Raw genomic sequence first — 55,484 nt, 5'->3', positions numbered from 1 at the left:
CTGTCGTCCTCGCTCTCGTTCAAGCCATTGGCATGTCCATTGGCCTGGCGGGGCAGGGCGTTTCGTTCACTGCTGACTTCAGCTTTTATTTCGTCGCGGTAACCACGTTCGTGGCTGGCGCGATGTTCATGATGTGGCTGGGTGAGCAGATTACTGAGCGTGGTGTTGGCAACGGTATCTCGATGTTGATCTTCGCAGGTATCGTCGCCGGTCTTCCGAGAGCGATCGGGCAGTCTTTCGAGTCTGCGCGTCAGGGTGATATCAACATTTTTGCCCTGGTTGCCATCGGTCTGCTGGCAGTAGCGATTATCGGTTTCGTGGTGTTCATTGAGCGTGGTCAGCGTCGTATTGCTGTTCACTACGCCAAGCGTCAGCAGGGCCGCAAGGTATTTGCTGCGCAGACCAGCCACTTGCCGTTGAAGGTGAACATGGCCGGCGTTATCCCGGCTATTTTCGCGAGCAGCATCCTGCTGTTCCCGGCTTCGTTGGGTGCCTGGTTCGGCCAGTCTGAAGGTATGGGCTGGTTGCAGGACATCTCGCAGTCGATCGCTCCTGGTCAGCCATTGAATATTCTGCTGTTTAGTGCAGGGATTATTTTCTTCTGCTTCTTCTATACGGCGTTGATGTTCAATCCGAAAGACGTAGCGGAAAACCTGAAGAAGTCCGGTGCCTTTATTCCGGGTATCCGTCCAGGTGAGCAGTCTGCGCGCTACATTGATGGCGTTCTGACTCGTTTGACCATGTTCGGTGCTCTTTACATGACGGCCGTCTGTCTGTTGCCCCAGTTCCTGGTGGTGGCGGCAAACGTACCGTTCTACCTTGGCGGGACCTCGTTGCTGATCGTGGTCGTGGTTGTGATGGACTTTATGTCCCAAGTACAATCGCACCTCGTTTCGCACCAGTACGAATCCCTGATGAAGAAAGCCAACCTGAAGGGCTACGGCAGCGGCATGTTGCGCTGAGTAGCATCCATAAGGTTCGAGGAGTTGGTGATGAAAGTTCGTGCATCGGTGAAAAAGCTGTGCCGTAACTGCAAGATTATTCGCCGCGAAGGTGTTGTTCGGGTAATTTGCAGCGCGGAACCGCGTCACAAACAGCGCCAAGGCTGAGTGTGATTGTGCTTTAAGCCCGGCAGCTAGTGCGCTGCCGGGTTGATTATTTGTTATTACAGCGATATTATCTCGCGCCCTATTTCTTGGCTTCCGGGGCGTAGGTAGCTGTCAATTGGAGTCCCACTGAATGGCCCGTATTGCAGGCGTCAACATTCCAGATAACAAGCATACTGTTATCTCGCTGACCTACATCTATGGTGTTGGTCGCACTACTGCGCAGAAAATTTGTGCAGTGGCTGGGGTCAACCCAGCTGCAAAGATCAAAGATCTGAGCGACGAGCAGATTGAACAGCTGCGTGGCGAAGTGGCGAAGTTCACCACTGAAGGTGACCTGCGTCGCGAAATCAACATGAAAATCAAGCGCTTGATGGACCTCGGTTGCTATCGCGGTCTGCGTCATCGTCGTGGTCTGCCAGTACGCGGTCAGCGTACCAAGACCAACGCGCGTACCCGTAAAGGTCCGCGTAAGCCGATCCGCAAGTAATCGCCCCAGCGAATCGACAGGAATTTAATCATGGCAAAACCTGCTGCTCGTCCTCGTAAAAAAGTTAAAAAGACAGTGGTTGATGGCATCGCCCACATCCATGCTTCTTTTAACAACACCATCGTGACCATTACCGACCGTCAAGGTAACGCTCTTTCCTGGGCTACCTCCGGTGGTTCGGGTTTCCGCGGTTCCCGCAAGTCCACCCCGTTCGCTGCTCAAGTAGCTGCTGAGCGTGCTGGTCAAGCTGCGCTGGAATATGGCCTGAAAAACCTCGACGTTAACGTCAAGGGCCCAGGTCCAGGTCGTGAATCCGCAGTCCGCGCTTTGAACGGCTGTGGCTACAAGATCGCCAGCATCACCGACGTGACGCCAATCCCGCACAACGGGTGCCGTCCGCCGAAGAAGCGCCGCGTGTAATCCAGGAGATTGTAAAGAATGGCTCGTTACATTGGTCCAAAATGCAAACTCGCTCGTCGCGAAGGCACCGATCTCTTCCTGAAGAGCGGCGTGCGCGCGATCGAATCGAAGTGCAACATTGAAGCAGCACCTGGTATCCACGGTCAGCGCCGCGGTCGCCAGTCCGACTACGGTACCCAACTGCGTGAAAAGCAGAAGGTCCGTCGTATCTACGGCGTTCTTGAGCGTCAGTTCAGCGGCTACTACAAAGAAGCTGCTGGCAAGAAAGGTGCAACCGGCGAAAACCTGTTGCAACTGCTCGAATGCCGTCTGGACAACGTTGTATACCGTATGGGCTTCGGTTCTACTCGTGCCGAATCCCGTCAGCTGGTATCGCACAAGTCGATCAGCGTTAACGGTCAGACCGTAAACGTTCCGTCCTACCAGGTTCGTGCTGGTGACGTGGTTGCTGTTCGCGAGAAGGCAAAAAACCAACTTCGCATTGTCCAAGCTCTCGATCTGTGTGCCCAACGTGGCCGCGTAGAATGGGTAGAAGTAGACACTGAGAAGAAGTCGGGCGTTTTCAAGAACGTTCCTGCTCGCAGTGATCTGTCCGCCGACATCAACGAAAGCCTGATTGTCGAGCTCTACTCCAAGTAAGGGCTAGAAAATAGGTGCATCCATGCAGATTTCGGTAAATGAGTTCCTGACACCCCGCCATATTGATGTGCAGGTTGTCAGTCCAACCCGCGCCAAGATCACTCTCGAGCCTCTCGAGCGTGGTTTCGGCCATACCCTGGGCAACGCGCTGCGCCGCATCCTGTTGTCCTCAATGCCCGGCTGTGCAGTAGTCGAGGCCGAGATTGACGGTGTGCTCCACGAGTACAGCGCCATCGAAGGTGTACAGGAAGACGTCATTGAAATCCTGTTGAACCTTAAAGGTCTGGCTATCAAGCTGCACGGTCGTGACGAAGTTACGCTGACCTTGTCGAAGAAGGGTTCGGGGGTGGTTACCGCTGCCGATATTCAGCTGGATCATGATGTCGAGATCGTTAATCCCGATCACGTAATCGCTAACCTGGCGTCCAACGGCGCCCTGAACATGAAGCTCACCGTAGCTCGTGGTCGTGGTTATGAACCAGCCGACTCGCGTCAGAGCGATGAAGACGAAAGCCGTAGCATCGGTCGCTTGCAGCTCGACTCTTCGTTCAGCCCGGTTCGCCGTATTGCATACGTGGTGGAAAACGCCCGTGTCGAACAGCGTACCAACCTGGACAAGCTGGTTATTGATCTGGAAACCAATGGTACCCTGGATCCTGAAGAGGCCATTCGCCGCGCTGCAACCATCCTGCAACAGCAGTTGGCTGCGTTCGTCGACCTCAAGGGTGACAGTGAGCCAGTGGTTGTCGAGCAGGAAGACGAGATCGATCCGATCCTGCTTCGCCCGGTTGACGATCTGGAACTGACTGTACGTTCGGCCAACTGCCTTAAGGCGGAAAACATCTACTACATCGGCGACCTGATTCAGCGTACCGAAGTAGAGCTGTTGAAGACTCCGAACCTGGGCAAGAAATCCTTGACTGAAATCAAGGACGTTCTGGCCTCCCGCGGTCTGTCCCTCGGCATGCGCCTCGACAACTGGCCGCCTGCAAGTCTTAAGAAGGACGACAAGGCGACTGCCTGATCGTCGTAATCACCGAACGTTGTGTTTGGTAAGGAATGAACCATGCGTCATCGTAAAAGTGGTCGTCACCTGAGCCGCACCAGCTCGCACCGCAAGGCCATGTTCCAAAACATGGCGGTGTCGCTGTTCGAGCACGAGCTGATCAAAACTACACTGCCGAAAGCCAAAGAACTGCGCCGCGTTGCCGAGCCGCTGATCACTCTGGCCAAGACAGACAGCCTGGCTAACCGCCGTCTGGCTTTCGACCGTACTCGTTCGAAAGCTATCGTTGGTAAGCTCTTCAACGACCTGGGCAAGCGTTACGCTACCCGTGAGGGTGGCTACCTGCGCATCCTCAAGTGCGGTTTCCGCGCTGGCGACAACGCGCCTATGGCGTACGTCGAGTTGGTTGATCGTGCTACCGGCGGTGAAGCTGTATCCGCTGAGTAAGACGGCAATAAACAAAAAACCGGGCCTTGTGCCCGGTTTTTTGTGTCCGCTCGAAAAGTGCGCCAGCGTTTGGCCTGGCTTCGCTATGTGCCAAGCTGACTTATTAGATAATAACTATCGTCATCCATGATTTAATGAATTTGGATACTGTCACTAACATGATCAATACTCCTTTCCAGCCGATTAGCCGGCAGTTCGAAGACCGACCGAGGAAGATTGAGCATGAGCCAGACCAAGACGCTTACGACCGCCAGCGGCGCCCCTGTCGCCGATAACCAGAACTCCCGCTCTGCCGGCCCCCGTGGCCCGCTGTTGCTCGACGATTTCCACCTCATCGAAAAGCTCGCTCACTTCAATCGCGAGAACATTCCCGAGCGTCGCGTCCATGCCAAGGGTTCGGGTGCCTACGGTACCTTCACTGTTACCCGGGACATCACCCAGTACACCAGTGCCAAGTTGTTCGAAGCCGTCGGCAAGCAGACGCCGACGTTCCTGCGTTTTTCCACCGTAGGTGGCGAGCGTGGTTCTGCCGACACCGAGCGCGATCCTCGTGGTTTTGCCCTGAAGTTCTACACCGAGGAAGGTAACTGGGACATCGTTGGCAATAACACGCCAGTGTTCTTCATTCGTGATCCGTTGAAATTCCCGGACTTTATCCACACCCAAAAACGCTTGCCGCAAAGCAACCTGAAAAGTGCCCAAGCGATGTGGGACTTCTGGTCGCATTCGCCAGAAGCATTGCACCAAGTCACCATTCTGTTTTCGGATCGCGGCATTCCGGATGGCTACCGTCACATGCACGGTTTCGGCAGTCACACCTATAGCCTGATCAACGCCCAAGGTGAGCGTCATTGGGTGAAGTGGCACTACAAGACCAAGCAAGGGATCAAGAACCTCGCTCCCGCCGAAGCGGCCCGCCTGGCGGGGACCGATCCGGATTACGCCCAGCGCGATCTGTTCAACGCGATTGAGCGCGGCGACTTCCCGAAATGGAGTGTCTGCATTCAGATCATGACCGAGGCTCAGGCCGCTGCTCACTACGAAAATCCGTTCGACGTGACCAAGACCTGGTCGCAGAAAGAGTTTCCGCTGATCGAGGTCGGTGAGCTGGAGCTCAACCGTAATCCGCTGAACTACTTCGCCGAGGTCGAGCAAGCGGCGTTCGGGCCGAGCAACATGGTGCCAGGTGTGGGGCTTTCGCCGGATCGCATGCTGCAAGGTCGGGTATTCGCCTACGCGGATGCGCACCGCTACCGTGTGGGCACCAATCACCAGCAATTGCCGGTGAACGCGCCACGTAGCCCAGTGAACACCTATCAGCGTGACGGCGCCATGGCGTTCGGCAGCAATGGCGGGGCGGCCCCGAACTATGAGCCTAACAGCTACGTCGAGGCACCGAAGCAGGCTCCGCACTACGCTGAGCCAGCGCTGGCCCTGGGGGGCGCGGCTGATCGTTACGATCACCGGGAAGACACCGATTACTACAGCCATGCCGGTGCGTTGTTCCGCTTGATGAGTGATGAGCAGAAAGCCTTGCTGATCAGCAATATCGCCGGTGCGATGGCTGGAGTTTCGGCGGATGTCGTCGATCGTCAACTGCAGCACTTCGTGAAGGCGGACGCCGCTTACGGCGAAGGGATTGCCAAAGCATTGGGTGTACAGCTTAACTAAGTCTAAACGAGAAGCAGAACCGCCCGCATCCGGGCGGTTTTTTGCGTTATTTCAGCTCGTTTTCTCTGATTTTCTTCGCATTTGTTGCGATGAATCCGTGACGTTCCAGTTTCCTTGGTTCAAACTAGGAACCTTTCAAAGCTTGTGGAGATGCAGGGCGATGCAAGGTCACCCAGACGTAATCGATTACCTCAACACGCTGCTGGCTGGCGAGTTGGCCGCCCGTGATCAGTATTTCATCCACTCTCGGATGTACGAGGATTGGGGGTTTACCGAACTCTACGAGCGTATCAATCATGAAATGGAAGAAGAGACGCAACACGCCGATGCGCTGATGCGTCGCATCCTGATGCTCGAAGGCACGCCGCGCATGCGTCCGGATGACTTGGACGTGGGCACCACGGTGCCGGACATGCTCGCCGCCGACCTGCGCCTGGAGTACAAAGTCCGCGCTGCGCTGTGCAAAGGCATCGAGCTTTGCGAGCAACACAACGACTACGTCACCCGCGAAATTTTGCGTGTCCAGCTAAACGACACTGAAGAAGATCATACCTACTGGCTCGAGAAGCAATTGGGCCTGATCAAGTTGGTCGGCTTGGAAAACTACCTGCAGTCGCAGTTCTGATGCAGTCATTGGGGGCGAGCAAGCTCACTCCCACAGGAAAACAAAAAGCCCCTGGCATCGATGAGATGACAGGGGCTTTTTCATGCTCGGGTGGAATCAGTCCCGATCACGTTCCAGCAACGGCTTGAGGTAGTAACCCGTGTGGGACTGCTTCATCTCGGCCACTTGCTCGGGCGTACCCACCGCAATGATCTGCCCACCCTTGGAACCGCCTTCCGGCCCCAGGTCTACCAGCCAGTCCGCGGTCTTGATCACATCTAGGTTGTGCTCGATCACCACCACGGTGTTGCCGTGGTCGCGCAGGCGATGCAGCACGTCGAGCAGTTGCTGGATATCGGCGAAGTGCAGGCCAGTGGTCGGCTCGTCGAGGATGTACAGGGTCTTTCCGGTATCGCGCTTGGACAGCTCGCGGGACAGTTTCACCCGCTGCGCTTCACCCCCCGACAACGTTGTCGCCGATTGCCCGAGCTTGATGTACGACAGGCCGACATCCATCAGCGTCTGGAGCTTGCGCGCCAGCGCCGGCACTGCGTCGAAGAACTCCCGGGCCTCCTCGATGGTCATCTCGAGGGTTTCGTGGATGTTCTTGCCCTTGTACTTGATCTCCAGGGTTTCGCGGTTGTAGCGCTTGCTCTTGCATACGTCGCAGGGCACATAGATGTCCGGCAGGAAGTGCATCTCTACCTTGATCAGACCATCGCCCTGGCACGCCTCGCAGCGACCACCCTTGACGTTGAAGGAGAATCGCCCCGGGCCGTAGCCACGGGCGCGGGATTCCGGCACGCCAGCGAACAGCTCACGGATCGGCGTGAACAGTCCGGTGTAGGTCGCCGGGTTGGAGCGAGGTGTGCGGCCAATCGGGCTTTGGTCGATGTCGACGACTTTGTCCAGGTGCTCCAGGCCCTTGATGCTGTCGTGGGCGGCGGCTTCCAGGGTCGTGGCGCCGTTCAGGGCGGTGGCGCTGAGGGGGAACAGGGTGTTGTTGATCAGCGTCGACTTGCCTGAGCCCGATACGCCAGTGACACAGGTCAGCAGGCCGATCGGGATTTCCAGGTCCACATTGCGCAAATTGTTGCCACGCGCTCCCTTGAGGGTCAGCGACAGCTTTTTGTTGCGCGGGGTACGCTTGGCCGGGACTTTGATCTTCACCCGACCCGACAGGTATTTGCCGGTCAGCGAGTCAGGGTGCGCCATGACCTCGGCCGCAGTGCCCTGGGCGACGATGTGCCCGCCATGGACGCCCGCGCCCGGACCGATGTCCACCACGTAGTCGGCCAGGCGAATCGCGTCTTCGTCGTGCTCGACCACAATCACGGTGTTGCCAATGTCCCGCAGGTGCTTGAGGGTCCCGAGCAGCCGGTCGTTGTCGCGCTGGTGCAGGCCGATGGACGGTTCGTCGAGGATGTACATCACCCCCACCAGGCCGGCGCCGATCTGGCTGGCCAGGCGGATGCGCTGGGCTTCGCCGCCGGACAGGGTGTCTGCGCTGCGGTCGAGGGTCAGGTAGTCCAGGCCGACGTTCACCAGGAATTGCAGGCGTTCGCAGATTTCCTTGAGGATCTTGTCGGCGATCTCGCCACGACGGCCGGTCAGCTTCAAGCCGTCGAAGTATTCGGTGGCATCGCCAATCGGCAGGTTGGTCACCGCCGGCAGGGTTTTTTCACCGACCCACACATGCCGTGCTTCCCGGCGCAGGCGCGTGCCACGGCAATCGGGGCAGGGCTGGGTGCTGAGGAACTTGGCGAGTTCTTCACGTACGCTCGCCGACTCGGTCTCGCGATAACGCCGCTCCAGGTTCGGCACGATGCCTTCGAACGGGTGGGAGCGCTTGACGATATCGCCGCGGTCGTTGAGGTACTTGAAGTCCACGCTTTGCGCGCCGCTGCCGTGCAGGATGTACTTCTGCTGGTCGGCGGGCAGCTCGTTGAACGGCTGGTCCAGGCTGAACTTGTAATGGGCGGCCAGTGAACCGAGCATCTGGAAGTAATAGACGTTGCGCCTGTCCCAGCCGCGGATCGCCCCTTCGGCAAGGGTCAGCTCGCCATTGACCAGGCGCTTGGTGTCGAAGAACTGCTTGACCCCCAGGCCGTCACAGGTCGGGCAGGCGCCGGCCGGGTTGTTGAAGGAAAACAGCTTGGGCTCCAGCTCGCTGATGGCGTGGCCGCAGACCGGGCAAGCGAAGCGTGCGGAGAAGATGATCTCCTCGCCCGGCTCGTCGTCCATCGGTGCGACGAGGGCGATGCCGTCGGCCAGTTTCAGCGCCGTCTCGAAAGACTCGGCCAGCCGCTGTTGCAGGTCGGCCCGGACCTTGAAACGGTCGACCACCACATCGATCGAGTGCTTCTTCTGTTTATCCAGCTTCGGCAGTTCGTCGAGTTCGCAGAGCTTGCCGTTGACCCGGGCGCGGACGAAGCCCTGGGCGCGCAGTTCTTCGAAGACCAGCAGGTGTTCGCCCTTGCGCTCGCGGACCACGGGCGCCAGCAGCATCAGCTTGCTGCCTTCAGGCTGGGCCAGGACCAGGTCGACCATCTGGCTGACGGTCTGGGCTTCCAGGGGGATATCGTGGTCGGGGCAGCGGGGGATGCCGACTCGCGCATACAGCAGGCGCAGATAGTCGTAGATTTCGGTGATGGTGCCGACGGTCGACCGGGGGTTGTGGGAGGTCGACTTCTGTTCGATGGAAATCGCTGGCGACAGGCCTTCGATGGTGTCGACATCGGGTTTTTCCATCATCGACAGGAACTGCCGGGCGTAGGCCGACAGGGACTCGACATAGCGGCGCTGGCCTTCGGCGTACAGGGTGTCGAAGGCCAGGGATGATTTGCCGGATCCGGACAGGCCGGTGATGACGATCAGCTTGTCCCGGGGCAGGGTCAGGTCGATGTTCTTCAGGTTGTGGGTACGGGCCCCACGAATCAGGATCTTGTCCAAAGTGGCCTCGCTTGGCGGGCGTCGAAAAACAGGAGTATACGGGCAAATACTGGATGGATGAACACTATTGTGGGTAAGTTTTCAGCCATACATGAAGACTGCGCGGCAATCGGTCGCGATATACCCCCTCAATCGATGGGACTGGTAGAATCGCCGCCGGTTCACACGAGGTTTTTCCATGCACGATCCCCACAGCGAACGCATGAGTGGCGGCGAGACACGCGCAGCGAGCGGTCTGGCCCTGGTGTTCGCCTTTCGCATGCTGGGCATGTTCATGGTGTTGCCGGTACTGGCGACCTATGGCATGGACCTGGCTGGCGCGACGCCGGCCCTGATCGGGTTGGCGATTGGCGCCTACGGCCTGACCCAGGCGATTTTCCAGATCCCGTTCGGGATCATTTCCGACCGCATCGGCCGGCGTCCGGTCATTTACCTGGGGCTGATCGTCTTTGCCCTCGGCAGTGTGCTGGCGGCCCAGGCCGACTCGATCTGGGGCGTGATCGCCGGACGCGTCCTACAAGGTGCCGGGGCTATTTCTGCCGCGGTCATGGCGCTGCTGTCGGACCTGACCCGCGAACAGCATCGGACCAAGGCCATGGCCATGATCGGCATGACCATCGGCCTGTCCTTTGCCGTCGCCATGGTGGTCGGCCCCTTGCTCACCCGGGCCTTCGGTTTGTCTGGCCTGTTCCTGGCGACCGGCGGCATGGCGTTGGTGGGGATCCTGATCGTCGCGCTCATGGTGCCGCGCTCCACCGGGCCGTTGCAGCATCGCGAATCGGGCGTGGCGCGCCAAGCGTTGATCCCGACGCTCAAGCATCCGGACCTGTTGCGCCTGGACCTGGGCATCTTCGTGCTTCACGCCATGTTGATGTCGAGTTTCGTCGCCTTGCCGCTGGCACTGGTCGAGAAGGCCGGCTTGCCCAAGGAACAGCACTGGTGGGTCTACCTGGCGGCGCTGCTGATCTCGTTCTTCGCCATGATCCCTTTCATCATCTATGGCGAGAAGCGACGCAAAATGAAACGAGTTTTGCTCGGTGCCGTCACGACGTTGATGCTCACTGAGCTATTCTTCTGGCAGTTCGGCGACAGCTTGCGCGCCCTGGTGATCGGGACGGTGGTGTTCTTCACCGCGTTCAATCTCCTGGAGGCGTCGCTGCCGTCGCTGATCAGCAAGGTTTCACCGGCGGGCGGCAAGGGCACGGCGATGGGGGTCTATTCCACCAGCCAGTTCCTCGGCTCGGCGTTGGGTGGGATCCTCGGCGGCTGGTTGTTCCAGCATGGCGGTTTGTCGGTTGTGTTCCTGGGATGTGCCGCGCTGGCTGCACTTTGGCTGCTCTTTGCTGTTACCATGCGCGAACCTCCGTATGTGACGAGCCTGCGCCTGCCGCTGTCGCCCGAAGCCATCCGCGAAGCAGGCCTGACCGAGCGCCTCAAGGCCGTCGTTGGAGTAACCGATGCAGTGGTGGTCGCCGACGAAGCGGCCGTGTATATCAAACTGGACACCGAATTATTGGATCGCGCGACGCTAGAGAGCCTGGTGAACAACCCGGCCCCGACGGCGTGCGAAGCCTAGGAGAACGTTATGGCCCGTGGGGTTAACAAAGTCATATTGGTCGGTACTTGCGGCCAGGATCCCGAAGTTCGCTACCTGCCGAACGGCAACGCCGTGACCAACCTGAGTCTGGCGACCAGTGAACAGTGGACCGACAAGCAGACTGGCCAGAAGGTCGAAAAGACCGAGTGGCACCGTGTGTCGATGTTCGGCAAAGTGGCCGAGATCGCCGGCGAATACCTGCGCAAGGGTTCGCAGGTGTACATCGAAGGCAAGCTGCAGACCCGCGAGTGGGAAAAAGACGGCATCAAGCGCTACACCACCGAAATCGTCGTCGACATGCAGGGCACCATGCAATTGCTGGGCGGCCGTCCACAGGGTGACCAGCAGCAAGGTGGCAATAACTACCAGCAGTCTGCGCCGCGCCAACAGGCCCCGCGTCCACAGTCGGCGCCACAGCCACAACGTGAACGTCCGGCTCCACAACAGGCCGCGCCGCAACCGGCTCCGGATTTCGACAGCTTCGATGACGATATTCCGTTCTGAAACCTAGCTTTTTCAAAGCTGTAAACACTAGAAGCGAAGCCATTGATTTGGCTTCGCTTTTTTATTGTTTACAGATAATTGTGAGCATTATGTCAGCAACCGAGCTCGTTTAAGATAAAACGCCCCGTTCAAGGCTAGCAAAGCTACGGCTATCCAAATCGGCAAATACGTGAGCCATTGCTCATCGCTGATTCGTTCTCCAAGCGTCAGTGCCACCGCAACCATTAACACCGGTTCGACATACCCAAGAAGACCAAACAAGCTGAACGGCAGCAATTTGCTCGCGACGGTGTAAGACATGAATGCAGCCGCGCTGATTACGGCGAGAAGAGGTAACAGGAGATAGAGTTTGGGAAAGTGGTTGAACAGCGTACCAACTGAACCATGACCGGTTGCGAAATACAACGCGACTGGGAACGTGAGCAAAATGTCGAACCACAGGCCGCCAAGGTGTGCCGTGTTCAACTTTTTACGTAGCACGAAGTAGGGGGGAAAGCCGAGTGCGACTAGGAGCGTTGCCCAAGAGATCCCTCCTACTTGGTAAATCTCATGGATTACGCCTACGGCAGCGCTGAATGCTGCCAGCTTTTGAATGATAGTGAGCCGTTCCTGATAGAAACACCTACCTATCAACAACATGACAAGCGGTAGCAGGAAGTAGCCCAGCGAGACCTCAAGCCCCACGCTGTTCAGGGGAGCCCACATAAATAGCCATTGTTGGGTGCCTAACAGTGCGCTACTGGCGCAGAGCATACCGAGCAGCTGAGGCTTGCTTTTGACCCGGCGCCAAACGGAAAGCACATGCTGCCATTCTCCGCTGACGACCAAAAAAGCGGTGATGCACGGCCACATTAAAAGCACTCGCCAGCCAAAGATCTGTTCACCGTCCAAGGGCTTCAGCAAGGTCGCATAGTAGTACAAAGTGGCGAAAAAGCAGGAAGACAACACAGATAACACAACACCTTTGAACAAGCGCATCCCCTCATTTCTGATTACATCCGCCATGATGACGTCATACGCGGTCCGTGTTTTTCCGGTGCGCCCGGCTTGGCCCTGACCCGCTTCTGCGCCAACCGGATGCGTCACTAGTACTTCACGAAATTAAACATATTGTGTAGATTACAACAAAATGTGAATTATATCTGGATTACGCTATGCCTCTCGACACGACAGCTGAGCAACGGCTTGTCTTTACCGTTCTGAAAGCCGCCATCGGCGCCTTGGCCAGTGTGGTGGGCCGAAACACCGAAATCGTGCTTCATGATCTGAACAATCCTTCAGCATCAGTGGTGTTCATCGCTAACGGGCACGTGTCCGGTCGCCATGTGGGAAGCCCAGTGTTGGGCGGACCTGAGCAGGATCGCGGTTTTGCGGCTGTTATGCAGGCGTCGGCAGACCAGCAAGGTACTGATCCTCTGGTCATTAGTGATTACCCCACTACCGTCAATGGACGAACGTTGCGAAGCGCGACGGCTGTGTTCAGAGACAGCACCGGTCATCCTTTTGCCAGCTTGTGCGTGAACGCCGACTTGAGCGGACTTAGCGCCGCCCATGCGTTTCTTGAGCAACTGCAGCCGATGATTCGGGCCCACACCGACCAACCGGCTGAACCTGCGGATATGGGTCTATTGATGACCCAGGTCATCCAGGACGCCGTGACGCGAGTCGGTTCAGGAAAAATGAACAAGCAGGCCAAGGTCGAGGCTGTACGCATGATGCAGGAGCGCGGGCTTTTCATTGTGAAAGGCGGTGTCGAGAAAGCAGCTGCCGCCTTGGGCGTGACCCGTTTTACCGTTTACAACTACCTCGACGAAATCCGGGGCAACGCCTCGGCCGCCCGGTGATCCATGAACGCAGCCATCAAGCACTACCCGACTTCCCTCCCTTTTCCGTTTTCGAAAGCCGTTGAGGTCGGGGGCATTCTTTACCTGTCAGGCCAAGTGTCCATGACCCCGGACGCTACGCCGATTCGGGGCGACGTACAGGCCCAAACGCGGGTCATCATGGACAGCATTTCCGAGACGCTGGACTCCCTGGGCTCGACGCGGGAGAACATTTTCAAGGTCATTGTCTGGCTATCGGATATGAAGCATTTCTCTGATTTCAACCAAGCCTACGCGGCCTATTTTGCCGATCGGTTGCCCGTGCGATCTGTGGTTAGCGCCAAGCTCGCGTTTGATCTTGATGTGGAAATTGAAGTCCAGGCCCTCGCTGCGCATCGCGGCTGAGGCACACGCTAAAACGCCGATCTGGCCACGTTTGAGAGAATTGTATGTCCCTTCATATCAATACACCGCTGATTGAATCCCGTCCTTTGTCGGCCACGGCTAAACGTTCTGTCTGGCTCAAGCTCGATGCGCTGCAACCGTGCGGCTCGTTCAAGCTGCGTGGTGTGGGCTACGCCTGTGAAATGCATCACCAGCGCGGCGCTACTCATTTTATTTCTTCCTCGGGAGGCAATGCGGGCTTGGCGGTCGCGTACGCAGGTCGCAAGCTGGGCGTCCCCGTTACCGTGGTAGTGCCTGAAACGACTACTGAACGTGCCAAGGAACTGCTCGGTTTGGAAGGCGCTGAAGTCATTGTGCATGGCAGTTCCTGGCAGGAGGCAAACCAGCTGGCGTTGACCCTGCTATCACCTACCAACGCCTTTGTTCACCCGTTCGATGATCCGTTGCTATGGACCGGACATGCGACCTTGATTGATGAAGTCGCACAGGCCGGTCAGAAGCCCGATGCTGTCGTGCTTTCAGTCGGGGGAGGTGGGCTGCTTTGTGGCGTTGTCGAGGGGTTGCTGCGTAACGGCTGGCAGGATGTGCCGGTCATTGCCGTTGAAACCGAAGGCGCCGCGTCCTTCCACGCCGCCATCGAAGCGGGCCAGTTGGTTGAGCTCGATCGCATCAGCTCGATAGCCACGTCATTGGGCGCCAAACGTGTCTGCGAGCAGGCTTATCAGTACAGCCAAAAGCACCGCATCCAGAGCGTTGTGGTAACGGACCAGGCTGCTTTGAACGCCTGTAAGCAATTTTTGTTTGATCACCGCGTACTGGTCGAGCCCGCTTGCGGTGCGGCTTTGGCCTTGGCCTATGACCAGCATTCGCTAGGCGAGTACCAGAATGTGCTGGTAGTGGTGTGTGGCGGTGCAACCGCCACTTTGGAACAGATTGAGCAGTGGTCCTCGAAGTATGAAAGCTAAGGCACTAAAGCCAGCCTTCCGGAGCTTGGTTCGACCAGCACACAAGGACAGCGACCTTTTCTTCTTGGTAGTTTCCATTGCGCTAGGTTCATTCATAGGTTACGTAATGTACGAGAACATCAATATTGGTGTTGGGCTACCTTTTGGCATATTCACTGCTTCGATAACGTATTTTATGTGGCGAACTCCAGGACATAACTCGGCGAGCTGAATTTGTATCCTGTCAGGGTTGCGAGATCTATTGGTGTAACTGTACTTGAGAATCCATCCATGGATTTGGCGAGGGTGCTGGCTCAGGCTGGCTTAACCATAGCAGCGCTGGGTCTGGCCCCGGGCTAGCAAGCACGCCCTTCCGGTCCTACTGTACTGGAGTACATGAGCATTGCGAGGCTGTTTTCAACGCAGCATGAATGAGTATCAAGGCTTTTCGTACAGAACCAGCGACTCCGAACACTTGCGTAACAAAGCGAAGCCATTCACCGGGCTTCGCTTTTTTATTGGATGCTTGCCGCTGACGAGTCTTTCCGTCACTCGGCAACTCCGCTGGTCACCACCGTAAACTTGCGGCTGAACTCGAATACCTCACACACACCTTTGCGACCCGCCGGAACGGAAATGGCATCGCCGGGGCCCATTTCATGGCGCTCACCATCGTCCAGAGTGATCGCAAGCCGACCCTCGATCAGCACAAAGGCTTCGTCGTTGTCGAACCGCCAATGGAATTTCGCGGGGCGCGAAGTGAAGAATGCCACGGACTTGTGTGCTGCAAGACAGCCAGTATCAGGCCGGTTGCGCGGTGCTGGCGGTGGCCGTCGAACAGTATTCGTCCGATCAACGGACAGACGCGAACCCCGAGCAAGACGACCAGATACAACAGCAACTACTGGATCAGGCCCACGGTATTTTCAACGAATGGCAACGCATCATCTGCCAGGCCATGCAAGCCGCCGGCATCGGTGCGCAGCGGGCCGCAAGCCTGGCGACAATGGTCATTGCCTCGATCGAGGGTTCGGTCGCGTTGTGTCGGGCGGCTCGAAGTGCCGAGCCGCTGGATAGGGTCTGGCAGGAACTCAGGCGGAGCCTGGAGCGCGAGCAGGCCTGAGCGTTTCCACTGCGCGCTGGATCACCGCGTCGATGTACGTCGGGTCGTTGTAGATCCGGGCCAGCAGGATCGCGCCCTCGAAATCTGCCACCAATTGCCTGGCTAGGCGCTGGGCGTGCGCCGGGTCATGGGTGTCGAACAGTTGGCTGAACGCAGCAATCCAGTCATCGAGAAAGGCCCGGATGGGCTCCATCAGTTCCGGTTTTCCGTAGCTCGCGTCCACCGCGACCACGCCCATCAGACAGCCGATGGAGTCGTCCTGGAAGAGTTTCCGGGCTTTTTTGCCCATGCTGATGAGCCGCTCCTCGTGGGAGAGCTTCTGGTTGTAGGCGACGGAAAATAGCGCTTCTTTCAGGCCCTGGTGCGTCCATGCCAGCACATCTCTCAGCAGCGATTCCTTGCTGGGGTAGTGGTGATAAAAGGAGGCCTTGGTCAGGCCGCAGGCCGTCGACAACGCATCCATCGTCGTGCCGTGGTAGCCAAGCCGCTTGAAGGTATGGGCACAGCGCTGCAACAGCTCGTCGCGAGAAATCTTGGGTGGACGCACGGGAAATCCTGCTCTCGATAATGCGTACTGATCTTACGTCATAAGCCGTGGCATCTCAATTTGACGATTACCGAACATTTGGTTAGTTTCTAGAAACCAAACATTTGGTTAGTTAAGCGGTTGCGTCTCGATTTAGCCGAGCCAGCCCCCTGGGAGAGCCATGGCATGAGTGAAGCGAACAGAGGCACGGGTCGCGTTTCCCGAGAACAACGTGGTCACCTGTTCCTGATCGGTCTGGATCGGGTGGGAAAGCGTAACGCCTTCGACAGCGCAATGCTGGGCGACCTGGCCTTGGCCCTGGGGGAATTCGAGCGCAATGACGAACTTCGCTGCGCAGTGATCTTCGCCCATGGCGAGCATTTCACGGCGGGCCTCGACTTGATGGAACTGGCACCGAAGCTGGCGTCCGGTGGCTCCCAGTACCCCGCTGAAGGGATCGATCCGTGGGGGGTGTCCAAGCCGCGCCGGAGCAAACCGCTGGTGGTGGCGGTACAGGGCAGCTGCTGGACGGCGGGCATCGAGCTGATGCTCAACGCTGATATTGCGATCGCCGCCGATAGCGCCCGTTTTGCCCATTTGGAGGTGCTGCGTGGCATCCCGCCGTCCGGCGGCTCGACGGTGCGTTTCACCCAGGCGGCGGGTTGGACTCGGGCCATGCGCTACATGCTGACCGGCGAAGCGTTCGATGCCCATCAGGCGCTGGACATGAACCTGCTTACTGAGGTGGTCGAACCGGGGCAAGAGTTGCCTCGGGCCATCGAGTATGCCGAACGCATTGCCAAGGCGGCGCCGCTGGCGGTCAAGGCAACGCTCCAGTCTGCCTTCCAGGCGCGTGATGAAGGCGACGATGCCGCCCTGTCGACGCTGAACGGGCTGTTGTTCTCGCTGATCAAGAGCGAGGACGTGCGCGAAGGCGTGATGGCGATGATGCAGAAGCGCGAACCGGTCTTCAAAGGTCGGTGATCCCCTTGAGACAACCGACCATCCAACGGGCGAAGAACACGTGACAATGATCCGTAGTACAACCAATCCTGGCTTGATGGAAGCCATCACGCTTGAGGCGGATGACGGTTACCGACTCGCCGCCACGCGCTACGCTGCCGTGGGGCCGATCAAGGGCAACCTCATCTTGGCCGGTGCAACCGGGGTGCAGCAGCGTTTTTATCGCCGCTTCGCCGAGCACGCCAGTTGCCAAGGCTTTAACGTCCTGACCCTGGACTACCGTGGTGTAGGCCAATCCCGTCCGAAGACGCTCAAGGGCTTCGACATGTCCTACCTCGATTGGGCCTTTCGCGACCTGGCGGCTGCCGTCGACTTCATGCATGACGGCACACCACTTTATTGGGTCGGGCACTCCTTCGGTGGACATGCCCTTGGGTTGCTGCCCAACCACCACAAAATCACCGCCGCTTATTGCTTCGGGACCGGAGCGGGGTGGGCCGGCTGGATGCCCAAGGCCGAAGCGCGCAAAATCCGCTTCCTGTGGTTCTGCATTTTGCCGGTCATCGTCTCGGTGAAGGGCTACATGGCCTGGAGCCTGTTGGGGATGGGTGACGATCTGCCGTTGGGGGTCTACAAGGATTGGCGGCGCTGGTGCAAGCACCCCCATTACTTCTTCGATGACCCTGCCATGGAGCCGGTGACCCAGCTGTATGCGGACGTGCGCATGCCGTGCATTTTCTCCAACGCGGTGGACGATCCGTGGGCACCTCCGGCCTCGCGTGACGCCTTCATAAAGGGCTATCGCAATGCCGCGATTCTCACGCGTAACCTGCACCCCACCAATCCCAAGGTGCCCATCGGCCACATGGGCTATTTCCGCGCTTCGGCCATGGGAACCTGGGATGAAATGCTGCAATGGTTCTCGGTCATGACCCCGGCCACTGCTTCTCGGCTGCGCTCGGTGGCCGGTTAGTGACGTGGGGTGCCTGGCCCATGGCAAGGCACCCTCACGGCCGATAACCCGACGGCCATTCATGCCGCGTCGGCGTTTTCTCTTCGTGATAATGCGGTTTCCCCGCAGGGGAACTCATCAAGGTCGAGTTGGCCAGGATCGTTTCCGTCAGCAAACAGTCCTCGCCGTCCGCAAACCAGCAGGCTAGCGCCGAGTTGCGATTGCCGTGCATGTCCACCACCTCGGGCCAGGTTTCGATGCCTGGTGCATCGCTGGGGGGGATGGCGGGGTAATGCTTGGGTGGCAGCACCAGCGCGTCACCGGGACGGACCCACAAGTCCGCCAAGTAGATCTCCCGCGATCCGGGCCGCCAGCGGGCGACGCTGATCACCAGCGGCAAGCGCCCATATCGGGAAAAAAACGCGTGGGGGAAGTTGTGGTATTCGAGGTCGGTCGGGTTGTAGGTCAGCAATTCACGCTGGCGCGCCGGTCCCAGGTAGGGTGATTGGTGGCCGGCCCATTTGCCGTAGGTGTATTGGCCGAGGATCAGTTGGTCATATTCGAAACGCAGGCATTCGCCGTTTGTCAGCAAGGTCATGCCGAAGGCTTGTGCGGTTTCCTTCGTGGCCCAGAGCGGTTCGTAGCGCACTTCCCTGGCGCGGAAATCGAACTGCTTGATCCAGTAGGCGCCTGTGCTCGTTGGCACTTCCCGGTCTTTCCAAGTGATGCCGGCGTATCGGCTGCCCAGCGACAGGGTCGGGTTCTCGGGGTTGAGGGAGACCAGGCGGCCGCGGACCTGGGCACAGGGCTGCGCCAGCCCGTGGTCGTTGAACAGGTAAGGGAACTGGCGGGAATCCAGTGCTGTTTCCGCGCCGTCGCCGATAAAGGGAACACAGTTGAAGACTTGCATCGTCATGGACCACTCGCACAAGAGAGCTAGAGCAAAGGCGTTCGGTCGCCCCATGCCAGTCAATTAAGCCATGCCCCCTGTGGAAGCGAACAAGCTCCCACAGGGGAAAACTGCCTGGTATCAACTATAGGGACGATGCTGCTCGCGCAACCAATCCATGCCGTGAGGTTGGCGCCACGGCCGGACGGCGGCGCGTTTTTCAATCTGGGTCAGGCACAGGGCCTCCATCCAGTAGTAGACCATCAACAGGTGAAACACATCATCGCCACGTCGGTCCCAAATCACGTCGTCCTGCGGCCGGCCCGTTTTGACGGGTTGCAGCCGCGAGTCGTTCTGGTCGCGCATGCCTTGCAGGCAGGTCCCGGTCTCGTAGTTGATCATCTGCACCGGGTGGTTGATTTCCGGGTAGGGTTTTTCCAGCTCGGGCATGTACCAGAATTGCCCGAGGTTGTGCCTGTCCGGGGCCTGCATGGCAATACGGGTCTTGTTCTGCGGGTCGGTGGACAGCGCCGGCTTGTCCCCGGTGTTGTTACGCACGATGTACAGCACGGTGCGGGGGTCTTCTTCAGTCTTTTCGGTTTGTACCACTTTGACCCGGCCGAATGAGTCATGGCACAGACGCGCCCGGACCTTCACCGTCGGGTTGAGGTCTTTCTCCGGGTCGCCAAAACCGGCGATGAGACCGTCGACGCCCGGCACATCGAAGCTGTTACCCGCCAGCACGTAAGTGAGGCCCGCCAGTGGGTTGGGCTCCATGTACTTGGTCAGGGCTTCCCAGCGCTTGAGCGCCTTGTCGCTGGCGCCGTTGAGCAGCAAGGCCTCAAGCATGGCGCTCGTCGGGTAGTAGCGTTTGTCGCGAGGCCAGCGTTCGGTGGCCATCAGCAACTTGTATCCGGTTTTCTGCTTCAGGAGCTCGGCCAATTCATCCCAGAACGTGTTGAACGCCTTGTCGGATGCCGTGGCAGGCGGCGGAGTGTGCCGCGTTTCGCTGGTCTCTTTGCTCTGGCTATCGATCCAAACGATCCGCAGCGCGGGGCCGCTGGCGCCGGCGCTGGCCTTGAGTCGGTCAGCGCGACCGAGAACGATCGTGGACGCTTGCCAGTTCGCCTCGATTTCCGCCTTGTAGCTGGTGTACCACTGATAAGCCTGTTCCAGTGCCGTGCGGGTGTCGCCGCTCTTGACGAAGCGATAGACCGGCGACAGCTGCAATTCGACAACTTTCGGATCGTCGGCCAGCGACGCGCGCCATAGCGCGAAATCCGCGTTGCAGTTGCTCGGGTCGACCGAGTTGAAGCGGATCGAATACGTACCGCCCTGGGTGGTCAGGTTGGCGTTGCGATGGGCGAGGTTTTTCTTGACCGTTTCTGAAATCGAGGTCGATGCGCTGCCGCTGACGAATGCACCGTACTCGGCCTTGAGCATTGCATCGAGGGTGTTGGTCTTGCTGAGGTAGCTCTTGAGCGCGCTCATCGCATAGTTCAGCGAACCACCGACGGTGACCTCGCTGACAATGTCGACGCCGAAATCGACGAAGAAGTCGAAGAACGGCTTCGGATTGTTCGCATCGAAGGCCTGGGGCAGTTCTGCGATACGTGTCTTGAAAGCTTCGGTGGCGTTGGCCGGGTTGACCTCCAGTGTCAGCTTCCAGAGCCGTGCCGTATGGCTGTAGAGCGCCGCCTCGCGTTCTTCGAGGGTTTTGATATCACTGCCGAAGGTAGCTTTGAAACCGGCGGAAAAGGCACCGTATTTCCCGGCGACCTCGACACTCGACTGAGTGTGTTTCTCGTACTCTTCGCGGGAGGAAAACGTTTCGACCGCAAAGTCATCCTGGCTCACCGCCGTGCTCATGGTGACGTTCTTGCCCACGTTGTAAGACGCCTGCTTGTAGGTCACGACCCGCTTGCCCGACTCGGTGTCGCCTACTTTCTGGCATTCCTTGCTGACACCGGCCCAGTCGAGCCGGTTCAGGCCGCGTCCCAGCAATTGCGAGCCGCCGATATCGCGTGGGTCATTTGTACTGCCCAAAAATCCGTTGTCCATCGCCTTTCTCCCTTCGTTCAGGTTGTATCAATTGAGGCCCAATTGATGGGGCCCAGTATCGGAAAGGGGGGGATGGGCAAACAGTCCAGGACGGTGTCAGTCCGGTATCAGTTTGGTATCAGGCACAATGCCATCCTTGCTTTACCCCGATGAGCGCAGCGGGAGTACACTCGCTCGGCTGCCATTGGCCTTTACCTGGCGACCACCATGGACACCCGACGCAACGCGTTTGCTACCCCGCCCAAGCACGACGCTGCGGTGTCCGACGGCCGTGTCCTGCTTGATGCTGCCTCGCTGAAGGGGCTGCGCAAGCAACGCGGGCTGAGCCAGGAAACCCTGGCCGAGGCCTGTCTGAACCGGCACTTGTGCGTGTCGATCGCCTCCATCAAGCGCGCCGAAACCGGCAAGCCGGTGCTTTATCGAACGGCCCGTCACCTGGCGACGGCGTTCGAGGTCGATGTCAGCGCCTTATTGGCCGATGCCGTCTCGGCGGCCTTGAGCGACGTCGAACAGACCCTTGCCGAGTTGCACGAGACAGCGTTCGCGCAACAAGCGCTGAAACAGGCCGATGACGCGGTGATCCGTTATGTGCTGGAACTGTCTTTCGCGTCGGCAGGGCCGATGACGGTGGCGTTGGCCGACGACATCGAGCGTCTGGTCCGGCAGTTCGGCGGTGTGCCGCGGGGCATGACCCAGGAGGTGGTGGTTGCCCGGTTTGGTTCTCCACAGGCGTATCGCAGTGACAGCGAACGCGCCTTGTCATGCGCGCTGGCGCTGGGGCGGGAACAATTCGTCAAACCCGGCCACGCGTTGTGGCTGCGGCTGGTGTGCCTGAGTGGCGAGACGACGGCGCCGGACACGGAAACTGTCTTGCTGGTACAAAAAACATTGGCCGATGGCTATGGCCAGGCGCCGGTGTACGTGGGCCGCAACCTGCTGGAACAACTGGCGTCGCGGTACGAGTTTTCCTCCTCGGACGATGGGTTTGTCGCGTATCGAAAATGCCTGCGCCAGCGCAGCCTCGACGAGAACGCACCGCGTCCCTTGGTGGGCCGAGCGGTGGAATTATTGCAATTCAAAGGCGTGATCGAGGCCACCCAGGAGTGCCAGGACGGCCATGTGGTTTACGTGCGCGGGATGGCCGGCATTGGCAAGACGCGCCTGGTCAGCGAATTCATCGACATGGCCCGCCAACGTGGCTTCGCCTGCCACCGCGGCGATGTGCTGGATTTCGGCATGGCCGACAGCCTGTCGCCCTTGGGGCAACTGGTGAGCAGTCTGCTTGGCCTGGACGGATCGTCGCCGATCGATGCGACGCCGTTGGACGCCAGGTTGTCTCGCCTGAAGGTGGCGGCAGAGCATCGCATGTTCCTCGGGGTGCTGATGGGCGTGTCGGCTGCCGAGCCGCCCAGCCTGTACGCCGCGATGAGCAATGAGGCGCGTATCCAGGGATTGTTCCAGGCGCTGCTTGAGGTGTTGCTGCGAGTCGCTGTGCAGCAACCGTTGCTGATTTGCCTGGAAGATCTGCATTGGGGCGACCACCGGCTGTTTGCGATGCTGGGCAAATTGCTCAATGCCACGGACGAAGCGCCGATTATCTGGCTGCTGACGTCTCGTCCTGAAGAGGATCCGTTGGAAAGCGCCATCCGAACGCATTCCTCCACGCCCATGAGCCTGCTCGACATCGCGCCGATCCGCACGCGCGAGGCCAGCGTGCTGGCGGACCAGTTCACCGAGGTCGACCCAGGCTACCGGGCCGATTGCGTCGCGCGCGCCCAGGGCAATCCGCTCTACCTGACGCAACTGCTGTCGAGCCAGGAAGGTGTTTTTCCTGACAGCCTGCGACACTTGATCCAGACCCGCTTCGACCGCTTGGCCGCCGACCAGCGTCGCGCCCTGTCTTACGCGGCGGTCCTGGGCAATCGCTTCGAACTGACGCTCTGGCGCGAGGTGTTGGGGCAGGCCGACTACCTGCCGACAACGGACATGCGCCAGGGGCTGCTGCGGGAGGTCGAGCCGGGCAGCTATCTGTTTGTCCACGATCTGGTCATGCATTGCCTCTACGATGCGATGCCCACGTTGCTTCGCGAGCAATTGCACGGTGAGGTGGCGAAGCTCTACCGCGAGCGCGACCGGGTGCTGCATGCCCAGCATTTGCTGCGGGCCAACGATCCGGCGGCGTTCGACGCGTTGCTGGCGGCCATGGAGGAAAAACGACTCGCCTGCCAGTACGACGGGGTGCTCGCGCTGGCGGGCCAATGCACGGTGTTCAGCGAGCGTACGCGGACCAGCTTCCCGTTCGCGCTGTTGTGCGGCCAGGCGTGTTCAGGCCTGGGCCAGACACTTGACGCCCGGGGGCATTTCCAGCGGGCGCTGGCCTTGGCCGGCTCGCCGCCGGATCGGATCGAAGCTGCGCTGGGACTGGCGGCGGCCCTCAACACCCTCGATTGCCTGGACGAGGAAGAGCGCCTGATCGAAGACATGCTGCCTCTCGCCCAGGCTATCCAGGCAGACGCGGCGCTCGCCCGCTTGCATCAATTGCGCGGCAATATCTATTTCCCCCGGGGTGACTATGTCGAGTGTCGCCGGCTGCACGAAGAGGCCTTGTCCTACGCGCGCATCGGTCGGCATCTGGAAACCGAGGCCCAGGCCTTGAGTGGCATCGGTGATTCGTACTACGCGCAGGGGCGCATGCAGACCGCCTACGAAGTCTTCGATCAATGCGTGCGCCTGTGTGAACGCCATGGGCTGGTGCATGCCGAGGCGGCCAATCGCAGCGCCCGCGGATCGGCGCTGTTTTACCTGGGCCAGCCTGCGCAGGCGTTGCGCGACGCCATGGAGGCCATCGAATGCAGCGTCAGGATAGGCAATCATCGCGCGCAAGTGTTCTCGCGGTTGACGGCGGCCTGGGTGCTGGTGGCCAGCGCTCAGGACACGCTGGCGGAGCAACAATTGACCTGTGCGCTGGAACTGGCGCGCAGCCTCGGCGCCAGCCGTTTCGAGGCGATTGTGCTGGAAGGGTTGGCGCGGGTGGCGCTGCAACGGGGCGAACGCGAGCTGGCACAGACGTTGATCGTGGAGGCCGCGAGCCTGGTCGAGCGCTTTGAGCTCCAGCGCTACATTGGGCCCTGGGTCTACGGCAGCCTGGCGATGATGGTCGATGATGCATCGATGCGTGCACAGGCCTTGTTGACCGCTGAGACGCAACTGACCCAAGGCTGCCTGGCCCATAACGCCTTGCGTTTTCGCGTGGCGGCCGCAGAAACCTGCCTGTTGCTGGGGGATGTCGAAGGGGCGACCTGGCATGGGCAGCGGATGAGCGGATTACCCGAGTCGGCGTCCTGTGCCTGGATCGACCATCATGTGCGGTTCATCGGTGTGGCGGGGCAGTGGTTGCGCGGCGCTGATCAAGCCAGCGGCGACACCTTGAAAGCGATGGTGCACGAAGCGCGGCAACTGGGATTCGTGGCAACGATGCCCAGGTTGCTGCAGGTCCTGGGTCTCTGACCCAGCAGATAACACCGCGCCTTGCCGGTCAGGCACGGTGTCCGAAGTGGCTGAACCCTCAGCGCTGGGCGGTCAGAAACGCCTCTGTGCTCACCACGCTGGCGTAGGCAAAACCCAGCGCCGCCATGAACGCCGCATGCACCTGGGCTGCCGGGACCGTGACGCCGTTGAACTCCAGGTCGAGGGTGGCGCAGGCGTCGTGGATCACCGTGACGCCATAACCCAGGTCGGCCGCCGCCCGGACGACACCGTCGACGCACATGTGGCTCATGCTGCCGACCACCACCAGTTGTTCGATGCCGTGATGGTCGAGGAGGGCTTGCAGTTCGGTTTCGCGAAACGAGTTGACGAAGTGCTTGAGCACCACCGGCTCGTCGGCGCGGTTGCGCACCTTGGCGTGCAATTGCGCGCCTTCGGAGCCTGGGGTGAAGAACGGTGCGTCGTCAGAGGTGAACTCGTGGCGGATGTGCACCACCTTGTCCCCGGCCTGGCGAAAGGCGTCGATCAGGCGTGCCGCGTTGTCGGCGGCGGCTTCGGCGCCGACCAACGGCCATTTTCCTTGGGGGAAGTAGTCGTTCTGGATATCGACTACGATGAGCGCTTGCTTGGACATGAGGGGTTCCTCGATCAGGGTTGTGTGTGACGCCAGTATTGGCGTTAGCCGCCGGTTCGAGGATTGGCCGCACCGACAATAAGCGAGGGAAAACTGACAATGACGCAACAAAGGGCGGCCGCCGAGCTTGGGATACTGGTCTACCCCGGCGCGCAGTTGGCGGCGGTGCATGGCTTGACCGACTTGTTTGCCGTGGCGGATCGGATCGCCACCGAACGGGACAGTGCGCGGCTGCCGAGGCTGCGGGTCAGTCATTGGCAGGTGGAGGACGACGCGGCGCCGTTGCGGGCGTTCGACAGCGCAAGCGGCCCGACGGACAAGCTGGCAGCGTTGTTGATACCTCCGTCTCTTGGCGGTTTCCGGGAGGGCCAGGCCACCCAGGCGTTGATGGATTGGCTGCGGGCACAACATGCCGGTGGCACGGTGTTGGGTGGCGTGTGCGTGGGTTCGATCCTGCTGGCCGAGAGCGGTTTGCTCGACGGGCGCAGCGCCACCACCCATTGGACCTCGGCCAAGGGGTTCGCCGCGCGTTACCCGAAAGTCAGGCTGAACGCCGACAAACCCATCGTCGATGACGGCGACCTGATCACCACCGCCGGGCTGATGGCCTGGTCGGAACTGGGGCTGCGCCTGGTGGATCGCCTGCTCGGGCCCAGCATCGCCACGCGCACGGCGCAGTTTCTGGTGATCGAGCATAGCGACAGCGCCAGCCAGTGCGGCAGCAACTTTGCGCCGATCCTCGGGCATGGCGACGGAGCGATCCTCAAGGTCCAGCACTGGTTGCAAAGCAGCGGGGCGGTGGACGTATCCCTCGCGGCGATGGCCGAGCGGGCCGGGCTGGAAGAGCGCACCTTCCTGCGTCGGTTTCGCGCGGCCACCGGGCTCAAGCCCACCGAATACTGCCAGCACCTGCGCGTGGGCAAGGCCCGGGAGATGCTGGAGTTCACCAATGGCACCATCGACCACATCGCCTGGACCGTCGGTTACCAGGACCCCAGTGCCTTTCGGGCGACGTTCAAGAAAATCACCGGGCTGGCGCCGAGTGATTACCGGGCGAGGTTCGGGGCAAACCCGCCCACTCTTCCCAAGAACTGAACTCATACAAAAACCTGTGGCGAGGGAGCTTGCTCCCGCTGGGGTGCGAAGCGCCCCCAAGACCAAGCACCGCGCAGTGTCAGTCTGATTGCATTGGCTGTTTGAGGGCCGCTTCGCCCCCCAGCGGGAGCAAGCTCCCTCGCCACAGGGGTGAGTGGTCCGCCCCGGGCATCGTGCAATTTGCAGGTCCGGTCGTGCAGAATGAAACAGGCCCGATGCCAGCAACTGCCCGCCCACCGCCGTTTCCCTGGACCATTCGTCCTCATCGCCCGTTGGCCTGATCTCTGCACCCCTTTACCCACAGCCCTTGAGCGCAGGTAAGGACAACGCATGACGTCGGTCAATCGCAACAAGCGGGTGGTGGCCCATTCGGTCGATCCCCGTGCACCGCTCCATGAGGTCGAGACCAATCGCGCGCTGGCCTGCTGGCTGGCGCAGATCCTTGGGTATGAATACGCCGACAGCTATGACCGCCAGGAACATGCCGGGCTCGATCTGTATCTGCTGCCCACCCAGACCCTGATCGGCGCCGAGGCTGCGCAAGCGCTGGGCGTCAACGGGCCGGAGGATTTGTGGGGCGGTTACGTCGAGCATGATTTCATTTGCACCAAGGCCATCGCCCACGGTCTTTTGAATAAGCACGCGGTCGCGCCGCCAGGCTGGTCACCGTTGTTTTCCAAGCTGACCCGTGGTGCGGTGCTCGATGGCGTGACCGTTTTCGCGCTTCAGGACGCGCGCCCGGCCGCCGAGCATCTGCTGTACGCCGGGCCGATCCGCATCAAGCCGATCCATGCCAGTGCCGGTCGCGACCAACGGGTGATCGAGAGCCTCGATCAGTTCGACGAAATTGTCGCCGACCCCCGGGCCCAGGCGCTGTTTCGCGACGGTGTGGTGCTGGAGCAGAACCTGCGCGAGGTCCAGACCCAGAGCGTTGGCCAGAGCCTCATCAACGACCAGACCCTGAGTTACTGCGGCGTGCAACACCTGACCCGCGACAACGAAGGGCTGGAGGTCTACGGCGGCTCGGACCTGTTGGTGGTGCAGGGCGGCTACATCGAGTTGCTCAGCCTCGACCTGCCGGACGATGTGCGCGAAGCCGTGCGCTTGGCGCAAGTGTTCGACGCCGCCGCGAACCGGGCCTACCCGCGCTTCTATGCCTCGCGGCGCAATTACGACATCGCCCAAGGCATTGACGTCGCAGGCCAGCCCCGTGGCGGTGTGCTCGAACAGTCGTGGCGCATGGGCGGGGCCAGCAGCGCGGAACTGGCGGCGTTGCAGGTGTTCGTCGAGGAGCCTTCGACCAGTGCCGTGCGGGTGTCTTCGGTGGAAACCTACACCGACCAACCGCTGCCCCCGGGTGCCAGGGAGGTGTATCGCGGCGTGGCGCACAACGGTGGCTTTTTACTCAAATACGTAACGGTTCAATCCCATGACGGCTAGAAGTGAAACCATTCAGATCGAGATCGACAATGAACACATGAACGGGACTTTCCTGAGCCCCAAGTCGAAGGTTCCCGGCGTGTTGTTCGTGCACGGTTGGGGCGGCAGCCAGGAGCGGGACCTGGAGCGGGCCAAGGGCATCGCCGGGTTGGGCTGCGTGTGCCTGACCTTTGACTTGCGCGGCCACACCGGCGGGGCGGGGATTGCGTTGTCGCGGGTCACCCGCGAAGACAACCTGCGGGATCTGCTCACCGCCTACGACCGGCTGCTTGCCCACCCGGCCCTGGACACCTCGGCGATTGCCGTGGTCGGCACCAGCTACGGCGGTTACCTGGCCGCCATCCTCACATCGCTGCGCCCGGTGCGCTGGCTGGCCTTGCGGGTGCCGGCGCTGTACCGCGACGAGCAATGGCATACGCCCAAGCGCGACCTGGACAAGACCGACCTGCTCGATTACCGCAGCACCCTGGTCCACGCCGACACCAACCGTGCCTTGCACGCGTGCTCGCAGTTCACCGGTGACGTGCTGCTGGTGGAATCGGAAACCGACGACCACGTACCCCACGCCACCATCATGAGCTACCGCGCGGCGTGCCAGCAGACCCATTCGTTGACCCACCGAATCATCGACGGCGCCGACCATGCCCTGAGCGACCCCGTGTCACAACAGGCCTACACCTCGATCCTCGTGGACTGGATCACGGAAATGGTGGTGGGAGAGCGGTTGAGCATTATCCAGGAGCGGTGATTCTGTGGCGTTGGGGCGGGCCTCACTTCGGCCCAGGCCTGACCCGCAGCGCCTTGGCCTTCGCCTCGATCACCAGGTACATCACCACCGTGATCAGCAACGGCAGGATGAAGTAGATCGCCCGGTAGGCGATCAGCCCCGCCAGCAGGCTGCCCCGCGATACATCATGTTGCAACAAGGCGATAAACACCGCCTCCAATACCCCAAGCCCCGCCGGAATGTGGGTGATGACCCCGGCGATGCTGCTGATCAACAACACCCCCAGCACCACTGGGTAGTCCAGTTTGCTGGGCAGCAAGGTGAAGATCACCGCCGCCATCAGCGACCAGTTCAGCGTGCCCAACGCCAGTTGCAGCACGGCCATGCGCAGGGAGGGCAGGTTGATTTCCATGCCGCGCACCGTCCAGGCCCGACGCTTGGAAAACCGACAGGCCAGCAGGTACCCGGCGCTCGCCAGCAGCAAAAGCACGCCCACGCCCTGTAACGCATGGCTGCTCAGCTTCCAGCCCGGCGGCATGGTCACCAGGCCGCTGCTGAACACCACGCCTGCGAGGGTCATGTAGCCGAACCAATTGGTCGCCAGGCTCAGGCCGAGGATCTTGGCGATGTTGCCGGTGCTGACCCCCAGGCGCGAATACAACCGATAGCGCATGGCAATGCCGCCGACCCAGGCGCTGAGGTTGAGGTTGAAGGCGTAGCTGATCACCCCCACGGGCAGGATCTGCCGCCAACCCAGTTTCTGGCGGATGTAGGTGCGGCCGATCAGGTCGAAACAGGCATAGGTGATGAAGCTGATGACCGTCAGCGTGGCAGCGATGATCAAGGTGCGCACCTTGAAGTCGGCCAGGGTGGCGAACACTTCGGACCAATCGATGCGTCGGGCCAGCGTGGTGAACAGCACGATCAGCAACAGGAAGAACACCAGGGTCAGCGGTCTTTTCCAGCGGCTCCAGCGGGATTGGGTGTGGGCCTGTTCCGGCCCATGGGCAGCTCTCGGCGCGGTATGCGCTTCAGAGGGGTTCATGGGGTTCGCTCCGGACCGCCGTTGGCGGCGAAAAAGGTTTCAGGCGGGGTTTGTGCGCCGGTAGCCAGCCGGCCCACGCCGGGAAATGGCGCAAAAAGTGGAACACCAAAAAACCGATGGTCATGCGCCACAGCAGGCCTCGCGGGGCGTGGTCCCTGGGCATGACGGTGCAATGGTGGCGGCCCAGGTAGTCGAGGCGCTCGAACAGTTCTCGGTTGAACGCCCGGTCGCGGATCAGCACGTTGGCCTCCAGGTTCAGGGACAGGCTCAACGGGTCGAGGTTGCTCGAGCCCACGGTGCTCCAATCCTCGTCCACCAGCGCAACCTTGCCGTGCAGGGGGCGCTCGCAATATTCGTAGATCACCACCCCGGCCTTGAGCAGGTAGCTGTAAAGCATCCGCGCGGCGAGCTTGGCGATCATCATGTCCGGTTGGCCCTGCAGGATCAGCCGCACCTCCACACCCCGCCGCGCCGCGTTGCGGATCTCGCGCAGGAGCCGATAGCCCGGGAAAAAATAGGCATTGGCGATCACCACCCGGCGTTGGGCGCTGCGCAGCACTTGCCGGTAGATTTCTTCGATGTCGGTCGGGTGCTCGTGGTTATCGCGATAGACCAGGCGCACCTGGCCGTCATGCTCGCTGAACGCCAGTTCGCTGCGCCGGCTGCGGCGGCGCTGCCACCAGTATTTGGCTCGCGAAGGGCGGCCGCTCTGCACCAGGGCGAAGTGATGGATATCCACCACGGCCGGGCCCTTGATCTCCACGGAATAATCCTGCTTGGCCTCGGGGCCGAAGTCGCCCAAGTGGTCGGCGGAAAAATTGATCCCGCCGATGAACGCAATCACCCCGTCCACCACCACGACTTTGCGGTGCAGGCGGCGGAACCAGTTGGTGCGGATGCCCAGGCGCCGGGGTGCCGGGTCGAACATCTGCAAGCGCACCCCGGCGTCGCTCAACGACGCCAGGAACGCGGTGCTCAACTCGCCGCAGCCAAAGCCGTCGAGGCTGACGGTGATGCGCACGCCGCGCCGGGCGGCGTCCACCAGCAAGTCGCGCAGTTCGTTGCCGACCTTGTCCTCGAACAGAATGAAGGTCTCCAGGAGAATTTCCTGCTCGGCCCGGCGAATGGCTTCGAAGACCCGGGGAAAATAGGCTTCGCCATTCTCCAGCAGCGTGACGCGATTGTTGCCGTGCCAACCGTATTCGATGTCGGCCAGCGCCGGGTCGCGTTCGTTGGGCGCCACCTCGATCTGTTCCACGGAGGCCTTGTTCATCGTCGCGCTCATAACTCGATCTCCACCGACAGCGGTGCATGGTCGGACAGGTGCGACCAGGGGCGTACGCTTAACACCTTGGGATGATGGGCCTTGAGGTTGCGCACGTAGATGCGGTCCAGGCGCAGCAGCGGCAGGCGTGCCGGGAAGCTGCGGGCCGGCTTGCCCAGGTGCTCGGCGAACACTTCCCGCAGGCCGCAGGGTTCGAGCAGATCGTTGGCCTTGCTGCGCCAATCGTTGAAATCCCCGGCGACGATCACCGGCGCCTCGGGCGGCAGCTCGCCCAGGCGCTTACACAGCAGTTTCAGTTGTTCCACGCGATGACCTTCACGCAAGCCCAGATGCACGCAAATGGCGTGGATCTGCGGCCCGCCGCCGGGCAGGCGCAACACACTGTGGAGCATGCCGCGGCTTTCGTGGCCGTTGATGGACACGTCCAGGTTCTCGTGGCGAATGATCTGGAATTTCGACAGCAGCGCATTGCCGTGATCGCCCGCCGGGTACACCGCGTTGCGCCCGTAGGCGAATTGCGGCCAGAGGCTGTCGGCCAGGAACTCGTATTGCGGCATGCTCGGCCAGTTGCTGTAGCGCTGCGGGTGGTGTTCGTGGGCGCCGTGGACTTCCTGCAAGAACACCACGTCGGCGGACACGCTGCGCACCGCTTCGCGCAGTTCCGGCAGGATGAAGCGGCGATTCAGCGCGGTGAAACCCTTATGGGTGTTGACCGTCAGGACCGTGAAGCGGCTGATCCGCTCAAGGTCATGGGCCTGATTCTGAGTCGGCTCCTGGGTCGGCTCGCGGGTCGCTTCGGTGGATTCAGGAATCATGGCAACACTCCCTCGGCTGGGCGCGGTGGCGAGGCCCTTGCCCAGGTCGAAGCGCTCCAGCAAGTGGCGCGCGTCATCAATGACCTCGCAGCGCTTGTGTCTTTGGATGACTGTCGGGAGACGCGGAAAGTTTCGGTGGGGTTACCGGTGGTGGTTGTGGTGGAGCGAAAGGGCCCGCCCAGACGACCTCAACCTTTCTGAATGAGCTTGCTCCTGACCTCAGCCATCCCCTGGGTATCCAGCTCCAACCACAGATGCTGCTTGCCGGCGATCTGCGCCGCCACCGGCAAGCCATCGCGGTACACCAGCCGATTGCTCGCCAGCGCCGGCACTTTCGCCCCGGGTAGCAGGGTGCCGGCCAGGTTCAGCGGGTCGACGCCGCACACCGCCACCAGGCTGCCATCGGCGGGGCGGCGGCGGGTTTCGCGCAGCAGCGGGATGGCCTCGGGCAGGGCGAATTGCTCGCCCGCCAGACCGCTGACAAAACGCCCACCACGAATTTCGCCGCGGGCCTCCAGGCGATGGAAGGTGCGCAGCAGCTCGCGCCAGCTCGGCAGCCAGTCGGCTTCGCGCTCCAGCAAGCGCCAGAACACCACGCCGTAACGGCGCAGCAGGGTCATGGCGATGTGTTCCAGGGTCTCGGGCGCGGTGGGCGCGGGACGGTTGCTGTCCACGGGCGCGGGTTGGCTGCGGCGCAACAAGGCCCAGCGCCCGGCGTCGTCCATGCCACCGATGAGCGCGCCGCGCCCATGTCGGCCGCTGCGGGGCGGGCGTTTGCTGGCCTGGCGTTTGTTGGACGGGGTGATCAGCGCTCGCAGGCCGGCGAAGCTGTCGGCGTTCACCAACCCGGCGCCCACCAGTTCCTGCAAGGCGATCTCCAGTTCGCTGCGCAGCAGGTGCGCTTCATGCGCCAGCTCATCGAAAAACAGCGCGCCATGTTCGCTGAGGGCTTGATGGACTTTTTGCGCCTTGGGCGACAATTCCTCCAGGGCGGTTCGCTCGGCCAGGCTGCTCCACAGCGTCACCTGGCTGCGCGGCAGCAACACCACCGGCGTGCTGCGCAGGGCGCTGGCGGAAGGTTTCTGGCGTGCGCTCAGCCGCGTCCATACCCACTTGCCGCTGCGACACAACTCATCGAGCCAGTGGGGCGAATAGTCCTTGATCCGTGCCGGCAGCAAGTCGCTGTCCCAGGCCGACGCGGCGGCCGGGTAGCCTTCGAACTGATTCAGGATCGATGGCAACACGGCATTGCCCCGGCCCTGGGTGGCGGGCGAGACGTGCTGCCAGTCGAACAGGAAGCGCATGAAGTCCTGCAGCATCACCGGCTCGATTTCCCGGCGCAGGCGCTTGACCGTGTAGCGATGGATCCGCGCGAGCAAATGCCGCTCGCACCATTCCTCCTGCCCGGTGCCCGGGGTGAAGCGTCCACGCAGCACGTAGCCTTGCTGCTCCAGGTGCGCCAGGGCCTGGGTGACCTGCGCGGTCGACAACCCCAACGGGTAGGCAATGGCTTTCACCGGCAGCGGGCCAAAGGCACTGAGCCGGGCCCGCAGCACTTCCACCACGGCTTCGTCGGCGTCCCAGGTTTCATCGAAACCGGCCAGGGGCATCAGCGTGGGTCGCCACTGGGCCTGTGGATAAATCCCTTGCAGGCAGGTCAGCCGCTCAAGCGCCACCCACAGGCCACGCTCGGCGCTGATCTGCACGTGGCTGGCCCGGCCGCGCTCGGCCAGCGCCTGCAACCACTCCCGCCACGACGGATGGGCATCGGCTTCACTGTCGGCGATGCAGGCCAGGCTCATCAGGGCTTCGTGCATTTCATCGAGATGGGCCGGTGCCGGCCAGGCTTCCTCCCGGACCGACTGGAGGGCCTCGGCGTCCAGCGCGCCGAGGTCATCGGTGGATTGTGGATCGCTCCAGCGCCGGTTGATCACCGCTTGGGTGCGGCGTTCTTCCAGCGGCGCGTCATCGAGGAAGGTGTAGGGCCGGGCGCTGAGGATCTCCGCCGCCAACGGCGAGGGCGCTGGCAGGTCGCGGCTGACCAGGCGAATTTCACCCGCCTCCATGCGCCGCAACAGGGCCAGCCAGCCTTCGCTGTCCATGGCCTCGTGCAGGCAGTCGTCGAGGGTTTGTTCCACCAGCGGGTGGTCAGGGATCTCGCGCTCGCCGGCGAGGTTCTCCAGGCAGGCGATCTGGTCGGGGAATACGCTGGCGATCAGGTCTTCGCTTTTCATCCGCTGGATCTGCGGCGCGACCTTGCGTCCTCCGGTATAGCGCGGCAACGCCAGGGCGACGCTGGCATTCCAGCGCCAGCGCACGCCAAACAGCGGCGCATCGAGCACCGCTTGCACCAGGATCTGTTCGGCGCTCTGGCTGTTGAGATAGCGCCAGACCTCGTCCAACTCGAAGCTGTGGCTGGTGGACAGCGACAGCACGATGGCGTCCTCGCTGGCGGCGGCCTGCAATTCGAAGTTGAAGGTGCGGCAGAAGCGCTTGCGCAGGGCCAGGCCCCAGGCGCGATTGATGCGGCTGCCAAACGGCGTGTGGATGATCAGTTGCGTGCCGCCGGACTCGTCGAAAAACCGTTCCATCAGCAGCGTGTCCTGGGACGGCAGGGCGCCGAAGGCCAAGCGCGCCGGGGCCAGGTAATCCACCAGTTGTTCGGCGCTGGCCAGGTTCAGCTGCAAGGTGCCGGTGAGCCAGTCCAGGGCCGGTTGCAGATTGCCCGGCGTGGCGCCGAGCAGTCGATCGAGCTGCGCTTGCAGGCGCGCCACGGCCTGGGACAGCTCGGCGCTGCGCCCGGGGGCTTCACCGAGCCAGAACGGGATAGTCGGCGGCTGGCCCTGGGCGTCCTCGACCCGCACGCGCCCGGTCTCGACGCGAATGATCCGATAGGACGTGTTGCCCAACTGGAACACGTCGCCGGCAATGCTCTCCACCGCGAAGTCTTCGTTGACGCTGCCGATGTTCAAGCCCTGGGGTTCGAGCAGCACGCTGTAGTCGGCGTTGTCCGGGATGGTGCCACCGCTGGTCACCGCCGTCAGCTTGCTGCCCCGGCGCCCGCGCAAGGTGCGAGCGACCGCGTCCCGGTGCAGGTAGGCACTGCGCACGCCTTGGCGGCTGTTGAAGCCTTCGGCGAGCATCTGCAACAACGCCTGGTAATGCCCGTCGTCCAATTGCGCGTAGGGCGAGGCGCGACGGAAGGTCTCCAGCAGCGCCTGTTCCGACCATTCCTGGCAACTGACCTCGGCGACGATCTGCTGGGCCAGTACGTCCAGCGGGGCCTTGGGGATGTGCAGGATGTCGAGTTCGCCGCGACGGATGCAGTCGAGCAGGGCGGCGCATTCGATCAAGTCGTCGCGGGTGGTGGCGAACAGGCGCCCCTTGGGCGTGCCGCCGACCTGATGTCCCGAGCGGCCGACCCGTTGCAGGAACGCCGAGATCGAACGGGGCGAGGCGATCTGGCACACCAGGTCGACGTCGCCGATATCGATGCCCAACTCCAGGGACGCCGTGGCGATCAGCACCTGCAATTCGCCGCGCTTGAGGCGTTGTTCGGCGTCGAGGCGAAACTCCTTGGCCAGGCTGCCGTGGTGGGCCGCCACGGCGTCCTTGCCCAGCCGTTCGCTCAGGTGCCGGCTCAGGCGCTCGGCCAGACGCCGGGTATTGACGAACACCAGCGTGGTGCGGTGCTCCCGGGCCAGTTCGGCGAGGCGGTTGTAGACCCGTTCCCAGACGTCATTGGCCATCACCGCCGAGAGCGGCACGGGCGGCACCTCGATGTCCAGGTCCCGGGGACGGGCGTGGCCGATGTCGACGATGTCACAGGCGCGTCCTTCACCGACGAGAAAGCGTGACACCGCTTCGATGGGCTTTTGCGTGGCCGACAGGCCGATGCGCATCAGCGGTTCGGCGCACAGCGCCTGCAAGCGCTCCAGGCTCAAGGCCAGGTGGCTGCCGCGTTTGCTGGCGGCAATGGCGTGGATTTCGTCGACGATCACCGTGCGGGTGCTGGCGAGCATCTGTCGGCCGGAATCGGAGCCGAGCAGCACGTAGAGCGATTCGGGGGTGGTCACCAGGATGTGCGGCGCGGTCTTGCGCATCGCCGAGCGGTCTTTTTGCGGCGTGTCGCCGGTGCGCACGGCGGTGGTGATGTGCAGGGGCGGCAGGCCCAGTTGCTGCAATTGCTCGGTGATGCCCGCCAGCGGATTCTGCAGGTTGATCTGGATGTCGTTGCTCAAGGCCTTGAGCGGCGAGACGTACACCACCAGGGTCTGGTCCGGCAGGCCACCCTGTTCCAGGCCGCGGTGCACCAGGTCGTCGAGCACCGCGAGAAACGCGGTCAGGGTCTTGCCCGAGCCGGTGGGCGCCGCCACCAGGGTCGAGCGACGCTGGCCGATCAACGGCCACGCCCGGGCCTGGGCGGCCGTGACCGCCGGGAAAGTCTGGCTGAACCAGGCGCGAACGGCAGGGTGAAAGCCTGCCATGGCGTGGTCGGCTGCGAGGGGCAGATTCATAGGCGCAGTTATGCGGGTGGGGTGGGGAAGATGCAAGTACCGTCGGGTATCGGTGCAAAACTTGGAGTCGATACTGATCTTGAATGACGGTCAAACCCGGCGATCTGCACATTACGGATGACGGTTGCGCACTAAACCCGCAAAATGCAACGATTCCGGCGACGCCTGCGGGCGTCGTCGATCAAATTCTCGTGCCAACAGACTGGGCCTGCTGACTTTATGCGAATGCGCCTTATGTTACTGGGCGGCGGAAATGCCCTTGGGCAGGCGCTGATTCGCCTCGGTGCAGAAGAAGACATCGGTTTTCTTGCCCCCCGCCCCCCCGAAAACGGTTGGGATGCCGCGAGCCTGACCCAACTGCTCGACGACACTCGGCCGGACGCCTTGATCAACCTGGCGTACTACTTCGACTGGTTCCAGGCCGAAACCGTCAGCGAGCAGCGTCTGGCCGGCCAGGAGCGGGCTATCGAACGCCTGGCCGAGCTGTGCCAGCACCATGAGATTGTCCTGCTGCAACCCTCCAGCTACCGCGTGTTCGACGGCTCTCGCGCCACCGCCTACAGCGAAAAGGACGAACCGGTGCCCCTGGGCCTGCGTGGCCAGGCGCTGTGGCGCATCGAGCAAAGCGTGCGCGCGACCTGTCCGCAACACGTGCTGTTGCGTTTCGGCTGGTTGCTGGACGACAGCGCCGACGGCATCCTCGGGCGTTTCCTGGCCCGGGCCGAACAGCCCGACGAGCTGTTACTCGCGGACGACCGCCGCGGTAACCCGACGCCGGTGGACGATGCGGCGCGGGTAATCATCTCGGTGCTCAAGCAACTCGATTGCGCCGCGCCGCTGTGGGGCACCTACCATTACGCCGGTCACGAGGCGACCACGCCGCTGGCGCTAGGCCAGGCGATCCTCACCGAAGCCCGTGCCCTGCATCCGCTGGCCATCGAGTCGCCGACGCCCCAGGCGCACGCCGCCAGGCCGGACGCTGCCGAAGAACCGCAGCACGCGGTCCTGGCCTGCAAGAAAATTCTGCACACCTTCGGGATCAAGCCCCGCGCCTGGCGCGCGGCACTCCCGGCTTTACTGGATAGGTTTTATCGCCATGGCTGAAGGCCCAGTTTTAATCACCGGCGGCGCGGGTTTCATTGGTTCGCACCTGACCGACGCCTTGCTCGCCAAGGGACATTCGGTACGTATCCTCGACGACCTGTCCACTGGCAAGCGCAGCAACCTGCCGCTGGACAACCCGGCGGTCGAATTGATCGAGGGCGACGTCGCCGACGCCGCGCTGGTGGCCCGGGCCATGGCCGGCTGCAGCGCCGTGGCGCACCTGGCGGCGGTGGCCTCGGTGCAGGCTTCGGTGGACGACCCGGTGCGCACCCACCAGAGCAATTTCATCGGCACCCTGAACGTCTGCGAAGCCATGCGCCAGAGCGGCGTCAAGCGGGTGTTGTTCGCTTCCAGCGCAGCGGTCTACGGCAACAACGGCGAAGGTGAATCCATCGACGAAGAAACGCCTAAGGCCCCGCTCACGCCGTATGCCTCGGACAAGTTGGCCAGCGAGTTCTACCTGGACTTCTATCGTCGCCAGCACGGCCTGGAGCCGGTGGTGTTCCGCTTCTTCAACATCTATGGCCCGCGCCAGGATCCGTCTTCACCGTATTCCGGGGTCATCAGCATCTTCAGCGAACGGGCGCAGAAAGGCCTGCCGATCACCGTATTCGGCGACGGCGAACAGACCCGCGATTTCGTCTACGTCGAAGACCTGGTGGATTTGCTGGTGCAGGCCATCGACATGCCTGAAGTGGAAGTGGGCGCGGTGAACGTCGGTTGGAACCAGGCCACGACCCTCAAGCAAATGCTCCAGGCCCTGGCCGAGGTGGTGGGGGACCTGCCGCCGATCAGCTACGGCCCGGCGCGTTCCGGCGACATCCGCCATTCGCGGGCCGACAACCATCGGTTGTTGCAGCGCTTCAGCTTCCCGGCGCAAACGCCGATGAACGAGGGGCTGGCGCGGTTGTTGGGACGCTGAATTTCCCAACCGTGTCAAAAAAAGGCGCCTTTCGGGGCGCCTTTTTCATGAGCTATGCATCGCTTTTATGGCAAACGAAACCTGTGGCGAGGGAGCTTGCTCCCGCTGGGCCGGTCCGACGCATCGGGCGAAGCAGACCGACAGAATTTGCGACCGCTTCGCGCTCGAGCGGGAGCAAGCTCCCTCGCCACAGGGTGTGCAGTCATTCCACTATTGCGTAGGGGCTTAGAACTTGTAACCCAACCCCACCATGTAGACCCATGGGTCCACGTCGATATTCACCTTGGCCCGAGTGCCGCCGGCCACGGCGTTGTTGTCCACGTACGCGGTGGTGTCGATGTCGATGTAGCGGATCTGGCCGTTGATCATGATGCTGTCGGTCAGCATGTAGTCGGCGCCCACCTGCCAGGCCATGCCCCAGCTGTTGCTTGCGCGGAAGTTGCTGAAGCCGTTGGCGCTGGCTTCGCTGCCGACGTGTTCGTCGTAGATCCAGGTGTAGTTGATACCGGCGCCGACGTAAGGCTGGAAGGCCGACTTGGCATCGAGCGGGTAGTAGACCAGGCTCAGGGTCGGTGGCAGGTGCTTGAGGGTGCCGAGTTTGTTGTTGGCCGCGCCCAGGGCGGTGCCTTTGATTTTCACGTCATGCTCGAACGGCGAGGCCGCCAGCAGTTCGATACCCCAGTTGTCGGTCAGCATGTAGGCGAAGTTCAGGCCCAGCTGCGTGTCGCTGCTCATGGTCGCCTTGCCACCCAGGTCAGTACCGGCCAGCGGGCCGCGGTCGACCTTGACGGTGGAACTGTCGGCGTCCGGGTTGACGGTGATGGCACCGGCGCGAACGATAATATCGCCAGCCGTGTGGGCCTGGGCGAGTGGGGCGGCGAGGGCGAGGGCGACGAGGGAAGCGCTGAGCAGTGACTTGTGCATGGGGGCTCCAGAGGGCATCGAAAATTGATGCACCATCGTACGAAGCCGTCTGGTCCGGTCTTTTGACTCAGCTCAATGAGACTGGGCTGATAAATTGACTCAGCTCAATGAAAGCGTTGGTGAGAAAATTTGAGGGAACCATCGCGAGCAAGCTATCTCATCAACAACACATCACTACCGGCTTCACTCCGGCAGCTCATACACATAAATCTTCTGCGCCTCCATCTGGTACCCGGCATCGGCCAGTTCACTGGTGGACGGCTTGACCTGCATCGCACCCTCGACCCAGTACGGCTGGTACAGCTCTTCAAGCTTGACCCCGACTTCACTTTTCACATGCACGATCTGGTTCGACGGCGGTGGCGGCACGTGGATGCAGGCGCCGAAATACGGCACCAGCAAGAAGTCGGTGGTGCGACCTGCCTCGCTGACTTCCAGCGGTACGATGTAGCCCGGCAAGCGAACCTGCTGGCCGTCCAGTTCCTTGACCACCGGTGCGTCGGGCAGGTCCTGCCGGGCGGCCGGGGCCGATTCGGTGGACAGGGCATCGCTCATCTTCGACAGGTCGTGCAATGGCGTCATGTTCGGCACTTCCGGTGGTGCGCCTACCGGGATCATTTCCGTCCAGGCCAGGTCCCTCGGCTCGGCGGCCCACAGCGGCAGGGCGACCATCATCAACAGCGCAAACAGGGCGCGGGGCATTTTCAACATCCTCATAGACGGATCGACAGGCCATCGGCCAACGATTGGCGATAGGCGCGCCAGGCCGGCACGCAGCCCATCAGCAGGGCGGCGAGCAGGATGCCAGCCATGAGCGTGCATTCATACTCGCTTGGCCAGCCCAGCGGCAGGTACAAGCCATAGGCCGACTGCACGTAACCCTGGGCGCCGGCGATGCCGATGTACAGCAGCGCCAGCCCGGCAGTGACTCCGGCCAGCGCCAAGGCAAACGCCTCAAGCACCAGCAAGGTCGCGATGTGCCACGGCCGGGCGCCGACCGAACGCAGGATCGCCATTTCCCGGCGACGCTCGTTGAGGCTGGTGAGGATCGCCGTGAGCATGCCGATCAACCCGGTCAACACCACGAACAGGGAAATCACGAACAAGGCTTTTTCCGCCGTGCCCATCAGACTCCACAATTCCTGCAAGGCCACGCCGGGCAGGATCGCCAACAGCGGCTCGCCCCGGAACTCATTGATCTCGCGCTGCAAGGCAAAGGTCGAAATCTTGCTGTTGAGGCCGAGCATGAACGCGGTGATCGCCTGGGGCGCGAGGTCCATGTTGCGCGCCTGGTCGGCGCTGATGCGGCCATTGCCTTGGGCCGGCACGCCGTTCTTCCAGTCGATGTGGATCGCCTCCATGCCGCCGAGGCTGATGTGCAGCGTGCGGTCCACCGGAGTGCCGGTGCGCTTGAGGATCCCGACTACGGTGAAGGGCTTGTCGTCATGCTTGACCAGGCTGATCGCCGCCACGCCATGGGCCAGCACCAGTTTGTCGCCGAGCTTGTAATGCAGGGCCTCGGCCACTTCGGCACCGAGCACCACTTCGAACGGATCGCTGGCGAAGGCCCGGCCCTCGGCCAGTTCCAAGTGCTGCTGGCGACCGTACTGGTAATGCTCGAAGTAGGCCTCGCTGGTGCCCATCACCCGGTAGCCGCGGTGGGAATCGCCGAGGGACATGGGAATCGCCCACTTCACCTTCGGGTTGCTGGCGAAGTGTTCGAAGCTGTCCCAGCGGATGTTGTTGGTGGCGTTGCCTATGCGAAACACCGAATACAACAGCAGGTTCACCGAACCCGAGCGAGCGCCGACGATCAGGTCGGTGCCGCTGATGGTGCTGGCGAAACTGGCCCGCGCCTCGGTGCGCACCCGCTCCACGGCCAGCAACAGGCACACCGACAGGGCGATGGCAAAAGCCGTGAGGAATGCGGTGAAGCGGCGGTTCGCCAGGCTGGCCATGGCTAGACGGAACAGATACATCTCAGACCTCGAGTGGCGTGGCGGCGCGATTGAGATCGGCCAGCGACAGGTTGCGGTCAAACAGCGGTGCCAGGCTCTGGTCGTGGCTGACGAACAACAGGCTCGAGCCGGCCTCGCGGCATTCGGCGAACAACAGCCGCAGGAAATTCTCCCGAGCGTCGGCGTCCAGGGCTGACGTCGGTTCGTCGGCGATCACCAGTTCCGGTTGGCCAATCAACGCCCGGGTGGCGGCGACCCGTTGCTGCTGGCCGATGGACAGCGAGTCGGCGCGCCGCGCCAACAGGTTCGGATCGCTCAAGCCCAGGTGCGCCAGCAGCGTGGCGGCGGCCTGATCGACGCTGCCGTGACGCTGGATGGCGCGTTGGGCGCGCAGTTTCGAGAAGTGGCAGGGCAGCTCGACGTTCTCGCGCACCGAGAGAAACGGCAGCAGGTTGAACTGCTGGAAGATGTAGCCGGTGTGGTCCACGCGAAAGCGGTCCCGCGCGCTGGCGTTCAGTTCGGTGAGGGCCTGGCCGAGCAGGCGAATGCTGCCTCGATCGGGCATCTGCACACCGCCCAGAAGCCCCAGCAGCGTGGTCTTGCCGCTGCCACTGGGGCCCTTGAGAAACAGGGTCTCGCCCGCTTCGAGGCGAAATGCCGGGATGTCCAGCAAGGGCGGATGCCCGGGCCAACTGAAGCCAAGGTCGGACAGTTCGATGAGTGCTTGGGTCATATCGCCGATTTCAAAAGTTGGATCTGCGGGAGATCTGTGGAGGTGAACTTGTGGGAGCAAAGCTTGCTCGCGACGAGGTCATCACATTCAACTTGGGTGATGACCATGGGACCGCTATCGCGAGCAAGCTTTGCTCCCACAAGACTCCCCACAAGGTTCTCCCACATGGGTTATGCAGTGAATCAGAATTTCAAAGTCGGCGCCGCGGCCGTTACTTCCCCACCTTGCTGCCCGCTCGGGCCGATCAGTTGCACCAGGATTTTCTGGGTGGCCGGGAACGCCTTGAACAGGGGCGTCAGGTCCAGATGCGTCAGGGCGCCAGGCGCGACGCAACGGAACTGGTAATGGGCGTGGATCTCGCTGTGTTCGTGATGCTCGTCACCGTCTTCGTCGGCCTCATCGGCATGCTCTTCGTGGCCCGGTTCGTCGCCGAACAGCGGGCTTTCCAGTTCCTGTTGCTCCAGGGTGCATTTGGCATCGGCCAGATTGATCAGCGCCGCCGGCTTCTCCAGCTTCGCCCTGGCGGCGGCCACCTTGGCCTTGTCGGCGTCGCTGGTGGCGGCGTGTTCGAACCCCACCAGGTTCATCGCCGGGCTGTCCAGCTCCAATTCCAGGGTCTCGCCGTCCAGGGAGGCATTGAGGCGGGCGACGCCGTGCTCGTGGGCACCCAGGCTGCCGTGTTCATGGTCGTGATCGTGAGCATGCTCGACCGCCGCATGAGCGACAGCCAGGGGCAGCAGGGCGAACGGCAAAGCGAGAAGCAGACGACGCATGACGAGTCTCCGAGAAAGGTTATGTAATCTTATAACGAAACTGCGCAGAGTTTGACCGTCTGCTTGGCGTCGCGCAAGGCCCGTGGGAGCATGCGAACATGAAATTTACAGGAGCAGGGTGATGTTGCGGATACGCGGAACCGTCGGCGATTGGCCGGTGGACTTGTCGATCGAAATGGATGAAGGCGACTGGGCGCAGCTTGGCGCGCAGTTGCAGGCGGTCAAGCCGGACAGCACGGCAATGCCTGCGGCCAAGCCGGTGAATCAGGACGATGCGCTGTGGCAAGCCGCCCGGCAACTGCTCTGCAAGGCCGGCCAATTGAGCGGCCCGGAACTGCTGGAGCAACTCGAAGGCCTGACGGGCAGCGCCTCGGCGGGCAAGCGGCTGCTGGTGCGGTTGCGCCACAGCACCGAGGTCAAGGTGCTGAGCGGCGCCGACACGCCGCTCTATAGTTGGGCTGGAGCTGTAAGCGACAAGCCACAAGCGGCAAGCTAAACGTCTTGATCTTGCCGCTCGAAGCTTGCCGCTCGAAGCTGCTCCTCTAATACAACGCGGCAAACAGCCTGCGACGATAAGTCGTCACCAGCGGATGGTCGTTGCCCAGCAGTTCGAACACTTGCAAGAGCGTCTTGTGCGGCAGGCCTTCGCTGTAGCTGCGGTTGCGGATGAACAGCTTGAGCAAGGCGTCCAGGGCGGCTTCGTACTGTTGGCGCGCCAGTTGCTGGATCGCCAGTTGATACACCGCTTCATCATCTTGCGGATCTTTCGCCAGGCGGGCCTTGAGGTCGGCGGCGTCGGGCAGGTTACGGGCCAGGCCGAGGAACTTGATCTGCGCCTTGGCCCCGGCCAGCGCGGCCTTGTGTTCGTCGCTTTTCACCGCGTCGAGCACGGTCTGCGCTTCACCCAGTTCACCGCGCTCGGTCAGGCAGCGGGCATAGAGGATCAGCGCCTTGGCATTGGTGTTGTCTTCACCCAGCAGCACCGTGAGCAGGGCTTCGGCGTCGGCGAAACGTCCCTCGTCGAACAGCGCCTGGGCCTGTTCGAACGGGTCGGCCGCAGCCGGCGGCGGCATCTGCACGTGGGGTTCGAGCATCGCCCGCACCGCCGATTCCGGCTGGGCCCCGGCGAAACCGTCGACAGGCTGACCGTCCTTGAACAGCACCACGGTGGGCAGGCTGCGGATGCCGAAACGGGCGACGATGTCTTGTTCGATGTCGCAATTGACCTTGGCCAGCAGCAATTCGCCCTGATAGCTCTGGGCAATGCCTTGCAGCATCGGCATCAGCGCTTTGCACGGTGCACACCACTCGGCCCAGAAATCCACCAGCACCGGTTTGTGGAAAGAGTTGGCGATCACCGACTGGTCGAAGTCGGCGGTGGTGGCGTCGAAGATGTACGGCGTGTCCTGGGTCATGGGAATCTCGTAGAACGCTTGAATGGGGCAACTATACGGCTTGGCGGGGGGTGGCTGAAAGCCGGGGCTTGCGGCGCCTGGTAGGCCGCCATCGCGAGCAGGCTCGCTCCCACAGTGTTTTGTGGTGCCTGCAACTTCTGCGAACTGAACAAAATCCCCTGTGGGAGCGAGCCTGCTCGCGATGCTTTTCAGTCGCCACGCCGCGCGTGGTACAGGCTCACATGGCGGAATTCCTCGGGCTCGGCCAGGTCCGGCAGGGTCATGGCCTGGAGCATTTCGATGCGCCGGTACAGCGGATGCTGGAAGTCCCGCACCCGGGAATCGGCCACCAGGGCCTCGCGGCCGCGGCTGAGGAACTGGTCGAGCAGCGGCAGGTTGGCCCGGTCGTAGAGCACATCGGCGACCAGGATCAGGTCGAACCGATCGGCCTCGGCAAAAAAGTCCGTCGAATAACCAACTTTCACCCCATTGAGCACTGCATTGGCCCGGCACGCGGCAATCGCCAGCGGGTCCAGGTCGCAGGCCACCACTTCCAGCGCCCCGGCCTTGGCCGCCGCGATGCCCGCCACGCCAGAGCCGGCACCGAAGTCCAGCACGCGTTTGCCTGCGACCCATTGTGGCTGCTCGGCCAGGTAGCGGGCCATCGCCAGGCCGCTGGCCCAGCAAAAACTCCAATAGGGCGGTTCATGAAGAATGCGCCGGGTTTCCTCCGGGCTGAAGGCACGGTCCATGTTGTCGCCGTCGATCAGCCACAAGGCCAGGTCGACGCCGGGCAGTGGGCAAGCCACCAATCGCGCATCGCCCAGCAAGTCGCCCAGCGCCTGTTGCAGGTCTTGCGGTGCATTCATGGGGCTTTGACGAATTGCAGGGTGCCCAGCGCCTGGGTGGTCGGTTGGGTGATGCGCTGCTGTGGCAGGTGCAGGATCAACTGGCCCGACTGGCTGGCGCGCCCGCGCAGTTCCACCCGGGCATCGGCCGGGAAGGCATCGGGGTTGAAGCGCAGGCGAAAGGGCAGGTCCTGGTTGGTGCCGATCAGGGTGGAACTGGCGAGCAGTTGCTGCGGACGGTCCTGAATGTCGATCACCAACAGCGCCAATTCCACCTCGGCGCCGGCCGGAACGCCTTGCAGGGTGCCGCTCAATTCCCGTTGGTAGGCCGGCAGTGGCCCCAGGTCGGCAGCTTGCCGGGCTTTTTGCTGCGCCTGTTTCGGCGCGGGGCCCGAGGCGGGCGCCGTGGGTTTGGGGGCGTCGCTGCTGCACGCCATCAGCAGGCTGAAAAGACTGAGCAAAACGAGCGATCGTAACGGCATGAGTGGCTCCAGCAGGGTGAATTCGGTGAGTCTGGCGGTAAGCCCGTCTGTATACCGTAAACCCTATGGCTTGTCTTGCCAGTGGGATGCGCTACCATGGCCCTCCCTTTTTTTGTTGCCTGCCACCATGCACTGTCCCTTCTGCGGTGCCAACGACACCAAAGTCATCGACTCGCGACTGGTCGCCGAGGGCGAACAGGTCCGCCGCCGGCGCGAATGCCTGGCCTGCGGCGAACGGTTCACGACGTTCGAGACCGCTGAACTGGTGTTGCCGCGCCTGATCAAAACAGACGGCAGCCGTCAGCCGTTCGACGAAGATAAACTGCGCGCCGGCATGCAGCGCGCCCTGGAAAAACGCCCCGTGAGTGTCGAGCGCCTCGAAGCGGCGCTGGTGCACATCAAGCACAAGCTGCGGGCGACCGGCGAGCGCGAGGTCAAATCCCTGGTGGTCGGCGAACTGGTGATGGCCGAGCTGCAGAAGCTCGATGAAGTCGCCTATATCCGTTTCGCCTCGGTGTACCGGCGCTTCCAGGACTTGAACGAGTTCCGCGAAGAAATCGATCGCCTGGCCCGCGAACCGGTGAAAGAATGACCACCGCGGCGCAGCAAGCCATCCTCGACGCCCAGTACATGGCCCGTGCCCTGGAGTTGGCGCGGCGCGGTCACTACACCACGCACCCCAATCCCCGGGTCGGTTGCGTGATCGTGCGCGATGGGCAGATCGTCGGCGAAGGCTGGCACGTGCGCGCCGGTGAGCCCCACGCCGAAGTCCACGCGTTGCGCGCCGCCGGTGAAAATGCCCGGGGCGCTACCGCGTATGTGACCCTCGAACCTTGCAGCCACCATGGACGCACGCCGCCTTGTGCCGATGCGCTGGTCAATGCCGGCGTGGCGCGGGTGGTGGCCGCGATGCAGGACCCGAACCCGGAAGTCGCCGGACGCGGCTTGCAGCGACTGGCCCAGGCTGGCATCGCCACCGAAAGCGGCGTGCTGGAGGGCGAAGCGCGCAAGCTCAATGAAGGTTTCCTCAAGCGCATGGAGCACGGCCTGCCGTTCGTGCGGGTCAAGCTCGCCATGAGCCTGGACGGTCGCACCGCCATGGACAGCGGCGAAAGCCAGTGGATCACCGGCGCCGCCGCACGTTCGGCGGTGCAACGCCTGCGCGCCCAGGCCAGCGCCGTGCTGACCGGCGCCGACACGGTGCTGGCGGACAACGCCCGGCTGACCGTGCGCGCCGACGAGCTTGGGCTGGATGCCGAGCAGACCGCGCTGGTCATGAGCCGTGCGCCGCTGCGCGTACTGGTGGACGGTCGCCTGCGAGTGCCGCTCGACGCACCGTTCTTCAAGGCCGGTCCGGCGCTGGTCGCCACCTGCATGGCGGTGGAAGAACAGTACGCCAACGGTCCTGAGTGCATGCTCGTGCCTGGCGATGACGGCCAGGTCGATCTGCATCGCCTGCTGGTGGAATTGGCCGCCCGAGGCATCAACGAAGTCCTGGTAGAGGCGGGACCGCGCCTGGCCGGGGCATTTGCCCGGCAAGGGCTGGTGGACGAGTTCCAGATCTTCATGGCCGGCAAGTTTCTCGGCTCTTCGGCGCGACCGTTGCTGGACTGGCCGCTGGCGCAGATGAAAGATGCCCCGGCGCTGAAAATCACCGAAATCCGTGCCGTAGGCGATGACTGGCGAATCATCGCCGTTCCCGCCTCGCCGGCGAGCGTATAATTCCCGGCCTTCGCTCAAGCGGCGGCCTGTTCTCGAGGAGGACTCCATGTTTACCGGCATCATCGAATCCATCGGCAGTATCCGTGCACTGACCCCCAAGGGCGGCGATGTGCGGGTCCATGTCGAAACCGGCAAGCTCGACCTGAGCGACGTCAAGCTGGGCGACAGCATCGCGGTGAACGGCGTCTGCCTGACCGCTGTTGAATTGCCTGGCAACGGTTTTTTGGCGGACGTCAGCCGCGAAACCCTCGACTGCACGGCCATGAACGACCTCAAGAGCGGCAGCCCGGTCAACCTGGAAAAGGCCTTGACCCCCACCACTCGCCTGGGCGGGCACCTGGTCAGCGGCCATGTGGACGGCGTCGGCGAAGTGGTCTCGCGCACGGACAACGCCCGGGCCGTGGAATTTCGCATCCGCGCGCCAAAAGAGCTGGCCAAGTACATCGCCCATAAAGGCTCGATCACCGTCGACGGCACCAGCCTGACGGTCAACGCGGTGGATGGCGCCGAGTTCCTGCTGACGATCATTCCCCATACCCTGAGCGAAACCATCATGGCTTCGTACCGGCCCGGTCGCCGGGTCAACCTGGAAGTCGACTTGCTGGCCCGCTACCTGGAGCGCCTGTTGTTGGGCGACAAGGCCGCCGAGCCTGCAGCAGGCAACATCACCGAAAGTTTTCTGGCCGCCAACGGCTACCTCAAATCCTGACCCAAGGGGGTGCCGCGTGGCGCTCAATAGCATCGAAGAACTGGTTGAAGACATCCGCCAAGGCAAGATGGTCATCCTCATGGATGACGAAGACCGCGAGAACGAAGGCGACCTGATCATGGCCGCCGAGTGCTGCAAGGCCGAACACATCAACTTCATGGCCAAGCACGCCCGTGGCCTGATCTGCATGCCGATGTCCCGTGAACGCTGCGAATTGCTGAAGCTGCCGCTGATGGCGCCGCGCAACGGTTCCGGCTTCGGCACCAAGTTCACCGTCTCCATCGAGGCCGCCGAGGGCGTGACCACCGGCATCTCCGCCGCCGACCGCGCCCGTACCGTGCAGGCTGCCGCCGCGAAGGACGCCAAGGCCGAAGACATCGTCAGCCCGGGCCACATTTTCCCGCTGATGGCCCAGGCCGGCGGCACCCTGGCCCGCGCCGGGCACACCGAAGCGGCGTGCGACCTGGCGCGCATGGCCGGCTTCGAGCCCAGCGGCGTGATCTGCGAAGTGATGAACGACGACGGCACCATGTCCCGTCGTGCGGAACTGGAAGCCTTCGCCGCCGAACACAACATCAAGATCGGCACCATTGCCGACCTGATCCACTACCGGATGATCCACGAACGTACCGTTCAGCGGATTGCCGAGCAGCCGTTGGACAGCGAACTGGGCCAGTTCAACCTGGTGACCTACCGTGATTCGGTGGAAGGCGACGTGCACATGGCGCTGACCCTGGGCACCGTGTGCGCCGAAGAACCGACCCTGGTGCGCGTGCACAACATGGACCCGTTGCGCGACCTGCTGATGGTCAAGCAACCCGGCCGCTGGAGCCTGCGGGCCGCCATGGCCGCGGTGGCCGAGGCGGGCAGCGGCGTGGTACTGCTGCTCGGCCACCCGCTCGATGGCGACGTGTTGCTGGCGCACATCCGCGAAACCAGTGATCAGGCGGCGGTGAAAAAACCGACCACCTACAGCATCGTCGGCGCCGGTTCGCAGATCCTTCGGGACCTGGGCGTGCGTAAAATGCGCCTGATGAGCGCACCGATGAAGTTCAATGCGATATCCGGTTTCGATCTGGAAGTTGTAGAATACGTGCCCTCCGAATAATGACCTGCAGATTCCGGCATTATTGTTCACTTAAGGCTTGTTAGATCCATTTTGTGGCGAGGGAGCTTGCTCCCGCTGGGCTGCGTAGCAGCCCCTCTTGTGGGCGCTGCGCACCCAAGCGGGAGCAAGCTCCCTCGCCACGGTTCAAGTGAACGATATGGCGGGATTTCCCGGCCCTGTATTCGTGGCTAAAATCACTGAAAGAGCGCGTAAAGAACGCGCTCTGGCTCTTTAAGAGATCTGACGAATGACCCTGAAGACCATCGAAGGTACCTTCATCGCCCCTAAAGGCCGCTACGCTCTGGTAGTGGGCCGCTTCAACAGTTTCGTGGTCGAGAGCCTGGTGAGCGGTGCGGTCGATGCCCTGGTTCGCCATGGCGTGAGCGAAAGCGACATCACCATCATCCGTGCCCCTGGCGCCTTCGAAATTCCGCTGGTTGCGCAGAAAGTCGCCCAAAAAGGCGAATATGCGGCAATCATCGCCCTGGGCGCGGTCATTCGTGGCGGTACTCCGCACTTCGAATACGTGGCTGGCGAATGCACCAAGGGCCTGGCCCAGGTGTCCATGGAATTCGGCGTGCCAGTCGCTTTCGGCGTGCTGACCGTTGACTCCATCGAACAAGCCATCGAACGTTCCGGCACCAAGGCCGGTAACAAAGGCGCCGAAGCTGCCCTGTCCGCCCTGGAAATGGTCAGCCTGCTGGCGCAGTTGGAGGCCAAGTGATTAGCGACGAAAGCGATCGTTTCAACCCGCGCGATCCCAAGCCTGCCGATGCCGGCAAGCCTTCGAAAAGTGTCAAGCGTCGTGAAGCCCGTCAGCTCGCGACCCAGGCGCTGTATCAATGGCACATGGCCAAGCAATCGCTGAACGAGATCGAAGCGCAGTTTCGGGTCGACAACGATTTTACCGATGTCGACGGTGCCTATTTCCGCGAGATCCTGCACGGGGTCCCGCAGTTCAAGAGCGAAATCGACACCGCGCTGGCGCCCTGCCTGGACCTGACCATCGAAGAGCTGGATCCGGTTGAACTGGCGGTCCTGCGCCTGTCCACCTGGGAGCTGCTCAAGCGCGTCGACGTACCGTACCGCGTGGTGATCAACGAAGGGATCGAACTGGCGAAAGTCTTCGGTTCCACCGACGGTCACAAGTTCGTCAACGGCGTGCTCGACAAACTGGCCCCACGCCTGCGTGAAGCTGAAGTGAAGGCGTTCAAGCGCTGATTGGCGCTTGCGGCGCGGCGACTATGGGCGAATTCGAGCTGATTCGTAACTACTTCGCCGCCGCGCCATGCGCGCAGGGCGGCGAGGGCGTTGCGCTGGGGATCGGCGACGACTGCGCCTTGCTGGCCGTTCCTCCCGGGGAACAACTGGCTGTGTCCACCGACACCCTCGTGGCCGGTGTGCACTTTCCAGACCCTTGCGACCCATTCCTGCTCGGCCAGCGCTCGCTGGCCGTGGCGGTCAGCGACCTCGCCGCCATGGGCGCCCAACCGCTGGCCTTTACCCTTGCCCTGACCTTGCCGACGGTGACCGCCGATTGGCTGCAAGCCTATGCCCGCGGTTTGAACCAGATGGCCCAGGCCTGCGGTGTGGCGCTGGTGGGCGGGGACACCACCCGTGGCCCTTTGAGCCTGACCATGACCGTATTCGGCCGCGTACCGTCCGGCCAGGCCCTGACGCGGGGTGGCGCTCAGCCGGGCGATGTGCTCTGTGTCGGTGGCGAACTCGGCAATGCCGCGGGCGCATTGCCGCTGGTGCTCGGCCAGCGCTACGCCGAGCCGGCGGTCGCCGAGCCGCTGCTGGCGCATTATTGGTCCCCTCGACCGCAAATCCGGCTGGGCCTCGCATTGCGCGGCCGGGCGAGTGCGGCGATGGATATTTCCGATGGCTTGCTGGCTGACTGCGGGCATATCGCCCAGGCGTCGGGCGTGGCTTTGCAGGTGGAACGGGACCGTTTGCCGCTGTCCAAGGCTTTAGTGGCCTTCCTCGGGCGCTCGGACGCCGAACCTGCCGCCCTGAGCGGCGGTGACGACTACGTACTGCTGTTTACCGTACCGCCGGTCCGATTGTCGCTGTTGCAGGCCGAAGGCGTGCCGATCCATGTGATAGGTCGTGTCGCCGAGGGGCAGGGCGTCACGCTGGTCGACGGTTCAGGGCGCGACATCACCCCGCAGACACGGGGTTATCAACATTTTCGGGAGACACCGTGACAGATCATCCCAACCAGGTCCCGGCGGAGTTCGTTCCGCCCTCGGTCTGGCGTAATCCCTGGCATTTCATGGCATTCGGCTTTGGTTCGGGGACGTTGCCCAAGGCGCCGGGCACCTGGGGCTCGCTGGTTGCGCTACCCTTCATACCGTTGTGGCAGATGTTGCCGGATTGGGGCTATTGGCTGATGCTGGGCATCACCATGCTGTTCGGCTTCTGGCTGTGCGGCAAAGTGGCAGACGACCTGCGGGTCCACGACCATGAAGGCATCGTCTGGGACGAAATGGTTGGCATGTGGATCACCCTCTGGCTGGTGCCGGAAGGCTGGTATTGGCTGTTGGCGGGTTTCCTGGTGTTCCGCTTCTTCGATATCCTCAAGCCATGGCCGATCCGTTGGGTCGACCGGCATGTCCACGGAGGTGTCGGCATCATGCTCGATGATGTACTGGCCGGGGTCTTTGCCTGGCTGGCAATGCAAGGATTGGTGTGGTTCTTCACCTGAAGGAGTCAGGCATGGGCGTAAGCCGCGCACTACTGCTGTTGCTGTGCCTGGGCACCTGCCTGGGGGCAGGGGCGGACGAGTCGAAGCCGCTTCCCGGCAAGATTCGCGCAGCCAGCGAGGAGTGGGCCAATTACACCCAGGCCGATGGCAAGGGCATGGGCTGGGACATCCTGCGCGAAGTCTTCGAGCCCGCCGGGGTCAAGCTGGAAACCCGTAGCGTGCCCTACACCCGCTCGATCGGGCTGGTGCAGCGCGGGGAAATGGACGCCCAGGTCGGCGCTTACCGTGACGAGACCGAAGGCCTGCTTTATCCGCACTGGCACTACGATGTCGACCACATCTATGCCCTGGGACTGGCCTCCAAGCCGTCACCCACGTTGACGACGATCGGCAACTACCGGTTGGTGTGGATGCGCGGGTATGAGTACAACAACTACCTGCCCAATATCCGTCGTTTCAATGAGATCCACCGCGCCGTGGGTATCTTGCCGATGCTGGTCCATGATCGCGCCGATTACTACATCGATGCCTTGATGGAGGTCCAGGAGGTGCTCGCCAAGGCCGATAACCCCCAGCAATTCAAGGTCTCGCCGCTGATCAACCTGCCGTTGTACCTGGGCTTCTCCGACAATGAAACCGGGCGCGCGCTGCGGGCGTTGTTCGACCGGCGCATGGAGGTGCTGGTGAAGAGTGGCCAGCTGAAGCCGATTTTCGAGCGCTGGAAACAACCCTATCCCTTCGATGAAAACGGCAACCCGCCGAAGCCGTAATCGAACTTTTCGATGGTTATGGCCGACAATTCAGCCTGAGCGTCCTTCGGAGCGTGCTGTTACAATGCGCGTCTCTGCGAATCTTCAGTACTAGATCAGGAGCACACCGGTGCCTGTCGTTTTTGTTGCCGCTTCCAAGCTGCCAACGCCTTTTGCGCAATTCACCATGCATGGTTTTCTCGATGAAGCCACCGGCCGCGAGCACGTCGTGCTGAGCCTGGGTGATTTCGCCGACGGCGCCCCGGTACTCGGCCGCCTGCACTCCGAATGCCTGACGGGCGATGCCCTGTTCAGCCAGCGCTGCGATTGCGGTTCGCAACTCGAGGCCGCGCTGCAGGCCATCGCCCGAGAGGGGCGTGGTGTGCTGCTGTACCTGCGCCAGGAAGGTCGCGGCATTGGCCTGCTGAACAAGATCCGCGCCTATGAGTTGCAAGACGGCGGCGCCGATACCGTGGAAGCCAACGAGCGCCTCGGCTTTGCCGCCGACATGCGCGACTACAGCATCTGCCTGCCGATGCTCGAGCACCTGGGTGTGAAATCGTTGCGGTTGATGACCAACAACCCACGCAAGGTCAAGGCGCTGACCGAGATGGGCATCGAAGTGGCCGAGCGCGTGCCGCTGCACACCGGTCATAACCCCCACAACAAACTCTACCTGGCGACCAAGGCCAGCAAGCTCGATCACATGATGGGCAACGAGCACCAGGGCGAGGTAGACCGGGCGTGACGCGCGGTCAGGTTCGGCGACGGCTGTCCGTCGCCTGGTGGAAATACCTCGCGCTGGCGTTGCTGCCGTTGTTCGTGATCAACCTGGTGTTCGGCCAGGGCGAAGCGATCCTGCCGGTGCTGGCGATGCCGCTGTTCATTGCCGGCATGGCGTCGATGTTTGTCAGCCTGCGCTTCTTCGGGCCCTATAAGCAGGCCCTGATCGCCACCCAGAAAGCCCTCGATACCCCGCAAGAGCCGCAGGCGTGGATCACCCTGGCGGCGCGTCGTCGCACGGCCTTCCTGGTGGCCGGGCTGCCCGCCTGGATCGGCGCCCTCGCCGTGTTCGTGGGGTTGGAAGCCGTGCCGCTGATGCTGCTGGCGTTGTCCAGCGCGGTGCTGTTCTACCTGTATCGCATTCCGCGTCAGCTTGGCTGATCTTCAGTTCCCTATAGAACAGCTGTGGGCATACTCTGATTTTGAATTCACAACAGAATAACTGTGGGAGCAGCTTTTGTGGGAGCAAGGCTTGCTCCCACAAGGTTTTGTGGGGTTTGAAAAGTCAGAGGCCCAGCAGCTGCAAGCGCTGGCGCACTGCCGCTTCGATCCCAGCCTCGTTCAATCCGCACTCGGCCAGCATTTGCGCAGGCTTGGCGTGCTCAACGTAGACGTCCGGCAAGCCCAGGTGCAGCACGGACTTGAGGATGTTTTCCCGGGCCAGGAACTCGCTGACCGCCGCACCGGCGCCGCCCATGATGGCGTTCTCCTCGATGGTCACCAGCAAGTCATGGCCGCCGGCCATCTCGCGCACCAGGGCTTCGTCCAGGGGTTTGACGAAGCGCATGTCCACCACGGTGGCGTCCAGGGTTTGAGCGACTTTCAGGGCTTCGGCCAGTTGCACGCCGAACACCAGCAGGGCGGTCTGCTTGCCCTGGCGGCGGATTACGCCCTTGCCGATCTCGATCGGTTCGAGGTCGGTCGAGAGGGTTGCGTTCGGGCCGGTGCCGCGTGGGTAACGCACCGCCGCCGGGCCGTTGAACAAATGACCGGTGGTGAGCATCTTGCGCAGTTCGTTTTCGTCGCTCGGGGTCATCACCAGCATGCCGGGGATGCAGCGCAGGAACGATAGGTCGAAGCTGCCCGCGTGGGTCGGGCCGTCTTCGCCCACCAGGCCGGCGCGGTCGATGGCGAACAGCACGTCGAGGTTTTGCACCGCCACGTCATGGATCAATTGGTCGTAGCCGCGTTGCAGGAAGGTCGAATAGATCGCCACCACCGGTTTCGCCCCTTCGCAGGCCATGCCGGCGGCGAGGGTTACAGCGTGCTGCTCGGCAATCGCCACGTCGAAATAGCGGTGCGGGTAGCGCTCGCTGAAGGCCACCAGGTCAGAGCCTTCCTTCATGGCCGGGGTGATGCCCACCAGGCGCGGGTCAGCGGCGGCCATGTCGCACAGCCACTGGCCGAACACGCCTGAATACTTCGGCCCGCCGGCCTTTTTCGGCGCAGCAGCCGGGGCGTCCAGGGGTTCAAGCTTGGTGATGGCGTGGTAGCCGATCGGGTCGACTTCCGCCGGGGCGAAGCCTTTGCCTTTCTTGGTGACCACGTGCAGGAACTGCGGCCCCTTGAGGTCGCGCATGTTGCGCAGGGTGGCGATCAGCGTGGGCAGGTCGTGGCCGTCGATGGGGCCGATGTAGTTCCAGCCCAGCTCTTCGAACAGGGTGCCGGGCACCAGCATGCCCTTGGCGTACTCTTCGGTACGGCGGGCGATTTCCCAGGCGCCGGGCAGGCGCGACAGCACCTTCTTGCTGCCTTCGCGCATGCTGGCGTAGGTGCGGCTGGAGAGAATCTTCGCCAGGTAGTTCGACAGCCCGCCGACGTTGCGCGAGATCGACATGTCGTTGTCGTTGAGGATCACCAGCATGTTGGCGTTGACTTCCGGCGCGTGGTTCAGCGCCTCGAAGGCCATGCCCGCCGTCAGTGCGCCGTCGCCGATCACGGCAATGGCCTTGCGCTCGCTGTTCTGCAGGCGGGCGGCAATCGCCATGCCCAGGGCGGCGCTGATGGAAGTGCTGGAGTGGCCGACGCCAAAGGTGTCGTATTCGCTCTCGGAGCGCCGTGGGAACGCGGCGATGCCGTCCTTCTGGCGCAGCGTGCCCATGCGGTCGCGACGACCGGTGAGGATCTTGTGCGGGTAGGCCTGGTGCCCGACGTCCCACACCAGCCGGTCGTCCGGGGTGTCGAACACGTAATGCAACGCGATCGTCAGCTCGATGACGCCCAGTCCGGCCCCGAAGTGCCCACCGGTCTGGCCGACCGTGTAGAGCAGTTCCAGGCGCAACTCATCAGCCAGGGTTTCCAGCTCGGCTTCACCTAGCCGACGCAGGCCGTCCGGCGTGTTGGCGCGGTCCAGCAGGGGCGTGGTCGGGCGCTTGCGGGGAATCTCTTGGAACGTCGTG

General features: G+C 62.2%; 55 protein-coding genes (2 of these 55 only partly in view). 35 read left to right on the top strand and 20 right to left on the bottom strand.

The features are described from left to right. From secY to bfr, 9 genes are all read left to right on the top strand, one after another. Window positions 1–962 carry the 3' portion of a preprotein translocase subunit SecY gene (gene secY, locus ACODSJ_RS06140; protein WP_260958025.1) on the top strand. It extends 367 nt beyond the left edge of the window, so the window shows 962 of its 1,329 coding nt (coding positions 368–1,329); the start codon falls outside the window, past its left edge; the stop codon is at window positions 960–962. A 30-nt stretch (window positions 963–992) separates the two neighbouring features. Then, on the top strand, window positions 993–1,109 hold the full coding sequence (gene rpmJ / locus ACODSJ_RS06135; protein ID WP_002555468.1) for a 50S ribosomal protein L36: 117 nt from the start codon (window positions 993–995) through the stop codon (window positions 1,107–1,109). Between the two features lie 130 nt (window positions 1,110–1,239). After that, window positions 1,240–1,596, top strand: coding sequence for a 30S ribosomal protein S13 (gene rpsM, locus ACODSJ_RS06130; protein WP_003194635.1), 357 nt, complete (start codon window positions 1,240–1,242; stop codon window positions 1,594–1,596). A 30-nt stretch (window positions 1,597–1,626) separates the two neighbouring features. Next, entirely contained in the window at window positions 1,627–2,016 is a 390-nt protein-coding gene (rpsK, locus tag ACODSJ_RS06125; RefSeq protein ID WP_002555466.1) for a 30S ribosomal protein S11, read from the top strand. Window positions 2,017–2,034: 18 nt separating this feature from the next. Then, on the top strand, window positions 2,035–2,655 hold the full coding sequence (gene rpsD / locus ACODSJ_RS06120; RefSeq protein WP_003176404.1) for a 30S ribosomal protein S4: 621 nt from the start codon (window positions 2,035–2,037) through the stop codon (window positions 2,653–2,655). 22 nt (window positions 2,656–2,677) lie between these two features. Beyond that, entirely contained in the window at window positions 2,678–3,679 is a 1,002-nt protein-coding gene (locus ACODSJ_RS06115) for a DNA-directed RNA polymerase subunit alpha (protein WP_003186012.1), read from the top strand. A gap of 42 nt (window positions 3,680–3,721) precedes the next feature. After that, window positions 3,722–4,108, top strand: a complete 387-nt coding sequence (gene rplQ / locus ACODSJ_RS06110) for a 50S ribosomal protein L17 (RefSeq protein WP_024778333.1) — start codon at window positions 3,722–3,724, stop codon at window positions 4,106–4,108. A gap of 222 nt (window positions 4,109–4,330) precedes the next feature. Further along, window positions 4,331–5,779: a catalase gene (locus ACODSJ_RS06105; protein ID WP_489100879.1), complete on the top strand. Its 1,449-nt coding sequence runs from the start codon at window positions 4,331–4,333 to the stop codon at window positions 5,777–5,779. Window positions 5,780–5,939: 160 nt separating this feature from the next. Next, on the top strand, window positions 5,940–6,404 hold the full coding sequence (gene bfr / locus ACODSJ_RS06100; RefSeq protein ID WP_489100878.1) for a bacterioferritin: 465 nt from the start codon (window positions 5,940–5,942) through the stop codon (window positions 6,402–6,404). A 96-nt stretch (window positions 6,405–6,500) separates the two neighbouring features. Here the strand turns inward: bfr and uvrA are convergent, their stop codons facing one another. Next, window positions 6,501–9,335 carry an excinuclease ABC subunit UvrA gene (gene uvrA / locus ACODSJ_RS06095; RefSeq protein WP_489100877.1) on the bottom strand — a complete coding sequence of 945 codons (2,835 nt, stop codon included), beginning with the start codon at window positions 9,333–9,335 and terminating at the stop codon, window positions 6,501–6,503. A gap of 178 nt (window positions 9,336–9,513) precedes the next feature. Here uvrA and ACODSJ_RS06090 point away from each other — a divergent pair, with 178 nt between their 5' ends. After that, a complete protein-coding gene (locus tag ACODSJ_RS06090; protein ID WP_489100876.1) occupies window positions 9,514–10,911 on the top strand; it encodes an MFS transporter in 1,398 nt (465 codons plus the stop codon). A 9-nt stretch (window positions 10,912–10,920) separates the two neighbouring features. Beyond that, on the top strand, window positions 10,921–11,436 hold the full coding sequence (locus tag ACODSJ_RS06085) for a single-stranded DNA-binding protein (protein WP_024778338.1): 516 nt from the start codon (window positions 10,921–10,923) through the stop codon (window positions 11,434–11,436). An 87-nt stretch (window positions 11,437–11,523) separates the two neighbouring features. Here the strand turns inward: ACODSJ_RS06085 and rarD are convergent, their stop codons facing one another. Further along, window positions 11,524–12,408, bottom strand: coding sequence for an EamA family transporter RarD (rarD, locus tag ACODSJ_RS06080; RefSeq protein WP_489100883.1), 885 nt, complete (start codon window positions 12,406–12,408; stop codon window positions 11,524–11,526). A 182-nt stretch (window positions 12,409–12,590) separates the two neighbouring features. Here rarD and ACODSJ_RS06075 point away from each other — a divergent pair, with 182 nt between their 5' ends. Genes ACODSJ_RS06075 through ACODSJ_RS06065 form a run of 3 tightly spaced genes read left to right on the top strand, consistent with a single transcriptional unit; the run spans window position 12,591 to window position 14,629 of the window. Further along, a complete protein-coding gene (locus ACODSJ_RS06075) occupies window positions 12,591–13,280 on the top strand; it encodes a helix-turn-helix transcriptional regulator (protein ID WP_489100875.1) in 690 nt (229 codons plus the stop codon). A gap of 3 nt (window positions 13,281–13,283) precedes the next feature. Continuing rightward, window positions 13,284–13,664 (top strand): RidA family protein, encoded by a 381-nt coding sequence (locus tag ACODSJ_RS06070; protein WP_489100874.1) that lies wholly within the window; start codon window positions 13,284–13,286, stop codon window positions 13,662–13,664. A 44-nt stretch (window positions 13,665–13,708) separates the two neighbouring features. Further along, window positions 13,709–14,629, top strand: a complete 921-nt coding sequence (locus ACODSJ_RS06065; protein WP_489100873.1) for a pyridoxal-phosphate dependent enzyme — start codon at window positions 13,709–13,711, stop codon at window positions 14,627–14,629. A 527-nt stretch (window positions 14,630–15,156) separates the two neighbouring features. Here ACODSJ_RS06065 and ACODSJ_RS06060 read toward each other — a convergent pair. Beyond that, window positions 15,157–15,381, bottom strand: coding sequence for a cupin domain-containing protein (locus ACODSJ_RS06060; protein WP_489100872.1), 225 nt, complete (start codon window positions 15,379–15,381; stop codon window positions 15,157–15,159). On the opposite strand from ACODSJ_RS06060, the gene ACODSJ_RS06055 reads away from it, so the two are divergent. After that, window positions 15,375–15,731 carry an LmrA/YxaF family transcription factor gene (locus ACODSJ_RS06055; protein ID WP_489100871.1) on the top strand — a complete coding sequence of 119 codons (357 nt, stop codon included), beginning with the start codon at window positions 15,375–15,377 and terminating at the stop codon, window positions 15,729–15,731. The two genes, ACODSJ_RS06060 and ACODSJ_RS06055, sit on opposite strands and share 7 nt — an antisense overlap. Here the strand turns inward: ACODSJ_RS06055 and ACODSJ_RS06050 are convergent. Further along, window positions 15,700–16,278, bottom strand: coding sequence for a TetR/AcrR family transcriptional regulator (locus ACODSJ_RS06050; protein WP_489100870.1), 579 nt, complete (start codon window positions 16,276–16,278; stop codon window positions 15,700–15,702). The two genes, ACODSJ_RS06055 and ACODSJ_RS06050, sit on opposite strands and share 32 nt — an antisense overlap. Before the next feature lie 165 nt (window positions 16,279–16,443). Here ACODSJ_RS06050 and ACODSJ_RS06045 point away from each other — a divergent pair, with 165 nt between their 5' ends. Further along, window positions 16,444–17,241, top strand: a complete 798-nt coding sequence (locus ACODSJ_RS06045; RefSeq protein WP_489100869.1) for a crotonase/enoyl-CoA hydratase family protein — start codon at window positions 16,444–16,446, stop codon at window positions 17,239–17,241. 76 nt (window positions 17,242–17,317) lie between these two features. After that, window positions 17,318–18,193, top strand: coding sequence for an alpha/beta hydrolase family protein (locus tag ACODSJ_RS06040; protein ID WP_489100882.1), 876 nt, complete (start codon window positions 17,318–17,320; stop codon window positions 18,191–18,193). A 34-nt stretch (window positions 18,194–18,227) separates the two neighbouring features. Here the strand turns inward: ACODSJ_RS06040 and ACODSJ_RS06035 are convergent, their stop codons facing one another. Both ACODSJ_RS06035 and ACODSJ_RS06030 read right to left on the bottom strand, forming a co-directional pair. Continuing rightward, complete coding sequence (locus ACODSJ_RS06035; RefSeq protein WP_489100868.1) at window positions 18,228–19,088, bottom strand: hypothetical protein; 861 nt, start codon at window positions 19,086–19,088, stop codon at window positions 18,228–18,230. 114 nt (window positions 19,089–19,202) lie between these two features. Continuing rightward, window positions 19,203–21,122: an MAC/perforin domain-containing protein gene (locus ACODSJ_RS06030; RefSeq protein ID WP_489100867.1), complete on the bottom strand. Its 1,920-nt coding sequence runs from the start codon at window positions 21,120–21,122 to the stop codon at window positions 19,203–19,205. A gap of 207 nt (window positions 21,123–21,329) precedes the next feature. Between ACODSJ_RS06030 and ACODSJ_RS06025 the strand changes: the two genes are divergently transcribed. Then, the gene (locus tag ACODSJ_RS06025) at window positions 21,330–24,629 is read left to right on the top strand and encodes an ATP-binding protein (protein ID WP_489100866.1); all 3,300 of its coding nucleotides are present in this window, start codon (window positions 21,330–21,332) and stop codon (window positions 24,627–24,629) included. Between the two features lie 58 nt (window positions 24,630–24,687). Here the strand turns inward: ACODSJ_RS06025 and ACODSJ_RS06020 are convergent, their stop codons facing one another. Then, window positions 24,688–25,242: a cysteine hydrolase family protein gene (locus ACODSJ_RS06020; RefSeq protein ID WP_489100865.1), complete on the bottom strand. Its 555-nt coding sequence runs from the start codon at window positions 25,240–25,242 to the stop codon at window positions 24,688–24,690. Window positions 25,243–25,341: 99 nt separating this feature from the next. Between ACODSJ_RS06020 and ACODSJ_RS06015 the strand changes: the two genes are divergently transcribed. The 3 genes from ACODSJ_RS06015 to ACODSJ_RS06005 all read left to right on the top strand — a co-directional run bounded on the left by ACODSJ_RS06015 (window position 25,342) and on the right by ACODSJ_RS06005 (window position 28,525). Next, entirely contained in the window at window positions 25,342–26,337 is a 996-nt protein-coding gene (locus ACODSJ_RS06015; protein WP_489100864.1) for a GlxA family transcriptional regulator, read from the top strand. Window positions 26,338–26,667: 330 nt separating this feature from the next. Next, window positions 26,668–27,777: a DUF3182 family protein gene (locus tag ACODSJ_RS06010; protein WP_489100863.1), complete on the top strand. Its 1,110-nt coding sequence runs from the start codon at window positions 26,668–26,670 to the stop codon at window positions 27,775–27,777. Continuing rightward, a complete protein-coding gene (locus tag ACODSJ_RS06005) occupies window positions 27,767–28,525 on the top strand; it encodes an alpha/beta hydrolase family protein (RefSeq protein WP_489100862.1) in 759 nt (252 codons plus the stop codon). Before ACODSJ_RS06010 ends, ACODSJ_RS06005 begins: the two co-directional genes overlap by 11 nt. Window positions 28,526–28,547: 22 nt before the next feature. Here the strand turns inward: ACODSJ_RS06005 and ACODSJ_RS06000 are convergent, their stop codons facing one another. The 4 genes from ACODSJ_RS06000 to ACODSJ_RS05985 all read right to left on the bottom strand — a co-directional run bounded on the left by ACODSJ_RS06000 (window position 28,548) and on the right by ACODSJ_RS05985 (window position 36,166). Continuing rightward, entirely contained in the window at window positions 28,548–29,549 is a 1,002-nt protein-coding gene (locus ACODSJ_RS06000) for a lysylphosphatidylglycerol synthase domain-containing protein (RefSeq protein WP_489100861.1), read from the bottom strand. After that, entirely contained in the window at window positions 29,536–30,834 is a 1,299-nt protein-coding gene (clsB, locus tag ACODSJ_RS05995; RefSeq protein ID WP_489100860.1) for a cardiolipin synthase ClsB, read from the bottom strand. Before clsB ends, ACODSJ_RS06000 begins: the two co-directional genes overlap by 14 nt. After that, complete coding sequence (locus ACODSJ_RS05990; protein WP_489100859.1) at window positions 30,831–31,649, bottom strand: endonuclease/exonuclease/phosphatase family protein; 819 nt, start codon at window positions 31,647–31,649, stop codon at window positions 30,831–30,833. The genes clsB and ACODSJ_RS05990 overlap by 4 nt, the downstream gene beginning before the upstream one ends. A gap of 188 nt (window positions 31,650–31,837) precedes the next feature. Continuing rightward, entirely contained in the window at window positions 31,838–36,166 is a 4,329-nt protein-coding gene (locus ACODSJ_RS05985) for an Lhr family helicase (RefSeq protein WP_489100858.1), read from the bottom strand. Between the two features lie 219 nt (window positions 36,167–36,385). Here ACODSJ_RS05985 and ACODSJ_RS05980 point away from each other — a divergent pair, with 219 nt between their 5' ends. Both ACODSJ_RS05980 and ACODSJ_RS05975 read left to right on the top strand, forming a co-directional pair. After that, window positions 36,386–37,270 (top strand): sugar nucleotide-binding protein, encoded by an 885-nt coding sequence (locus ACODSJ_RS05980; RefSeq protein ID WP_489100857.1) that lies wholly within the window; start codon window positions 36,386–36,388, stop codon window positions 37,268–37,270. Further along, entirely contained in the window at window positions 37,263–38,192 is a 930-nt protein-coding gene (locus ACODSJ_RS05975) for an NAD-dependent epimerase/dehydratase family protein (protein ID WP_489100856.1), read from the top strand. The genes ACODSJ_RS05980 and ACODSJ_RS05975 overlap by 8 nt, the downstream gene beginning before the upstream one ends. A 225-nt stretch (window positions 38,193–38,417) precedes the next feature. Here the strand turns inward: ACODSJ_RS05975 and ACODSJ_RS05970 are convergent, their stop codons facing one another. The 5 genes from ACODSJ_RS05970 to ACODSJ_RS05950 all read right to left on the bottom strand — a co-directional run bounded on the left by ACODSJ_RS05970 (window position 38,418) and on the right by ACODSJ_RS05950 (window position 42,580). Next, complete coding sequence (locus tag ACODSJ_RS05970; protein WP_489100855.1) at window positions 38,418–39,116, bottom strand: OmpW/AlkL family protein; 699 nt, start codon at window positions 39,114–39,116, stop codon at window positions 38,418–38,420. A 183-nt stretch (window positions 39,117–39,299) separates the two neighbouring features. Then, the gene (locus ACODSJ_RS05965; RefSeq protein WP_489100854.1) at window positions 39,300–39,818 is read right to left on the bottom strand and encodes a DUF3299 domain-containing protein; all 519 of its coding nucleotides are present in this window, start codon (window positions 39,816–39,818) and stop codon (window positions 39,300–39,302) included. An 11-nt stretch (window positions 39,819–39,829) separates the two neighbouring features. Beyond that, window positions 39,830–41,095, bottom strand: a complete 1,266-nt coding sequence (locus tag ACODSJ_RS05960) for an ABC transporter permease (protein WP_489100853.1) — start codon at window positions 41,093–41,095, stop codon at window positions 39,830–39,832. Between the two features lies 1 nt (window position 41,096). After that, window positions 41,097–41,807, bottom strand: coding sequence for an ABC transporter ATP-binding protein (locus ACODSJ_RS05955; protein WP_489100852.1), 711 nt, complete (start codon window positions 41,805–41,807; stop codon window positions 41,097–41,099). 182 nt (window positions 41,808–41,989) lie between these two features. Further along, entirely contained in the window at window positions 41,990–42,580 is a 591-nt protein-coding gene (locus ACODSJ_RS05950) for a DUF2796 domain-containing protein (RefSeq protein ID WP_489100851.1), read from the bottom strand. Window positions 42,581–42,701: 121 nt separating this feature from the next. Here ACODSJ_RS05950 and ACODSJ_RS05945 point away from each other — a divergent pair, with 121 nt between their 5' ends. Then, window positions 42,702–43,076, top strand: coding sequence for a hypothetical protein (locus ACODSJ_RS05945; protein WP_489100850.1), 375 nt, complete (start codon window positions 42,702–42,704; stop codon window positions 43,074–43,076). Between the two features lie 46 nt (window positions 43,077–43,122). On the opposite strand, the gene trxA is transcribed toward ACODSJ_RS05945, so the two are convergent. The 3 genes from trxA to ACODSJ_RS05930 all read right to left on the bottom strand — a co-directional run bounded on the left by trxA (window position 43,123) and on the right by ACODSJ_RS05930 (window position 45,304). Then, on the bottom strand, window positions 43,123–43,995 hold the full coding sequence (gene trxA, locus ACODSJ_RS05940) for a thioredoxin (protein WP_489100849.1): 873 nt from the start codon (window positions 43,993–43,995) through the stop codon (window positions 43,123–43,125). 188 nt (window positions 43,996–44,183) lie between these two features. Continuing rightward, window positions 44,184–44,843, bottom strand: coding sequence for a class I SAM-dependent methyltransferase (locus ACODSJ_RS05935; protein WP_489100848.1), 660 nt, complete (start codon window positions 44,841–44,843; stop codon window positions 44,184–44,186). Further along, window positions 44,840–45,304 (bottom strand): YbaY family lipoprotein, encoded by a 465-nt coding sequence (locus tag ACODSJ_RS05930; RefSeq protein ID WP_489100847.1) that lies wholly within the window; start codon window positions 45,302–45,304, stop codon window positions 44,840–44,842. Before ACODSJ_RS05930 ends, ACODSJ_RS05935 begins: the two co-directional genes overlap by 4 nt. A gap of 127 nt (window positions 45,305–45,431) precedes the next feature. Here ACODSJ_RS05930 and nrdR point away from each other — a divergent pair, with 127 nt between their 5' ends. The 11 genes from nrdR to ACODSJ_RS05875 all read left to right on the top strand — a co-directional run bounded on the left by nrdR (window position 45,432) and on the right by ACODSJ_RS05875 (window position 53,466). After that, window positions 45,432–45,896 (top strand): transcriptional regulator NrdR, encoded by a 465-nt coding sequence (gene nrdR, locus ACODSJ_RS05925; RefSeq protein WP_024778359.1) that lies wholly within the window; start codon window positions 45,432–45,434, stop codon window positions 45,894–45,896. Next, window positions 45,893–47,026 carry a bifunctional diaminohydroxyphosphoribosylaminopyrimidine deaminase/5-amino-6-(5-phosphoribosylamino)uracil reductase RibD gene (gene ribD / locus ACODSJ_RS05920; RefSeq protein ID WP_489100846.1) on the top strand — a complete coding sequence of 378 codons (1,134 nt, stop codon included), beginning with the start codon at window positions 45,893–45,895 and terminating at the stop codon, window positions 47,024–47,026. The genes nrdR and ribD overlap by 4 nt, the downstream gene beginning before the upstream one ends. A gap of 46 nt (window positions 47,027–47,072) precedes the next feature. Further along, window positions 47,073–47,735 carry a riboflavin synthase gene (locus tag ACODSJ_RS05915; RefSeq protein ID WP_092204487.1) on the top strand — a complete coding sequence of 221 codons (663 nt, stop codon included), beginning with the start codon at window positions 47,073–47,075 and terminating at the stop codon, window positions 47,733–47,735. Window positions 47,736–47,751: 16 nt separating this feature from the next. Then, window positions 47,752–48,843, top strand: coding sequence for a bifunctional 3,4-dihydroxy-2-butanone-4-phosphate synthase/GTP cyclohydrolase II (gene ribBA / locus ACODSJ_RS05910; RefSeq protein WP_489100845.1), 1,092 nt, complete (start codon window positions 47,752–47,754; stop codon window positions 48,841–48,843). A 247-nt stretch (window positions 48,844–49,090) separates the two neighbouring features. Further along, entirely contained in the window at window positions 49,091–49,567 is a 477-nt protein-coding gene (ribH, locus tag ACODSJ_RS05905) for a 6,7-dimethyl-8-ribityllumazine synthase (RefSeq protein WP_003185938.1), read from the top strand. Beyond that, on the top strand, window positions 49,564–50,064 hold the full coding sequence (nusB, locus tag ACODSJ_RS05900) for a transcription antitermination factor NusB (RefSeq protein WP_489100844.1): 501 nt from the start codon (window positions 49,564–49,566) through the stop codon (window positions 50,062–50,064). Before ribH ends, nusB begins: the two co-directional genes overlap by 4 nt. A 23-nt stretch (window positions 50,065–50,087) precedes the next feature. Then, window positions 50,088–51,053 carry a thiamine-phosphate kinase gene (thiL, locus tag ACODSJ_RS05895; protein ID WP_489100843.1) on the top strand — a complete coding sequence of 322 codons (966 nt, stop codon included), beginning with the start codon at window positions 50,088–50,090 and terminating at the stop codon, window positions 51,051–51,053. Next, the gene (locus ACODSJ_RS05890) at window positions 51,050–51,553 is read left to right on the top strand and encodes a phosphatidylglycerophosphatase A family protein (RefSeq protein ID WP_489100842.1); all 504 of its coding nucleotides are present in this window, start codon (window positions 51,050–51,052) and stop codon (window positions 51,551–51,553) included. The genes thiL and ACODSJ_RS05890 overlap by 4 nt, the downstream gene beginning before the upstream one ends. A gap of 11 nt (window positions 51,554–51,564) precedes the next feature. Next, window positions 51,565–52,323 (top strand): substrate-binding periplasmic protein, encoded by a 759-nt coding sequence (locus ACODSJ_RS05885; protein WP_489100841.1) that lies wholly within the window; start codon window positions 51,565–51,567, stop codon window positions 52,321–52,323. Window positions 52,324–52,432: 109 nt separating this feature from the next. Then, window positions 52,433–53,050, top strand: a complete 618-nt coding sequence (gene ribA / locus ACODSJ_RS05880; protein WP_489100840.1) for a GTP cyclohydrolase II — start codon at window positions 52,433–52,435, stop codon at window positions 53,048–53,050. Next, complete coding sequence (locus tag ACODSJ_RS05875; RefSeq protein WP_489100839.1) at window positions 53,047–53,466, top strand: MFS transporter; 420 nt, start codon at window positions 53,047–53,049, stop codon at window positions 53,464–53,466. The genes ribA and ACODSJ_RS05875 overlap by 4 nt, the downstream gene beginning before the upstream one ends. A gap of 124 nt (window positions 53,467–53,590) precedes the next feature. Here ACODSJ_RS05875 and dxs read toward each other — a convergent pair whose 3' ends face one another. Continuing rightward, window positions 53,591–55,484: the 3' portion of a 1-deoxy-D-xylulose-5-phosphate synthase gene (gene dxs / locus ACODSJ_RS05870; RefSeq protein WP_489100838.1), read on the bottom strand. 5 nt of this gene lie beyond the right edge of the window; the window shows 1,894 of its 1,899 coding nt (coding positions 6–1,899); its start codon lies beyond the right edge, outside the window — the gene reads right to left on this strand; the stop codon is at window positions 53,591–53,593.

This window comes from Pseudomonas sp. FG6 (assembly GCF_057809015.1).
Note: the sequence above shows the minus strand (reverse complement) of the source record. Positions and strands in the feature narration are given on the sequence as shown.

Coding starts and splice junctions, on each gene's coding strand:
- ribH (WP_003185938.1), top strand. CDS start 49,091: ATGACCCTGAAGACCATCGAAGGTACCTTCATCGCCCCTAAAGGCCGC.
- nrdR (WP_024778359.1), top strand. CDS start 45,432: ATGCACTGTCCCTTCTGCGGTGCCAACGACACCAAAGTCATCGACTCG.
- ACODSJ_RS05985 (WP_489100858.1), bottom strand. CDS start 36,166: ATGAATCTGCCCCTCGCAGCCGACCACGCCATGGCAGGCTTTCACCCT.
- ACODSJ_RS06035 (WP_489100868.1), bottom strand. CDS start 19,088: ATGACGATGCAAGTCTTCAACTGTGTTCCCTTTATCGGCGACGGCGCG.
- ACODSJ_RS06045 (WP_489100869.1), top strand. CDS start 16,444: ATGAGTGAAGCGAACAGAGGCACGGGTCGCGTTTCCCGAGAACAACGT.
- ACODSJ_RS06015 (WP_489100864.1), top strand. CDS start 25,342: ATGACGCAACAAAGGGCGGCCGCCGAGCTTGGGATACTGGTCTACCCC.
- clsB (WP_489100860.1), bottom strand. CDS start 30,834: ATGAGCGCGACGATGAACAAGGCCTCCGTGGAACAGATCGAGGTGGCG.
- ACODSJ_RS05935 (WP_489100848.1), bottom strand. CDS start 44,843: ATGAATGCACCGCAAGACCTGCAACAGGCGCTGGGCGACTTGCTGGGC.
- ACODSJ_RS06040 (WP_489100882.1), top strand. CDS start 17,318: ATGGAAGCCATCACGCTTGAGGCGGATGACGGTTACCGACTCGCCGCC.
- ACODSJ_RS06020 (WP_489100865.1), bottom strand. CDS start 25,242: ATGTCCAAGCAAGCGCTCATCGTAGTCGATATCCAGAACGACTACTTC.
- ACODSJ_RS05980 (WP_489100857.1), top strand. CDS start 36,386: ATGCGAATGCGCCTTATGTTACTGGGCGGCGGAAATGCCCTTGGGCAG.
- ACODSJ_RS05960 (WP_489100853.1), bottom strand. CDS start 41,095: ATGTATCTGTTCCGTCTAGCCATGGCCAGCCTGGCGAACCGCCGCTTC.
- rpsM (WP_003194635.1), top strand. CDS start 1,240: ATGGCCCGTATTGCAGGCGTCAACATTCCAGATAACAAGCATACTGTT.
- ACODSJ_RS05965 (WP_489100854.1), bottom strand. CDS start 39,818: ATGCCCCGCGCCCTGTTTGCGCTGTTGATGATGGTCGCCCTGCCGCTG.
- thiL (WP_489100843.1), top strand. CDS start 50,088: ATGGGCGAATTCGAGCTGATTCGTAACTACTTCGCCGCCGCGCCATGC.
- ACODSJ_RS05930 (WP_489100847.1), bottom strand. CDS start 45,304: ATGCCGTTACGATCGCTCGTTTTGCTCAGTCTTTTCAGCCTGCTGATG.
- ACODSJ_RS06105 (WP_489100879.1), top strand. CDS start 4,331: ATGAGCCAGACCAAGACGCTTACGACCGCCAGCGGCGCCCCTGTCGCC.
- trxA (WP_489100849.1), bottom strand. CDS start 43,995: ATGACCCAGGACACGCCGTACATCTTCGACGCCACCACCGCCGACTTC.
- ACODSJ_RS05990 (WP_489100859.1), bottom strand. CDS start 31,649: ATGATTCCTGAATCCACCGAAGCGACCCGCGAGCCGACCCAGGAGCCG.
- rpsD (WP_003176404.1), top strand. CDS start 2,035: ATGGCTCGTTACATTGGTCCAAAATGCAAACTCGCTCGTCGCGAAGGC.
- ribD (WP_489100846.1), top strand. CDS start 45,893: ATGACCACCGCGGCGCAGCAAGCCATCCTCGACGCCCAGTACATGGCC.
- rpmJ (WP_002555468.1), top strand. CDS start 993: ATGAAAGTTCGTGCATCGGTGAAAAAGCTGTGCCGTAACTGCAAGATT.
- ACODSJ_RS05975 (WP_489100856.1), top strand. CDS start 37,263: ATGGCTGAAGGCCCAGTTTTAATCACCGGCGGCGCGGGTTTCATTGGT.
- ACODSJ_RS05915 (WP_092204487.1), top strand. CDS start 47,073: ATGTTTACCGGCATCATCGAATCCATCGGCAGTATCCGTGCACTGACC.
- ACODSJ_RS05950 (WP_489100851.1), bottom strand. CDS start 42,580: ATGCGTCGTCTGCTTCTCGCTTTGCCGTTCGCCCTGCTGCCCCTGGCT.
- ACODSJ_RS06005 (WP_489100862.1), top strand. CDS start 27,767: ATGACGGCTAGAAGTGAAACCATTCAGATCGAGATCGACAATGAACAC.
- ACODSJ_RS06025 (WP_489100866.1), top strand. CDS start 21,330: ATGGACACCCGACGCAACGCGTTTGCTACCCCGCCCAAGCACGACGCT.
- ACODSJ_RS06065 (WP_489100873.1), top strand. CDS start 13,709: ATGTCCCTTCATATCAATACACCGCTGATTGAATCCCGTCCTTTGTCG.
- ACODSJ_RS06115 (WP_003186012.1), top strand. CDS start 2,678: ATGCAGATTTCGGTAAATGAGTTCCTGACACCCCGCCATATTGATGTG.
- rpsK (WP_002555466.1), top strand. CDS start 1,627: ATGGCAAAACCTGCTGCTCGTCCTCGTAAAAAAGTTAAAAAGACAGTG.
- ACODSJ_RS06070 (WP_489100874.1), top strand. CDS start 13,284: ATGAACGCAGCCATCAAGCACTACCCGACTTCCCTCCCTTTTCCGTTT.
- ACODSJ_RS05885 (WP_489100841.1), top strand. CDS start 51,565: ATGGGCGTAAGCCGCGCACTACTGCTGTTGCTGTGCCTGGGCACCTGC.
- ACODSJ_RS05970 (WP_489100855.1), bottom strand. CDS start 39,116: ATGCACAAGTCACTGCTCAGCGCTTCCCTCGTCGCCCTCGCCCTCGCC.
- ACODSJ_RS05955 (WP_489100852.1), bottom strand. CDS start 41,807: ATGACCCAAGCACTCATCGAACTGTCCGACCTTGGCTTCAGTTGGCCC.
- bfr (WP_489100878.1), top strand. CDS start 5,940: ATGCAAGGTCACCCAGACGTAATCGATTACCTCAACACGCTGCTGGCT.
- ACODSJ_RS06090 (WP_489100876.1), top strand. CDS start 9,514: ATGCACGATCCCCACAGCGAACGCATGAGTGGCGGCGAGACACGCGCA.
- rplQ (WP_024778333.1), top strand. CDS start 3,722: ATGCGTCATCGTAAAAGTGGTCGTCACCTGAGCCGCACCAGCTCGCAC.
- ACODSJ_RS06010 (WP_489100863.1), top strand. CDS start 26,668: ATGACGTCGGTCAATCGCAACAAGCGGGTGGTGGCCCATTCGGTCGAT.
- ACODSJ_RS06000 (WP_489100861.1), bottom strand. CDS start 29,549: ATGAACCCCTCTGAAGCGCATACCGCGCCGAGAGCTGCCCATGGGCCG.
- ACODSJ_RS06075 (WP_489100875.1), top strand. CDS start 12,591: ATGCCTCTCGACACGACAGCTGAGCAACGGCTTGTCTTTACCGTTCTG.
- ACODSJ_RS06030 (WP_489100867.1), bottom strand. CDS start 21,122: ATGGACAACGGATTTTTGGGCAGTACAAATGACCCACGCGATATCGGC.
- ACODSJ_RS06085 (WP_024778338.1), top strand. CDS start 10,921: ATGGCCCGTGGGGTTAACAAAGTCATATTGGTCGGTACTTGCGGCCAG.
- ACODSJ_RS06055 (WP_489100871.1), top strand. CDS start 15,375: ATGCCACGGACTTGTGTGCTGCAAGACAGCCAGTATCAGGCCGGTTGC.
- ACODSJ_RS05945 (WP_489100850.1), top strand. CDS start 42,702: ATGTTGCGGATACGCGGAACCGTCGGCGATTGGCCGGTGGACTTGTCG.